The organism is Jiangella anatolica (assembly GCF_003236295.1).
In the GTDB taxonomy this organism is placed as follows: Bacteria; Actinomycetota; Actinomycetes; order Jiangellales; family Jiangellaceae; genus Jiangella; species Jiangella anatolica.
In genome coordinates, this window is the sequence record NZ_POTW01000045.1 from 1 (window position 1) to 50,431 (window position 50,431).

The following is a 50,431-nucleotide window of genomic DNA, read 5'->3' on the forward strand; positions in this document are numbered from 1 at the left end:
GGTGGGCGTCAGTGTGGTGAACCTGACCACCGGCGCCGCGGCCTACGAGTCCGCCGGCGCCGATCCGCACACGCCGGCCAGCACGCTGAAGATCCTCACCGGCGCCGCTGCGCTGCACGCGCTCGGTCCCGGGCACACGTTCACCACCCGCGCCGTCAGCGGCCCCGACCCGTCGGCCGTCACGCTCGTGGGCGGCGGCGACCCGACGCTCACGGCGGGCGACGACCGCGCCGGCACCCGGCTGGCCGACCTCGCCGCGGCGACCGCGCAGGCGCTCACCGACGTCGACGTCACGACCATCACGCTCTCCTACGACGCGTCGCTGTTCACCGGCCCGGCCGTCGACCCGGACTGGAGCCCCGGCTACGTGCCGTCGGTCGTCTCGCCGACGTCCGCGCTCGCCGTCGACATCGAGGACCGGCCGGACGACCCCGCGCTGGACGCGGCCGAGGCGTTCGCCGGCCTGCTCGGCGATCACGGCATCGCCGTCGACGGCGCCCCGGCGCCGGCTCCCGCGCCCGCTGACGGCGCCGAGCTGGCCACCGTCGCGTCCGCCCCGCTCTCGACGATCGTCGAGGACATCCTGACCAGCAGCGACAACGACGGCGCCGAGGTGCTGGCCCGGCACGTGGCCCTTGCCGCCGACGTGCCCGGGACCTCTGCCGACGCCGGCCCGGCCGTCGTCGCGGCGCTCGCCGAGCTGGGCCTGGACACGACCGGTGCGACGCTGCTCGACGGCAGCGGGCTGGCCCGCGGCAGCGCGGTGCCGGCCGGCCTGATCACGTCGGCGCTGGTGCTCGCGGCCGGGCCGGACCACCCGGAGCTGCGCGCCGTCGTCACGGGGCTGCCGGTCGCGGCGTTCACCGGCACGCTCGGCGACCGGTTCGCCGACTCCGCCGCCGCGGGCCTGGTCCGGGCCAAGACCGGCACGCTCACCGGCGTCAGCGCGCTGGCCGGGGTCGTCGTGGCCGCCGACGGTGTGGGGTACGCGTTCTCCGTGCTGGCCGACGACGTCGGCAACACGCTCGAGGCGCGGGCCGCGCTGGACGACGTCGCGGCCGCGTTGGCCGGCTGCGGCTGTGCCTAGGGTGCGTCTTCGTTCGGTGACGTAGCGTGGGGGACATGACGACCGCTGACGCCGCTCCCGAGATGGTCGACTGGGACCTCGCGGTCGCCACGGCGCAACGCCTGGCCGGGCCCGGGCCCGCCGTCACCGACGCCGAGGCCCGTTCGGCCGTCGCCGAGCTGCGTTCGCTCGCGAGCGAGGCGGAGGCGCACGTCAAGGGGTTCACCGGCCTGGACGCCTCGCTGGGGTTCGCGCCGCTGATCGTGGTCGACCGGGGCAACTGGGCCCGCGCCAACGCGCAGAGCATGCGCACGATCATCGCGCCGCTGGAGCGCAAGCTGCAGAAGGGCCGCGAGCGCACCCCGTTCCAGCGGGTGGGCCCGAAGGTCACCGGGCTGCAGACCGGCGCGCTGCTGGCGTTCCTGGCCAGCAAGGTGCTCGGCCAGTTCGACCCGTTCTGGTCCGGCCGGCTGGGCGGTCCCGACGACGGCGCGCAGGGCCGGCTGCTGCTGGTCGCCCCGAACATCGTCCACGTCGAGCGCGAGCTCGGTGTCGACCCGCGCGACTTCCGGCTGTGGGTCACGCTGCACGAGGAGACGCACCGGGTGCAGTTCACCGCGGTGCCGTGGCTGCGCGACCACCTCGCCGCCGAGATCGAGGCGTTCGTCGAGGCCACCGACGTCGACCCGGGCGCGTTCCTGACCCGCGCCCGTGACGCCGTCCGCGCGCTGAGCGAGAGCGCCCGGTCCGGCGAGGGCGGCGGCTCCATCCTCGACCTCGTCCAGACCCCGGCGCAGAAGGCCGTCATCGACCGGGTGACGGCGTTCATGTCGCTGCTGGAGGGGCACGCCGACGTCGTCATGGACGGCGTCGGCCCGGGCGTGATCCCGTCGGTCGAGACGATCCGGCGCCGGTTCCAGCGCCGCCGCTACTCCTCGGTCGGCCTCGACCGGACGTTCCGCCGGCTGCTCGGCCTCGACGCCAAGATGCGCCAGTACCGCGACGGCGCCGCGTTCGTGAACGCCGTCGTCGACCGGGTCGGCATGGCCGGCTTCAACCGCGTCTGGGAATCGGCGGCCACGCTGCCGACGAAGGACGAGATCGCCGACCCGGTCGCCTGGGTGCGCCGGGTGCACGGCCTGCCGGCGCTCGGCTGACCCTCCTCCCATGGGGCACCCGCACCTCGACGTCCGGCGGGCGGTCCGCGCGGAGCTGGCCGATCTGCCGGACGGCGCGACGGTGCTGGTCGCCTGCTCCGGCGGCGCCGACTCGCTCTCCCTGGCCGCGGCGACGGCGTGGGTGGCGGCGCGGTCCGGCGGGGCGCTGCGCGCGGGCTCCGTCTGCGTCGACCACGGGCTGCAGCCGGGCTCGGCCGCGCGGGCCCGGTCGACGGCCGTTCTGCTGTGCGGGCTCGGCCTCGACCCCGTCGTCACGGTGCACGTCGACGCGGTCCGCGGGCCGGACGGGCCGGAGGGCAACGCGCGGGCGGCCCGGTACGCGGCGCTGACGGCCACGGCCGTCCGGGTGGACGCGGCGGCGGTGCTGCTCGGGCACACGCTGGACGACCAGGCCGAGACGGTGTTGCTGGGGCTGGCCCGCGGATCGGGGTCGCGGTCGTTGTCGGGCATGGCGGTCCGGACCGGCGTCTTCCGGCGGCCGCTGCTGGGGCTGCGCCGTTCCGTGGTGCGGGCCGCGCTACCGCCCGGGCTGACGCCATGGGAGGACCCGCACAACGAGGACGCCGCCTACGCGCGGGCCCGGGTCCGGCACCGGGTGCTGCCCGTGCTGGAGGCCGAGCTGGGCCCGGGCGTGGCCGAGGCGCTGGCCCGCACCGCGGACCTCGCCCGCGCCGACGCCGACGCGCTCGACGCCCAGGCCGGCGCGTTCCTCGCCGGTGGCGCATCTCACTCCGCCAAAGTTGATCATGGAGAAATGGGCCTTCCAGCCCCACGGGAACCCGGATTTCTCCATGATCAACAGGCGCGGGGTGACGCGCTGGTGGTCGCGGAGCTGGCGGCGCTGCCACGGGCCGTCCGGTGGCGGGTGCTGCGCCGGGCCGCGATCGCCGCGGGCAGTCCGCCCACCGACCTGACCGCCGCCCACGTCGCCGCCGTCGACACGCTCGTCACCGGCTGGCGGGGACAGGCCGGCATCGACCTCCCGGGCGGGCTGCGCGCCGTCCGCCGCGACGGCGAGGTGAGGTTCGCCTCCGCGCGGTGAGCCGCGACGCGATGTGAAAGGCTGCGCCTGTGGATCCAGAACACGTGTCCGGCGACCTCGAGAAGATCCTGCTCACCGAGGAGGAGATCCAGGCCAAGCTGGCCGAGCTGGCGCAGCGGATCGAGCACGACTACGAGGGCCAGGACCTGCTGCTCGTCGGGGTGCTCAAGGGCGCGATCATGGTCATGGCCGACCTGTCCCGCCACCTCTCCCGGCACGTCGAGCAGGACTGGATGGCCATCTCGTCCTACGGCTCGGGCACCCGTTCCAGCGGCGTCGTGCGCATCGTCAAGGACCTCGACACCGACATCACCGACCGGCACGTGCTGGTCGTCGAGGACATCATCGACACCGGGCTGACGCTGTCCTGGCTGGTCTCGAACCTGCGCTCGCGCGGGCCGGCGTCGGTCGAGGTGTGCACGCTGCTGCGCAAGCCGGAGGCCGCGAAGACCGCCGTCGAGGTCCGGTATGTCGGCTACGACATCCCCAACGCGTTCGTCGTCGGCTACGGCCTGGACTACGCCGAGCGGTACCGCAACCTGCGCGTCGTCGGCACCCTCGCGCCACACGTGTACAGCTGATGTGACGGACCCGTCAGGACGCGCCGGGAACACGGTGGCTCACCTGCGACGTTCTCAGCATGTACCAGACCTGCCGGAATGGTCGTGCTGGCGCCGCGCAAGGTATCGTCGGACGATCCGACACCTTCGGTGGACATGCCGGGCGTTCGCGGCGTGTGCTGAAGCCAGCCGATCATCAGGAGGTACGAGGCCACCAGGCCTCGGATCATGAACGCCAAGCGATTCACGCGACCACTCATCTGGTTGCTCGTCTTCGTGCTCGCCGCCGTCGTGCTGAGCAGTGTGCTCGACCGCGCCGGTGGTGCGGAGGAGGTCGACACCTCTCGCATCGTCTCCGAGATCGAGGCCGGCAACGTCCAGTCCGCGAAGATCACCGGTGGTGAGACCCAGGAGATCGAGCTCACGCTCAACGACTCCGACAACACCAAGATCGTCGCGCAATATGTCGAGGGCCAGGGGCTTCAGCTCCAGGAGGCCCTGCAGCAGCTGCACGACGAGGACGGCAGCGCGCTCGAGACCTACAACGTCGAGGTGCCGCAGCCGAGCATCCTGTGGGGCATTCTCGGCACCCTCCTGCCGTTCCTGATCCTCGGCGGCCTGATCTTCTTCTTCATGACCCAGATGCAGGGCGGTGGCGGCCGGGTCATGCAGTTCGGCAAGTCGCGTGCCAAGCTGGCCAGCAAGGACGCGCCGAAGACGACGTTCGCCGACGTCGCCGGCGCGAACGAGGCCATCGAGGAACTGCAGGAGATCAAGGAGTTCCTGCAGGAGCCGGGCAAGTTCCAGGCGGTCGGCGCCAAGATCCCGAAGGGCGTGCTGCTGTACGGCTCGCCCGGTACCGGCAAGACGCTGCTGGCCCGTGCGGTCGCCGGCGAGGCGGGCGTGCCGTTCTACTCCATCTCCGGTTCGGACTTCGTCGAGATGTTCGTCGGCGTCGGCGCCTCCCGGGTCCGCGACCTGTTCAAGGAGGCCAAGGAGAACGCGCCGGCCATCGTCTTCGTCGACGAGATCGACGCGGTCGGGCGGCACCGCGGCGCCGGCATGGGCGGCGGTCACGACGAGCGTGAGCAGACGCTGAACCAGCTGCTGGTCGAGATGGACGGCTTCGACGTCAAGACCAACGTCATCCTGATCGCGGCGACCAACCGGCCCGACATCCTCGACCCCGCGCTGCTGCGCCCGGGCCGCTTCGACCGGCAGATCGCCGTCGAGCCGCCCGACCTCGAGGGCCGCGAGAAGATCCTGGGCGTCCACGCCCGCGGCAAGCCGTTGACCGAGGACGCCGACCTGCGCGCGGTCGCGCGGCGGACGCCCGGCTTCACCGGCGCCGACCTCGCCAATGTGCTCAACGAGGCCGCGCTGCTCACGGCGCGCAAGAACGAGAAGATGATCTCGCCGCAGGCCCTCGACGAGGCCATCGACCGCGTCGTCGCCGGCCCGCAGAAGAGCTCGCGCCTCATGAAGGACGCCGAGAAGCGCATCACGGCCTACCACGAGGGCGGGCACGCTCTGGTGGCCGCGGCGCTGCACCACACCGACCCGGTGCACAAGGTGACGATCCTGCCCCGCGGCGGCGCCCTCGGCTACACCATGGTGCTGCCCGACGAGGACAAGTACTCCACCACGCGCAACGAGATGCTCGACCAGCTCGCCTACATGATGGGCGGCCGTGCCGCGGAAGAGATGGTCTTCCACGACCCCACCACAGGGGCGGCCAACGACATCGACAAGGCCACCACGCTGGCGCGCCGCATGGTCACCCAGTACGGCATGACCGAGCGGCTCGGCGCCATCAAGTTCGGCTCGGACCGGTCCGAGCCGTTCCTCGGCCGCGACATGGGCCACGAGCGCGACTACTCCGAGACCGTCGCCGGCATCGTCGACGAAGAGGTGCGCAAGCTCATCGAGACCGCGCACCAGGAGGCCTTCGACATCCTGGTCGAGAACCGCGAGGTGCTCGACCGCCTGGTGGTCGCGCTGCTCGAGCGCGAGACCCTGAACAAGGAAGAAGTCGCCGAGGTCTTCGCGCCGATCCGCAAGCGCGGCCGCCGGCCGGCCTGGACCGGCTCGGCCACCCGCAAGCCGTCCGACCGCGGCCCGGTGGCGTTCCCGATCAAGGTCTCGACCAACGGCCACCACGCCGAAGAGCCTGCCGCCATCACCGTCGCCCCGGACCCGACTCCGGTGCTCCCGCCGGTGCCGAAGCCCGAGGGTCCGGTCGAGGGCTGAGGCTGTGAACGCGGAACCGGTACTGCCGCGACCGCCCGGGCGGTTCGACCACGCCCGGGCGGAGGCGGCCGTCCGCGAGCTACTGGTCGCCATCGGTGAGGACCCCGAGCGCGACGGCCTGCTCGACACCCCCGCGCGGGTCGCCCGGGCCTACGCCGAGATGTTCCGCGGCCTGCACCAGGACCCCGCCGACGTCCTCACCACGACGTTCGAGCTCGGCCACGACGAGATGGTGCTGGTCAAGGACATCGAGCTGGCGTCGATGTGCGAGCACCACCTGGTGCCGTTCTACGGCTACGCCCACGTCGGCTACATCCCCGGCCCGTCCGGCCGGATCGCCGGGCTGTCCAAGCTGGCCCGGCTGGTCGACGTCTACGCCAAGCGGCCGCAGGTTCAGGAGCGGCTCACGTCCCAAGTGGCGAACTCCCTGGTCGAGCTGCTCAAGCCGGCCGGCGTCATCGTCGTCATCGAGGCCGAGCACCTCTGCATGACGATGCGCGGCGTCCGCAAGCCCGGCGCTAAGACGCTCACCAGCGCCGTCCGCGGCCAGCTCCGCGACGCCACCACCCGGGCCGAGGCGATGAGCCTCATCATCGGGCGCTAGGTGTCCCGCCTGAGCGGCGGGGGATGCCGTCTCACCCCTTGTTGTGGCGGTCGCGCCAGGTGAGCCAGTCGGTGAGGGAGCCGAGGTCGTAGAGGGGGCCGGACGTGCTCAGCGTGAGCAGGGTGATGCCCGCCTCCACCAGTTCCTCGGCGGCCGCGCCGGGGCGGCCGCTGACCGCCGTCGAGCGCTCGATCTCGGCCGGGTCGCGGCCGACGGTCGCGCACCAGTCGTCGAGCACCTTGCTCTTGTGGCGCATCAGGTCGGCGTTGCCGAAGGCGTGCCAGATGGTGCCGTGCTCGGCGACGTGGCGCAGCGTCTTCTTCTCGCCGCCACCGCCGATGAGGATCGGGATGTCGCGCGTCGGCCGCGGGTTCAGCTTCGACCAGCGGTCCTTGATCCGGGGCAGCGCCTCGCCGAGCTCGTCCAGCCGGCTGCCGGCGGTGCCGAACTCGTAGCCGTACTCGTCGTAGTCGCGCCGGAACCAGCCGCCGCCGATGCCGAGGATCAGCCGGCCATCGCTGACGTGGTCGAGGGTGCGGGCCATGTCGGCCAGCAGCTCCGGGTTGCGGTAGCCGACGCTGCTCACCAGCGCGCCGATCTCCACCCGGGAGGTCTGCTCGGCCCAGGCGCCGAGCATGGTCCAGGCCTCGAAGTGCTTGCCGTCCGGCTCACCGCGCAGCGGGAAGAAGTGATCCCAGTTGAAGACGATGTCGACGCCGGCGTCCTCCGCCTCCGCGACGGCGCGGCGGATCTCCTTGTAGTCGGCATGCTGCGGCTGGATCTGGACACCGATACGGATCGGTCGGGACATGCGTGCCTCGTTCGTGTCGGGGACTGACCACTGGCGACAACCCCGCCGCGCCGTCGCGGCATTCCAGCGGCGCCGGACTACGAGCCGGCGCGGCGGTATCCGTGCAGGTCGGACTGGACCTGGTTGACGAAGATCTGGCCGCCGTCGGGATCGGGCAGCCGGACGGTGAGCCCGTAGTTCTCGTCGATGACGGACGGGGTCAGCCCGCGGGCGGTCAGGCGGGCGGCCAGCGCGCGGACGTCGCCGTCGTACTCGAACGACAGCTGGACCGACGGCCGGTCGGCGCCGTGCGCCGCCACCAGGCCACCGCCGGGCGCGACGAAGTCGACCCAGTCGCCCCTCCGCGACGCGATCCGCACCGTCAGCCCGAGCCGGTCCAGCACACCCGCCGCGCCCGCCACGTCCGGCGTGTACCAGAGCGGCAGCGGCGACAGCGCCGGGTCGGCACCGGCCGGTGCCTCGGCGGACGGGTGCTCATCGACGTGCAGCCGCAGGCCGTCCGGACCGATGACCTCCAGCCGGCCGCCGGCGGACACCGTCGCCAGGCCGTTGCGCTCGCACTCGGCGGCGACGGCGAGCAGGTCCGGCGCCTCGAAGCCCAGCTCGGCGCCGGGTGCGTCGGCGCGGACGATGGCCACCCGGCCCCGCCCGAGCGCGAGGTCGACGCGGTCGCCGTCGGTCCCGGTGACGACGCCGCCGAGCGCCTCGACGGCCCGGACCCACACGCCGGCGTGCGGCGTGCGCCGGACCGGGCGGACGGTGAGCGTCATCGGGCATCCTCCTGCTCCGCGGCGGCGAGGTACTCCCGCAGCACCTTCTCGACGAACGCCGACAGGCTCAGCTCCTCGTCGATGCTGCGGTGCTTGGTGGCGCGGACGACGTCCGGCGGCAGGTAGACGTTGAACTGCACCTTGTCGGCCATGGCTAGGATGCTAGCGGGCAGGCGAACAGACCGACCGCCCGGATGCCGCCGAAGCGGCTCCGGACGGTCCAATGTGCGTTTCTCGCCGAGATACCGCGGCTCAGGTGAAGACGCTCACCCCGCCGGGGCCGACCAGCAGGCCGACGACGATCAGCACGATGCCCCACAACATCTGGCCGCGTACGAGCGAGACGATGCCCGCGATCACGAGGATGACGGCCAGGATCCAGAGCACGAATTCCATGGTGCCTCCTTCTCTCATTCCCGACCGGTTGGTGCCCGAATGGGCGATCTCCAAACGGGTGGTGCCGATCACCGCGCCGCCGTGCGGGAGAATGGACGTGTGCCCGACAAGCCCGTGATCCCCGACGTCCTCGCCGCTCGCTACGCCTCGCCCGAGCTGACCCGGCTGTGGTCGCAGCAGAACAAGATCGTGCTGGAGCGCCGGCTGTGGCTGGCCGTGCTGCAGGCCCAGCGCGACCTCGGCGTCGACGTCCCTGACGGCGTCGTCGAGGCGTACCGGTCCGTGCTGGAGGACGTCGACCTCGACGCCATCGCCGCGCGCGAGCGGGTGACCCGGCACGACGTCAAGGCGCGGATCGAGGAGTTCAACGCGCTGGCCGGCCACGAGCACGTCCACAAGGGCATGACCAGCCGCGACCTCACCGAGAACGTCGAGCAACTGCAGATCCGGCTGTCGCTGGAGCACGTCCGCGACCGCATCGTCGCCGTCCTCGTCCGGCTGGCCGCCCGGGCCGCCGAGCACGCCGAGACCGTCATGGCCGGGCGCAGCCACAACGTGCCCGCCCAGGCGACGACGCTGGGCAAGCGGTTCGCCTCGGCGGCCGACGAGCTGCTGGTGGCGTTCGACCGGATCGCCGAGCTGATCTCGCGGTATCCGTTGCGCGGCATCAAGGGCCCGGTCGGCACCGCACAGGACATGCTCGACCTGCTCGGTGGCGACGACGTCCGGCTGGCGGAGCTGGAGCGGCGGATCGCCGGGCACCTCGGGTTCGAGCGGGTCCTCACCAGCGTCGGCCAGGTCTACCCGCGCTCGCTCGACCACGACGTCGTGTCCGCGCTGGTCCAGGTGGCCGCCGGGCCGTCGTCGCTGGCCACCACGATCCGGCTGATGGCCGGCCAGGAGCTGGTCACCGAGGGGTTCCAGCCCGGGCAGGTCGGCTCCAGCGCGATGCCGCACAAGATGAACACCCGCTCCTGCGAACGGGTCAACGGACTGGCCGTCGTGCTCCGCGGCTATGCCTCGATGGCGGCCGAGCTGGCCGGCGCCCAGTGGAACGAGGGTGACGTGTTCTGCTCGGTCGTGCGCCGGGTCGCGCTGCCGGACGCGTTCTTCGCGCTGGACGGCCTGTTCGAGACGTTCCTCACCGTCCTCGACGAGTTCGGCGCCTACCCCGCGGTCATCGCCCGTGAGCTGGACCGCTACCTGCCCTTCCTCGCCACCACGTCGGTACTGATGGCCGCCGTCAAGGCCGGCGTCGGCCGCGAGACGGCGCACGAGGCGATCAAGGAGCACGCGGTCGCGGTGGCGCTGTCGATGCGGGAGCAGGCTGCTGCGCAGAACGACCTGTTCGAGCGGCTGGCCGGCGACTCGCGGCTGGGGCTGGACCGGGCGCACCTGGACTCGCTGGTCCGGTCGCCGCTGGAGTTCACCGGCGCCGCCCGTGCCCAGGTCGGCGCCGTCGTCGCCCGGGTCGAGGAGATCGCCGCCGCCCACCCGGTCGCGGCCGCCTACACCCCGTCGCCGATCCTCTGAGCAGCAGAAACCCCGGCGCGGAATCACAGCAGAACGCACCGGGGCTTCCGGCCGGGATCGTCGGTGTTAGCGGCACCTCCCCCGGCGAAGGAGGCTCCGGCGCGGAACCACAGCAACGAAGAACGCGCCGGAGCCTGTGGCCGGGATCGTCGGTGTTAGCAGCACCTCCCCCAGCCAGGACTAGCGTACGCCGTTGACCGCTTCATGACCATCTGTCAACCTGAGAACCTAACTACATACGGGATCCGCCCGCGTGTAGGTCATCGCAAGTCGATGGGCTACCGGGCGGGCTGTTAGCAGCGGTTTACCGGGTAGCCCCTGAAGAAGGGACGTTCGGTGAACCACAGCAACAGGCGAGGAACCGTGCTGGCGCGGCTGGAGACTGTCCGTGACCACACCAAGGTGCTCAGTGAGATCTCACGCCAGGTGGCGTCGATCTTCGCGAGCCTGGTGAGTGTGCTCCTCCTCCTGGGTGTTCCCCTGATGGAGCTCGTGTCGCTGCTGAGGTAGCGGGCGAATCTGCAGGGAGCGGACGGGGCTGGTGAGAACCGGCCCCGTCGTGCGTCGCGGACGTGCCGTCGGGGGCGGCGCCGCGGCACCGCCCCCGGACGACGAGAACCTCCTACAGGTCGGGCCGGTCGGTCACGCGCAGTGCGTTGACGATCGGCAGCTGGTAGCCGAAGCGGTCGTGGAACTGGATGTTCAACGGGCCGCCCGGGTGCTCGACGGTGAACGTGTGCTGGTCCGCCCACAGGCCGCGGACCTCGGCGGCGACGTCGTGGTTGACCAGCACGTACGACTCGTTGACGCTGACGTCGAAGACGCGGCGTCCGGGCAGCATGTTGGCCTGGAATTCGGCGAACCCGAGCTCCACCTCGTACGTCCCGGCGGGCACGTTGTCGAACCGGTAGCCGAAGATGCCCGAGCGCCGGTCCTGGTAGAGCCGATCGTCGTCGGTGCCGCCGATCTGCCGGTTCGTCGACGAGACCTCGACCCGCTGGCCGGTCCAGCCCCACGACCCGGCGGTGTGCTTCTTGTCCGCCTGCCAGACATCCTGCGAGCCGTCGGTGTAGGCGGCGCCGCCCGCGTTGACACCCACCTGGTAGGCGGGCACCAGCAGCGAGACGGGGAGCTGGTGGTTCGGCACCCGCCCGGCGTCCGTGGCGATCGTCAGCGTCGCCTCGTGCAGCGCCGGCTCCAGGCCGGTGCTGTCCGCCGTGACCGTGACGGTCACCGACTCGCCCGGCGCGAGCGTCCCCGAGGACGGGTCCTCGGAGAGCCACGGCACGTCGCTGGCGTTCGGCACGCCCGAGTCGATGAGGTACGCCGTGTTGGTGAGCTGGCTGACGGCCCACAACTGGCCGGTGGTGTCCATCTCCAGGCCGGCGCCCGGCCCCTCGCCCTGCTCCGGGAACTCGATCGTCGAGATCGTGGCGCAGTCCGACGGGTCGATCTGGTAGATGAACGTGGTCAGCGAGCTGTTGACCATCCACAGCACGTCGGCCGTCGGGTTGTAGGCCAGGCCCGCGATCGACGCGTCCTCCGTCGAGCACTGGGCGAGGGTCGCGCCCGGGTCGTCGTGGGACTGGCCCGCGACGGTGTAGACGATGCCCTCGTTCCAGCCGCCGATGTAGAAGACGTCGTCGGCGGGGTTGTAGGCGAGGCCGCGCTGCGAGATCCCGTTCCACGGAGAGCCCGAGATGACGTACTGCTCGGTGCCGTCGGCGGTGTCGAAGCAGTGGATCGCGTTGTCGCCGCCGACGTTGACCTGGCACATCGCGCCGGTGCTGGAGTCCAGTGCCATGTCGCCGTTCCAGACGCCGCCCCAGTTGCCCGGGAACACCTCGCCCGGCTCGCCGGTCGTGGAGAACTGGTGGTTGGTGATGGAGTCCGGGTCGGACACCCAGACGTCGCCGTCGAAGCCGACGCCCCAGGCCACGGAGACGCCCTCGGTGTCCCACTGGGCGATGACGTCGCCGGGCGCGTTCGGCGCCATGTCCCGCGACGCGAGGTCGGCCAGCTGTTCCGCCGAGTACGTGCCGAGCGCGGTCCGGGCGTTCTCGTCGACCTTCGAGCTGCCCAGCAGCGCCGGCGTCGGCGCCGTCTGCCGGCCGGAGCCGCGGTCGACCTCGGTCGCCTCCCAGGTCAGGTCCGCCGAGCCGGCGTTGGTGATGGTCACCTCGCCGGAGCGGGTCTGGCCCTCGGTGATCGTCCAGGACAGGTCGTCGGACTCGACCACGGCGATGCCGGTGCGCAGCGCGAAGTCGATCGTGTTGACCTCACCGTCCTCGTTGATGATCACGTCGTCGGCGCCGGCCTCGTAGCCGGTGCTGCTCGCCTGCACCGCGTAGGCGCCGAAGAACAACTGCATCCGGTAGGCGCCGTTCTCGTCCGTGCTGGTCTGGCGGACGACGGTGCCGTCGGCCGCGACGGCGGCCACCGTCGCGCCCGCGACCGGGAGGCCGTCGTTGGCGTCGGTGACGGTGCCCTCGACGTAGCCGTTCGGCGGCAGCCCGAACGTGATCGCCGTGTCGTCGGACAGCGCGGCCTGGTTGAACGAGTACTGCAGGGCGTCGGTGCCGGCGGCGTTCTCGATGCCGACGGTGGCGCTGTTGCCGAGCTCCCGCGCCTGGGCCGGGTCGAGGTTCCGGTAGGCGAACGTGACGGTGCCGTCCTCGTAGAGCGTGACGCTGAAGTCCATCCGCTGGTCCGGCACGTCGTAGAACGCGACGTTGCGGTACTCGATGACGAACCCGCCGTCGACGGCGCCGGTGTAGACGCCGCCGTCGGCGTTGATCTCCAGGTCGTCCCAGAACGGGGCCAGCGTCGCGTTCGGCGCGGCCGCGTTGGGCAGCGCGGCGTTCGTGTAGTTGGTGACGGGCGCGAGGAGGTTCACGTGCCCGTTGGACGAGAGGTGCGCGGTGTCGTAGCTCTCGCCGTAGAACGGGAAGTCGAACGGCAGCGCGACCGACGCCGTCGACTCGTCGCCGGTCAGGGCCACCGGGGTGGTGCCCTCGACGTACTCCGAGGGGCCGGTGGTGCAGAAGTAGCCGTAGCCGTCGCTCCGCTTCGTCAGCGCGAAGTCCAGCGTCGACGGCCCGCCGACGGTCAGCGCCTGGGTGAGCGGCGCGTCGCAGCGGCCGCCGTCGGCGGTCAGCTCGTAGGAGCCGGCCGGGACCGCGGCGAACGAGTAGCGGCCGTCGGCGCCGGTGACGGCCGGCTCGACGGGTGCGCCCTCGATGGTGACGGTGGCACCCTCGACCGGCGTGCCGCCCGAGGTGACGGTGCCGCTGACGGGGTGGCTGTCGGCCGGCTCGAGCGCGACGTCGTGTGTCGTCGTGCCGTCGGCGGTGACGGTGGCCGTGCCGGTCGCGGTCAGGTAGCCGAACGCGGAGACCGTGACGTCGTAGTCGCCGGCGGTGAGCACCAGCGAGTAGCCGCCGTCGGCGCCGGTCGTGGTCGAGCGCGCGATCGGCCCGGCGACGGCGACGGTGGCGCCCTCGACCGGTGCGCCGGCCGCGGTGACGGCGCCGGTCAGCGTGCCGGTCTGGCCCGTCGGCGCGGCCTCGAGCAGCGCGAGCGCGTCGAGTCGGCCCTCGCCCCAGACGTTGTTGTCGTCGGCCGTGCCGCCGCACTGCAGGTCCTCGACGTCGATCGCGGAGTCGTCGAGCAGCGCGCGGGTGCCCTCGATGTCGCCGACCAGCGTCGGTGCGGCCGACCACAGCAGTGCGATGGCGCCCGCGGCGTGCGGCGCGGCCATCGACGTGCCGGAGAGCGAGCCGTAGCCGCCGCCGTTGACCGACGAGCGGACGTTCACGCCGGGCGCGGCGATGTTCGGCTTGATCTCGCCGTCCTGGCCGGGACCGCGGCTGGAGAAGTCGGCGATGGCGTTGTTCACGTCGTACGCGCCGACGGAGTAGTTGACGATCCGGCTGCCCGGCGACCCGCTGGTCTCGCAGGCGTCGCCGTTGTTGCCGTTGGACCAGACGCCGAAGATGCCGGCGTTCGCCCACTCGACGAGGATGTCCTCCATGAACGGGTCGTTCGACGGGACGATCGTGCCCCACGAGTTGTTGACGATGTGCGGGCGCATCGACACGTCGGGGTTCTCCCCGTTGAGGTCGGTGGGCGCGAGCATCCACTCGCCGGACGCGATGAGGTCGGCGTCGGAGCAGGAGTTGCAGCCGTTGGCGGCGATCCACGTCGCGCCGGGCGCGACGCCGATCTGGTTGGCGCCGTCGCTGCCGACCATGGTGCCCATCGTGTGGGTGCCGTGGGAGTTGCCGGCGCCGTCGAACGGTGCGTCGCTGGAGCCCGTGGCGTCGAACCAGTTGTAGTCGTGGTCGAACCCGGTCCCGGTGTTGCCGCGGTACTGGCCGACCAGCGCCGGGTGGTCGTAGTCGACGCCGCTGTCGATGTTGGCGACGACGATGCCCTCGCCCCGGGTGCCGAACTGCGACCAGACGTCGTCGGCGTTGATGTTCGCCACACCCCACTCCAGCGCGTTCGTGCTCATGCCGCCGGACGGCTTGGCGTCGACCGGCTCGGGCAGCTCGTAGGTGCGCGGCGCCCTGATCTGCTCGACGCCGTCGAGCGCGGCGAGCTGCTCGGCCAGGGCGCGGCTGCCGTCCTGGACGAGGATCGCGTTGGTGATCCAGTGCGCCTCGTAGCCGACGCCGCGCTCGTCGAGGAGCTTGCGGGCGGTGGCCTGTGACTGGTCGGCGGCGGCCTTGAGCTGGTCGACCACGAACTGACCACGTTCGGTCCAGTCGTCGATGCCGGTCGCGGACGTCGTGCGGGCGGACGAGCCGAAGCGGACCCAGAAGTCGGCGCTGTCCTTGACCGCGTCGGGGTCGAAGACGCCCGGCTCGATCTTCGACGCCGGCTGGACGGGACGGCCGAACCCGGCCTGCGCGGGCGTGGCGGCGAGAACCGCCGACACCAGGGCGAAGACCGAGAGTACTGCGGCGAGATATCGCCGTCCTCGACGGTGGGCAGATGGCATGGGGGACCTCCTGTGCGGGCGCGGCACGGCGCAGAGGGGTGATGGGCGCCGTGCCCCACATGTCCGGAATGCGGTGCCGCCATCCTCGCTACGTCCGGCTACCGGCGACAAGGTCGGTGGAAGGGCAAGATCCGGGCCGTTGACGGGCGCTGTCAGGAGAATTGACTGCGGGATGGTCTGGATTTAACCGGAAATGTTCCGTAGGACATACCAAACCGTCGCGAAACCTGTCATGCTGCCAAGCAATCGGTGGGGCGATGTGCAGGGAGTTGATGCGTGGTGTCCGCAGCGCCATACATTGAATCGATCACTCCGTATGTCATCTGTGTCGGGACCACGCTGGAGGACTCGACCGCGATCGCTCGGGCGATCGATCGGCGCGCGATCGTGATGATCGCCCCGGACACCAAGGCCGCGCGCCGGCTGCTGGTGGCCGAGGACGGCGTGCCCGACAGCCCGGCCGGCGTGGAGGACCTGGAGACGCGCGTCATCGAGCGCGGCTGCCTGCGCGTCGATCTGGTGTCGCGGCAGGTCACCTGGGGCGACGTCGACATCGCGCTGAGCGCCCGGGAGTTCGACCTGCTGGCGACGCTGGCCGGCGAGGCCGGTCGGGTCTGGTCGTTCGAGGAGCTGACGTCGCGGATCTGGAAGACCCGCTACCGCGGTGACGCCGATCCGGTCGTCTCCGCGGTGAAACGGCTGCGCCGCCGGCTGGCGTCCGTGGTCGACGAACTGCGCGTCGTGTCGGTGCGGGGTATCGGCTTCCGGCTGGTCGTGCCGGACTGAGGCGGCGGGTCCGGCCCGCGCAGGGTGTGGGCCGAACCCGCGGCCTCACGCGTTGACTGGGTATCCTGGGGCACGTTCCCGGTTCATCTGCCGCGCGAGGAGCGTGCCCGTGGCCCGCGTCGTTGTCGACGTCATGCTCAAACCCGAGATTCTCGACCCGCAGGGCAAGGCCGTGCAGGGCGCCTTCAGCCGGCTCGGCTTCGACGGTGTCGCCTCCGTCCGCCAGGGCAAGCGCTTCGAGATCGAGCTCGACGGCGAGGCGACGCCCGAGGCCGTCGCCGAGATCGAACGGGCCGCCGCGACGCTGCTGGCCAACCCGGTCATCGAGGACTTCACCGTGCACGTGGAGGCCGGCGTCTGATGCGCGTCGGCGTCGTCACGTTCCCCGGTTCCCTCGACGACCGCGACGCCGCCCGGGCGGTCCGCGTCGCCGGCGGCGAGGCGGTCGCGCTCTGGCACGGCGACGCCGACCTGCGCGGCGTCGACGCTGTGGTGCTGCCGGGCGGCTTCTCCTACGGCGACTACCTGCGCTGCGGCGCCATCGCCCGGTTCGCCCCGGTCATGGAGCGGGTGGTCGACGCCGCCCGCGGCGGGCTGCCGGTGCTCGGCATCTGCAACGGCTTCCAGATCCTCTGCGAGTCGCACCTGCTGCCGGGCGCGCTGATCCGCAACGACCACCGCAAGTTCGTCTGCCGCGACCAGCCGCTGCGGGTCGAGTCGGCGGCGACGGCGTGGACGTCGGGCTACGCGGCCGGCCAGGAGATCGTCATCCCGCTGAAGAACGGCGAGGGTGGCTACGTCGCCGACCAGCGCACGCTGGACGAGCTCGAGGGCGAGGGCCGGGTCGTCGTCCGCTATCTCGGCGACAACCCGAACGGCTCCTACCGCGACATCGCCGGCGTCGCCAACGCCCGCGGCAACGTCGTGGGCCTGATGCCGCACCCCGAGCACGCCGTCGAGGCGCTCACCGGGCCCGGCACCGACGGGCTCGGCTTCTTCACCTCCGTGCTGGAAGGACTGGTCCGCGCGTGACCATCGACACCGTCGAGCTGGCCGCGAAGACGCCCGACCAGCCGCAGCCCTGGGACGAGCTCGGCCTCAAGGAGGACGAGTACCAGCGCATCCGCGACATCCTCGGCCGCCGGCCTACCAACGCCGAGCTGGCCATGTACAGCGTCATGTGGTCCGAGCACTGCTCGTACAAGTCGTCCAAGGTGCACCTGCGCCAGTTCGGCGAGAAGGCGCCCGAGAGCGACGCGCTGCTGGTCGGCATCGGCCAGAACGCCGGCGTCGTCGACATCGGCCACGGCTACGCGGTCACGTTCAAGATCGAGTCGCACAACCACCCGTCCTACGTCGAGCCGTACCAGGGCGCGGCGACGGGGGTCGGCGGCATCGTCCGCGACATCCTCGCGATGGGTGCGCGGCCGGTCGCCGTCATGGACTCGCTGCGGTTCGGCCCGCTGGACGCCGACGACACGCACCGGGTGCTGCCGGGCGTGGTGGCCGGCGTCGGCGGCTACGGCAACTGCCTGGGCCTGCCCAACATCGGCGGCGAGGTGGTCTTCGACCCGTCCTACGCGGCGAATCCGCTGGTCAACGCGCTCTGCGTCGGCGTCATGAAGCACGAGGACATCCACCTGGCCAACGCCACCGGCGTCGGCAACAAGGTCGTGCTGTTCGGCGCCCGTACCGGCGGCGACGGCATCGGCGGCGCTTCGATCCTGGCCTCGGAGTCCTTCGATGACACGAAGCCGTCGAAGCGGCCGGCGGTCCAGGTCGGCGACCCGTTCATGGAGAAGGTCCTGATCGAGTGTTGCCTCGAGCTGTTCGAGGCGAAGGTCGTCGAGGCGATCCAGGACCTCGGCGCGGCCGGCATCTCCTGCGCGACGTCGGAGCTGGCCAGCAACGGCGACGGCGGCATGCACGTCCAGCTGGAGAAGGTGCTGCTGCGCGACCCCAGCCTGACGCCCGGCGAGATCATGATGTCGGAGTCGCAGGAACGCATGATGGGCATCGTCACGCCCGAGAACCTCGACGCGTTCCTCGCCATCACCGCGAAGTGGGACGTCGAGACCGCCGTCATCGGCGAGGTCACCGGCACCGGCCGGCTGATCATCGACTGGCATGGCGAGACCATCGCCGACGTCGACCCGCGCACGGTCGCGCACGACGGCCCGGTCTACGAGCGGCCGTTCGCGCGGCCGTCCTGGCAGGACTCGCTGCAGGCGGACGGCCCGGAGTCCCTGCCCCGCCCGTCGAGCGGTGACGAGCTGCGCGGCACCCTGCTGCGGCTGCTCGCGTCGCCGAACCTCACCTCCAAGGCGTGGATCACCGACCAGTACGACCGCTACGTGCTGGGCAACACCGTCCTGGCCCAGCCGGAGGATGCCGGCGTACTCCGCATCGACGAGTCCACCGGCCTGGGCGTCGCGATCGCCACCGACGGCAACGGCCGCTACGCCAAGCTCGACCCGTACACCGGCGCGCAGCTGTCGCTGGCCGAGGCGTACCGCAACGTCGCCACCACCGGCGCCCGGCCGCTCGCCGTCACCGACGGGCTCAACTTCGGCTCGCCCGAGGACCCGGCCGTCATGTGGCAGTTCGCCGAGGCGATCCGCGGCCTGGCCGACGGCTGCCAGGCGCTCGGCACGCCGGTCACCGGCGGCAACGTGTCGCTGTACAACCAGACCGGCGACGCCGCGATCTTGCCGACGGCGATCGTGGGTCTGCTGGGTGTGCTCGACGACGTGGGGCGCCGGACGCCGCAGGGCTTCCGCGAGTCCGGCCAGGTGATCTACCTGCTCGGCGAGACCCGCGACGAGTTCGGCGGCTCGGAGTGGGCGTGGGCCGAGCACGGGCACCTCGGCGGGCGTCCGCCGTCGGTGGACCTGGCCGCCGAGCGCGAGCTGGCCGAGATCCTCGTCAACGCCTCACGCGACGGGCTGATCGACGCCGCGCACGACCTCTCCGACGGCGGGCTGGCGATCGCGCTGGCCGAGTCGGTGCTGCGGTACGGTGTCGGAGCGCGGGTGTGGGTGCCCGACGGCCTGGACCCGTTCGTGTTCCTGTTCTCCGAGTCGCAGGCCCGGGCGATCGTCGCGGTGCCGCGCTCGGAGGAGGTGCGCTTCACCGACATGTGCTCCGCGCGCCGTTTCTCGCACCAGCGCATCGGCGTCGTCGACGACGGCGGCGTGCTCGACTTGCAGGGACAGTTCAGCGTGCCGGTCGACGAGCTGCGGACGGCTCACGGTTCGACGCTGCCGTCGGCGTTCGAGGCCTGAGCCTTCGCCGCCTCGATGCGGGCGTTGGTCAGCCGCGGCAGCGCGTACAGCACCATCAGCACGTGCGCGGCCGCGGCGACGAGGAACGGCAGCCGCAGCGCCCACTCGCGACTCAGCCAGACGTCGCCGGTGCTCACCAGCACGCCGCCGAGCAGCGTCCCCACCGAGATGGCGCCCCAGCCGAAGAACCGGTAGACGGAGTTGACCCGGCCGAGCAGATGGTCGGGGATGATGCTCTGCCGCATCGACACCGTGATGACGTTCCACAGCACGATGAAGAAGCCCTCGACGACGAGCACCGCGTAGACGACGTACGGCGACGAGACCAGGCCGATCGCGCCGATGGTGGCGCCCAGCACGATCAGCGACACGAACAGCGACGTGCCGGGCCCGATGCGCGCGCTGACCCGGTGCGCGACCAGCGAGCCGAGCACCGCGCCGATCGCCGTCCCGGACAGCAGGATGCCGAACTCGGTCGCGTTGAGGTCCAGGATCTCCTGCGCCAGCAGCACGTAGATCGCCATGGCGGCGGCGTTCAGCCCGTTCGCGGCGCCGAGCAGGAAGGCCAGCGAGCGCAGCAGGTGGTGGTTCCACAGCCAGCGCACGCCCTCGCCGATCTCGGTCCGCCAGTTGATCCGGCCGCTGGTGACCTTGCCCTTGGGTGCGAACTGCCCGGCCAGCATGAACACCAGCGCGGCCGCGATGGCGAACGTGCCTGCGTTGACGAAGAACGGCAGCGCGAATGCCAGCCCCAGCAGCAGTCCGGCCAGCGGAGGCCCGACGAAGTTGTTGACGACGACCTCGGCGCCCCACATGCGCCCGTTCGCCTTCTCCAGCCGCTCCTTCGCGACGATGGACGGCAGCAGCGTCTGGGCGGTGTTGTCGCGCAGCACCTCGGCCATGCCCAGGAGGAACGCCATCAGGTACAGCAGAGCCAGCAGGACGGCGCCGTTCTCGGGCACGTCGGCGGTGCCGCCGGCGATCTGGTCCGGCGTCGGCAGGTCGGACTGCCAGGCCAGCACGGCGAACGCGAACGCGCCCATGACGGCGAACCGGGCCACGTCCATCGACGCGACCAGCTTGCGGCGGTCGAGGCGGTCGGAGATGACGCCGGCCGGCAGCGAGAACAGCAGCCACGGCAGCCGCGTGGCCAACGTGACCAGGGCGATCTGCATCGGGTCGCGGGTGATGGCGGTGGCCAGCCAGGGGATCGCGACCGCCGACAGCCCGTCGCCGAAGTTCGAGACGACCGACGCGCTCCACAGCTTCCAGTAGTTGCGGCCCAGCCCGGCCTTCGCGGGCGCCGCCGTCGTCGTCACGATGCACCGTCCTTCGGCTCCGGCAGGTGCCCGCGCTGGGTCGGGAAGACGCCGACCAGGAGCCCGTAGGTCACCTCGCCGCCGCGCGGCTGCCGGACGAACTCGTCCAGCAGCTCGATCAGCCGCTGCCGCCACTCCGCCGCCCGCTCGGCCGGGATGCGGGCGTAGCGCGCGTTGGTGATCATGGGCAGGTCGAGCAACTCGGCCGGGAGCTGCTGGATCTCGGTGACGGTCTCCGTGAGCACCCCCTTGGGCTCCAGCCCGATGCCGTCGAACGAGGCGCGGTCCCAGTCGTGGTACAGGAACACGCGGGCGGTGCGGCCGTAGTACCGGGCCTCGATCGCGCGCACCTGCTTGGTCCGCACGACGTGTACCAGGCCCGCGTACTCCAGCACCTTGAGGTGGTGGCCGACGGTGCCCTTCGGCTTGTCCAGCGCGACCGCCAGCTCCGTCGTCGTGGCGGCCCGCTCCAGCAGCAGGTGGACGATCCTCATCCGGGTCGCGTCGAACAACGCCCGGTACTGCGCCGGATCGGTGAGCTCGAGCTCGTCGGGGAGCTCGTAGTCGGGAACGGCGGACTGGTCTGCCATTCCCGTATGGTCGGCCGATCCCGACCATTCTGTCAAGCCGCATGCTGACTGCTCGACGCACTACGACTGAGTGGCGTCGCGTGACCCACGTGTCTAGTGTGGTCGCTGAGGTGATGGCATGACGCCGGGACGCACCTGGAGCGTCGCCGAGGCGAAGACGCGGCTCAGCGACCTGCTGGCTGCCGTCGAGCGAGACGGCCCGCAGACGATCAGCCGCCGCGGCCGTGCGGTCGCCGTCGTCGTCTCCGTTGACGAGTGGGAGCGGCACGAGTCGGGCGAAGACTTCGCGGACAGGTCGGAGTAGGGCCGGACCGTGCTGCGGACGATCGCCATCGCGAACTACCGGTCGCTGCGCGACATCGTCCTGCCGCTGACCGGCCTCGACGTCGTCATCGGGGCCAACGGCACCGGGAAGTCGAGCTTGTACCGGGCGCTGCGGCTGCTGGCCGACTGCGCCAGGGGTGACGTCATCGCGTCGCTGGCCAGGGAGGGCGGCATGCCGTCGGTGACCTGGGCCGGCCCGCAGAAGATCAGCCGGGAGATGCGGTCAGGGGAGCGGCCGGTCCAGGGCACCCGCCGGACCGGGCCGGTCGACGTCCGGATGGGGTTCGCCGGCGACGACTTCGGCTACCTGATCGACCTGGGGCTGCCGCAACCCGGTGGCGGACCGACGTACTTCGGACTGGACCCGGAGATCAAGCGCGAGGCGATCTGGAGCGGGCCGGTGCTGCGTCCGGGCGCCTGGCTGGCCGACCGCCGCAACGAGATGGTGCGGGTGCGGGCCGGCGGCGAGTGGGAGCACCTGGCCCAGGGCCTGCGCACGTTCGAGAGCATGCTCAGCGAGGTCGCCGACCCGGTCCGGGCGCCGGAGCTGCTGACCGTCCGCGAGCAGGTGCGCAGCTGGCGCTTCTACGACCACTTCCGCACCGACGCCGACGCGCCGGCGCGGCAGACCCGGGTCGGCACCCGCACGCCGGTGCTGGCCGACGACGGCGCCGACCTGGCCGCCGCGCTGCAGACGATCCGCGAGGTCGGCGCGGTCGAGGCGCTGGACGCCGCCGTGGACCGCGCGTTCCCCGGCTCGCGGCTGGAGATCGTCCAGCTCGGCGACCGCCTGGACCTCGCGTTCCGCCAGCACGGCCTGCTCCGCCCGCTGGCCGGCGCGGAGCTGTCCGACGGCACCCTGCGCTTCCTGCTCTGGGCCGCCGCCCTGCTGGCGCCGCGCCCGCCTGCGCTGATGGTGCTGGACGAGCCCGAGGCGAGCCTGCACCCGCAGCTGCTGCCGGCGCTGGCCGAGCTGATCGCCGAGGCGCGCGAGCACACCCAGGTCATCGTCATCACCCACTCGACGCCGCTGGTCGAGCACCTGGGCGCCGCCGCGACGCGGGTCGAGCTGGTCAAGGACACCGGCGAGACGTTCATCGACGGGCAGGGCCGGTTCGACCGGCCGGCCTGGAACTGGGGATCGCGCTGACCGGTAGCCTGCCGGGGTGGCGAAGCGGATGGAACCGGCGGCGGTGTGGGCGGCGTACCGGAACGGCCACGACGCGGTGCGCGGCTGGCTGGCCGACCTGGCGCCGGAGCACTGGACCGGGCCGAGCGTGCTGCCCGGCTGGACCGTCGCCGACCTGGCGGCGCACATCGCGTTGGTGGCCGACTCGGTGACGGCGACGGCGGCGGCCCCGCGCGGGGTCGCCGCGCACTCGCTGGGCGAGTACCTGACGACGTACGCCCCGGTGGCCGGCGAGCTGTCCGAGCGGACGCTGGCCATCGCCCGCGCCGCCGAGTACGACAAGGACGGCATCCTCGCCGCGATCGACGAGCGGTTCGCGGCCGCGACGCACACCGTCGAGGAGCGCGGCATGGACGACGCCGTCCTGACGACCCGGCGGATCCCGGTCCGGCAGGCCGACTACCTGCTCACCCGCGTCATCGAGATCGCCATCCACGCCGACGACCTGGCCCGCTCGGTCCCGACCGTGCCGGCGCCCGCCGTACCCCGTGACACCATCCGGCTGGCCGTCCGCACCCTGCTCGACGTGCTGGCCGAGCGGGCACCGGGCCGCAGCGTCGAGGTGCGGGTCGCGCCGTATGCCGCCGTCCAGTGCATCGAGGGGCCGCGGCACACCCGCGGCACGCCGCCGAACACCGTCGACCTCACCCCGCCGCTGTGGCTGCGGCTGGCCGGTGGCCGGACCACCTGGGCCGACGAGGTCGCCGCCGGCGCCGTCCTGGCCAGCGGCCAGCGCGCCGACCTGTCCGCCTACCTGCCGCTGCTCTAGGACGCCCAGCCCGCGGCGAGGTGGGCCGTGTAGGTGACGCCGCCGGGACCGACGAGGTCGATCCGCTCGATGTCGTGGATGCGCGTGTCGACGCGGCCGCCGGACTCGCCCCCGGACGGGCCGACCTCGTTCTCGGCCAGCTGCTCGGTCGATCCGTCCTCGGTCGTGACGGTCACCTCGTAGGTCCCCGGCTCCGCGGTGGCGCCGAGGACGGTGAACACCCACGCCGGGTCGCCCTGGTAGAGGAACACGTGCCCGACCTGCTCGCCGGCGTCGTCGACGATCGGAGCCGCGTCGAAGTAGCGGCCGTTCGCGATCTCGAGCGTCTCGCGGTAGCCGGCCGCGAGGTCGCGGTCGTCGGACGTCGCCTGCCAGACCACGCCGGCGCCGATCACGCCGGCGATCCCGGCGATCACCGCGGCGACGGCGTAGGGCAGCACACGGCGCCAGCGCCGCGGCCGCAGCGGGGTGACGACGGCGTCCGGCTCGTCCTCGGCGGGCGGGCCGGCCGGCGGGCCGGCCGACGGGTCGGCCGGCGGCCGCTCGTCGGCCAGTGCCGCGATCCGGGCGAGGACGGCGCCCTCGAACCCGGCCGGCGGGTCGTGCTCCGGCGCGACCAGCAGCACCTCGTCGGCGATCCGGGTCAGCTCCTCCAGCTCGCGGCGGCAGTCAGGGCACTCGGCCAGGTGCGCGAGCACGCGCGCGCGGTCCGGGCCGCTGGCGGCGCCGGTGGCCACCTCGGCCAGGGCGTCGGCGATATCGCCGCACCTCGTCGGATCAACCATGACTCACCTCGAGCATCGCACGCAGCCGGGACAGTCCGGTCCGGATGCGCGTCTTGGCCGTACCGAGGGGGATCTGCTGCTGCTCACTGATCTCCCGTGCGGTGTAGCCGAAATGTACTGACAGCAGGACGGCCATCGCCTGCTCGCGGGGCAGTGCCCGTAGTGCGGTGGTGATGCGTTCGCTGTCGGCGACCCGGTCGGTGTCGTTCGTGGTGGAGATCAGCATCTCCGCGACGACGGCCGGCTCGACGGCGAGCTCCCGGCGCACCCGCAGCACGTCGATGGCGACGTTGCGGGTGATGGTCAGCAGCCACGTCGACGCCTGCGCCCGGCGGGCGTCGTAGTTGCCGGCGTGCCGCCATGCCCGGACGAACGCCTCCTGTGCCACCTCCTCCGCGATTGCGGGCACCCCGACGACCGACAACGCCAAGCCGTAGACGCGCCCCTGATGACGCCGGACGAACGCGGCCATCGCGTCCGCGTCACCGGCGGCCATACCGGCGAGCAGGGCCTCGTCCGACACCCTCACATCCTCATATACGCGTCGCGGCGGCGAATCGATTGGACCCGGACCGTGGCGTCAGTCACGCTCGTCCCCGGCGACGGCCTCGGTGTCGACGACGATCGGGCGCAGCCAGGCCCACAGCACGAACACTACGGCGACGGCCAGCAGGCCGGCGCCGGTCCACAGGTTGACGTTCACGCCGTCGGACTTCTCCAGGTCGGCGTCGCTGGTGCCGAACAGCCCCACGCCGAGCAGGATCGGCCCGAAGACGCCGAACAACGCGGCGATGACGACGCGGATGTCGAAGGCGCCGGCCCGGCGGGTCCGGGGTCCACTCACGCTCATCAGCAGCCTCCGCTCAGAAGAAGACGATGTTCAGGACGATGATGAGGACGAGGGCGATGCCGGCCATCAGCCCCGGCCGCTGGTACCAGGCCTCGTTGCGGTCGCGCGGATCCTGCAGGTCCTCCTTCGGCGTCAGCCCGTACACCAGCCCGGTCAGCTGCGCCGCGGGCTTGGGTGCGGTGCGCAGGCTCACGACGACGCTGACGGCGATGTCGACGACGAACGCGGCGCCGGCGGCGAGGAACGCCGAGCCCTGACCCGGCAGGTCGATGACCCCGGTCTCGGAGAGCACGAACACCGTCACGGCCGACAGCGTTCCCGCCACCAGCCCGGTCCAACCGGCCGCGGCCGTCATCCGCTTCCAGAACATGCCGAGGATGAACGTGGCGAACAGCGGCGCGTTGAAGAACGAGAACAGCTGCTGCAGGTAGTCCATCAGGTTCGAGTAGCCGGCCGCGATGAACGCGGTGCCGATGGCCGCCCCCGTCGCGACGACCGTGATGGTGCGCCCGACCCGCAGGTAGTAGCCGTCCTCGCGGTCCTTCACGACGTAGCGCTGCCAGATGTCGTAGCTGAAGACGGTGTTGAAGGAGCTGATGTTCGCCGCCATGCCGGCCATGAACGACGCCAGCAGGCCGGCGATCGCGAGGCCGAGCATGCCGTTGGGCAGCAGGTCGCGCATCAGCAGCAGGATCGCGTCGTTGTAGTCGACTCCTTCGCCGGTGGACGGGTCCTGCTTGTACTGGGCCAGCTCCGGCACGATGACCGCGGCGATCATGCCGGGGATCACCACGATGAACGGGATGAACATCTTCGGGAAGGCGCCGATGATCGGCGTGCGCCGGGCCGCGGACATGCTCTTCGACGCCATCGCCCGCTGCACCTCGACGAAGTTCGTCGTCCAGTAGCCGAACGACAGCACGAACCCCAGCCCGAACACGATGCCGATCACCGAGAGGATGCTGGAGTCGAACCCGGCCAGCTCGTTGCCCGGCCACGCGCTCAGCTGCTCCGTCGATCCCGTCGCGTCACGGATGCCGTCGGTCAGCCCGTCCCAGCCGCCGACCCGGTTCAGGGCGACCAGTGTCAGCGGGAACAGCGCGGCGACGATGACGAAGAACTGCAGTACCTCGTTGTAGATCGCCGCGGACAGCCCGCCCAGCGTGATGTAGCTCAGCACGATGACCGCGGCGGCGACGATGGCGACCGGCCGCGGCCAGCCCAGCAGCGCGTCGACCAAGGTGGCGAGCAGGAACAGGTTGACGCCGGCGATCAGCACCTGCGCCAGCGCGAAGCTGATCGCGTTGACGAGGTGCGCGGTCGGGCCGAACCGGCGCAGCATGAACTCCGGCACGCTGCGCACCTTGGACCCGTAGTAGAACGGCATCATCACGACGCCGAGGAACAGCATCGCCGGCACCGCGCCGATCCAGAAGTAGTGCATTGTCGGCATGCCGTACTGGGCGCCGTTCGCCGACATGCCGACGATCTCGATCGCGCCGAGGTTCGCCGAGATGAACGCCAGCCCCGTCACCCACGCCGGCAGCGACCGGCCGGACAGGAAGAAGTCGAGGCTGTCGGACACCGCGTAGCGTGCCATCAGCCCGATGCCCAGCACGAACACGAAATAGACGGCGATGAGCGTGTAGTCCCAGAAGCCGGCGTCGAGCCGCAGACTCGCATCGGCGAGCAAGGTCATCGCTACCTCCCGTGGCCGGAGCCATCGGTGACCTTACCCGCGAGCACGAGTCACATTCAGTGTGATGTCATGCGGCGTTCCGGACGCGGCCAGCTACCGCTTCCACTTCGGCGGCCGGGTGAACTGATGACCGCTCGCGGGATCGGCGACCACGTCGGGAAGCTGCGCCGCCCTGATTTTGGCCATGTTGATCTGGAACGAGCTGGGCATGAGCCGTTTCAGCTCGGTGGAGTAGCGGCGCGGCGGGAACGCGGCGGCGAAGAAATTCGTCGCGGCCAGGCCGCGCGCGACGTTGATGCCCGGCACGAGGTCGCTGTCCGCGCTGACGATGAGGGCAGAGGTAATCAGCCCGCGTGCGGTGTCGGCGACAAGTGTCGCTGCGATGTTGACGTCGGTCTCCTTCTCCTCGTACTTGATCCGCTTCGCGCCACAGCCCTTGCAGGTGATCGTCTTGCGCTGGTGGCGCCCCTGGATGATCGAGATCACTCTGGGGTTCTGCGCCAGGAGTGCGGACTGGTACTCGCTTTGGCGGGACGCTGCGGCAGGCTCGTCGAGGACCGGGGCGGTGAAGTACTTGACCGCCTCCAGGTGACTTCGCGGCCGCAACGAGCGCGCCAGCGCCACGAGGTCGAGCCACAGCAGCCGGCAGCCTGCGGCGTCGTGCAGGCCGTGGTACATGTTGAATCCGTCGACGTAGACGATCAGCCTGTCCATGACGTGGTTCTCCGCCCTGATCTGCCGCGATCGAGGCGGCTGGCTGGTTGATCGATCGGTGGGTCGTGGGTTGGACATCCGACGCCTGGTCGTTCTAAACTCGACTCACCACGCCGCAGCCGAAAGGCTGCTGGCTCAACGGCCTCTCTTCGAGAGGCCGTTTTTGTTTGTTCGCGACGCCACTGGGACCCCCTGGTGTGGGCTAACGGGCCCCAGCGCTGTCCGCGACACTACCAGCATGGCTAATGTTGCGCAACGAGCGTCAATGTTGCCTGGCGGACCTCGGCAGTCTTGCCAGAAGCTCGGTGCAATCTTGACGTTTCGGCTACGCTGGTCCTCGTGGGGGTGGCAGGTCGGGGCTCGCACCGAGCCCATGGTTGGCTCAGGCATCCTGAGGAGAGCTCGAAGGTGACTGGCAGGAGTGCTCTAGGAGAGGCGGTTGCAGCCCGTCGCAAGGATCTTGGGCTGTCGCAGGTGCAGTTGGCGGCATTGAGCGGCGTGAGCCGTGGCACTGTCAGAAACCTCGAAGCTGGGATGTTCGATCCGAATCCTGGCACCTGGCGAGCTGTGCAGGGCGTTCTCGGCTGGGCCTCGGGCGCGAAGGAACTCCTGGAGGCCGGCCAGGATCCGATTGAACTCCTGCCAAGAGACGTACTGGCGATGATCCTCAGTCAGCTCGCCGAGCTCGAGGTCGAGGAGCGTGGGAACGAGTACGAGCCGATCATGGTCCAGTTCCGGAGCCTGATGTCTCGTGCCAATCGAGACGGAAAGTTCCCGAGGACAACCGTCAACGCGATCGCCGACTTCATTTACGAGTTTCCATGGTTGGAGTACGCAGAGCTGTTTGGGAACGAACTCATCCAGCCAGAGGACGGAGAACCCGCGGCGTACGCCTCCGAGGAGGAGATCGAGGCTGCGCAAGAGCGCGTCATCGGGCGGATTCAGGCGGCAATCAGGATCCAAGACCGAAAACGACCAGCAGAACGCGTCGAGTCCACCTCAGGCGCGCTAGGCGCCAACCGTGCTTCGACCATTGACCCGGCAATCGACGCAGCAGCAGAGCCGGAGGAAGGATGGCTGGTGGAACGGAACGCCTGGGACCAGTTGTCCGAGGGGGTTAAAGATGTGCTCACAGATGGGCAGGTCATCGACTACGGCGCCTACGAACCCGAGGGAAGCGAGAACCTCGTTGTGGTCGCGTTGCTGGTGAAGAAGAGTACGGCCCCCTTGGGGCGCGGAGACCGACAGTACCTCTCGACCTCCTGGAACGACATCGCCGGGACGCTACACGCCGACCCGATCGAACAACAGCCCTAGCCCGACGCAGACGTCGAAGCTAGGCGGTCAGTGCCAGCCGGCCGGGTCGACGCCGCCGGGGACGTCGGCTCGGGGGTCGTACGGGGTGCGGGTGAAGATGAACGAGGCGAGGTCGAGGTGCCGGACGGACCCGTCAGGATCGCGGACGACGCGCAGGGGCTCGCCGGCGTAGTAGCCGTCCAGGCCGACCCAGCCGCCGGCGCCGTCGGGGCGGAAGCGGGACGCGCGGCCGGCGCCGTGCGCGGGGCCGAGCCGCAGCCAGCCGTCGTCCGTGGCCCGCAGCTCGAACGTCGTCGCGCCCCAGTACCAGTGGCCGACCAGCTCGAACAGCTCCGCCGGGACGGAGCCGACCCGCCAGACCGGTGGCGTGCGCGGTTCGGCGGCGACGAACGCGTCGAGCAGGCGCGACGCGAAGTCGCGGGACAGCCCTGCGGTCGTGTTGGTGAGGACGACGACGCCGTCGCCGGTCTCGACGTCGACCCGCACCTCGGCGAGGAAGCCCGGCATCGAGCCGCCGTGGCCGGTGAACCGGCGGCCGCCGTCGTTCCACAGCTGGACGCCCAGGCCGTGCGCCGTGGTCCACGGCGCGCCCGGCACGTCGACGACGACCAGCGGGCGGCACATCTCGGCCAGCGTGTCGGCGGCCAGCAGGTCGTCGGTGCGCCCGCCGAGGAACGCCGCCCACCGGGCGAGGTCGCGCACCGTCGACCACAGTTGGCCGGCCGGCGCCATCGCGCCGCCGTCGTGCTCGGGCTCGGCCAGGACGACGTCGGCGAACGGGTGGACGGCCAGGCCGTGCGCGTGCGGCGCCACCGGCCGCGACGTCGTGCGGCCCATGCCCAGCGGCTCCAGCAGCTCCTCGGAGACGACCTTCGACCAGGACCGGCCGTGCAGCCGCCCGACCAGCTCGCCGAGTACGCCGTAGCCGACGTTGGAGTAGTGGAACAGCCGCCCGGCCGGGTGCCGCCTGCCCAGCTGCGTCGACAGCGACCGCCACGGCCCGCCCTCGGCGCGCTCCCACCACGGCCCGTCGGTCTCGGCCTGCAGCCCGGCGCCGTGCGACAGCAGCTGCGCGATCGTGACGTCGCCGATCGAGGTATCCGGCAGGTGCTTGTCCAGCGGGTCGCCGAGGTCCAGCCGGCCCGCGTCGCGCAGCCGCAGCACCGCGACCGCGACGAACGTCTTGGTGATCGAGCCCATCCGGTACTGCGTGTGCTCGTCGGCCTCGCGGCTGCCCTCGCGGCCGTCGATGGTGCCGCGCGCGCCGGACCAGACCAGCTCGCCGTCGCGGACGATGCCGGCGGCGACGGAGGGCAGCCGGCTGCCGGCCTGCTCCTCGGCGACGAGACGGGCGAGGTCGGTGGCGGTGGTGGGCCGGATCACGGGCCGAGCCTAACCGGACCGTGGCTCCAGGATCACCACCGCGGTCTCACCGGGCCGCCTGGCGGCGAGCTCGTCCAGCCCTTTGTCGATCGCCCGCCCCGTCTCCCACAGCCGGGTCCGCTCGGCGCCCTCGGCGGCGCGCCCCACGACGGCGAGCGACGCGCCGGCCAGTTCGACCGTCGCCTCGGGCCTGCAGGTTGAGCCACCACGCCGGCTCCGGCGCGGCCCAGCCGTTCATCGCCAGTGTGACGAGGTTCGGCCCGTCCTCGACGTAGCCGAGGACCACCTTCCGCTCCCGTCCGGAGTGGCGGCCGACGGTGGTCAGCCGCAGCGTGCCCCACCGGCCCGGCTTCGGCCGCCACAGACCGAGCCGTCCGCGACTGATCCGGCAGAGACCGCGGTGCAGTGTCCAGAAGGTGCGGACGAACCAGCGTGGTGGAACCCGCGCAGGACGGTCGGCAGGCATCGGCGGATCCTCCCGGGCGGCGTCACGGGGTGGTGAGCTCACAGGCTAGCGGGCTCGTACCGTTTCACCGCCTGGGTGGATCGCAGCAGCTCCCGCAGCGCCCACCGGTCGCCGTCGACGGCGCCGTGGGCACGGGCCTGGACCAGCACGTTGCCCAGCGCGGTCGCCTCGACCGGGCCGGCCAGCACCGGCAGACCGCAGGCGTCGGCCGTCAACCGGCACAGCAGCTCGTTCCGGGCGCCGCCGCCGACCAGGTGGACGACGTCGACGGGGCGGCCGGACAGCTCCGAAGCGGCGCGGACGGTGCGCGCGTAGGCGGCGGCCAGGCTGTCGAGGATGCAGCGGACCAGCTCCGCCCGCGTCCCCGGCACGCGGGCGCCGTCCGCCCGCAGCACACCGGCGATGCGCGCGGGCATGTCGCCCGGCGGCAGGAAGACCGGGTCGTCGGGGTCGAAGACCGGGCCGCCGGCAGGCACGTCGGCGGCCGCGGCGAGCAGCGCGGGCAGGTCGGCCGGCGGGCCGGTACGCTCCCACGTCGCGATCGACTCGCTGAGCAGCCACAACCCCATGACGTTGCGCAGGTAGCGCACCGTGCCGTCGACTCCGCCCTCGTTGGTGAAGTTCGCCGCGCGCCCGGCTGGGGTCAGCACCGGAGCGTCCAGCTCGACGCCGACCAGCGACCACGTCCCGCAGGAGATGTAGGCGAACCGCTCGTCCGCGGCCGGGACCCCGACGACGGCGGACGCGGTGTCGTGGGAGCCGACGGCGGTCACGACGGCGGACGGGGCCAGGCCGGTCTCCTCGAGCACCGCCGGCAGCAGCGGACCGACGACGTCGCCGGGCCGGCGCAGCGCCGGGAACAGGTCGCGCGGCAACCCGAGCGCGTCGAACAGCGCCTTCGCCCAGTCGCCGGAACGCACGTCCAGCAGCCCGGTCGTCGACGCGTTGGTGACCTCGGTGCCGAGTGTGCCGGTCAGCCAGTACGTCAGCAGGTCCGGCACCAGCAGCGCGTGCGTGGCGCGGCCGAGACGGTCGGCCGGCTCGGCGGCCAACTGGTAGATCGTGTTGAACGGCAGGAACTGCAGCCCGGTGACGTCGTACAGCTCCCGCTCGCCGACCTTCGCGTGCACCGACGCCGCGGCGCCGGCCGTCCGCCCGTCGCGGTAGTGGTACGGGTTGCCCAGCAGCGCGCCGGACCCGTCGAGCAGGCCGTAGTCGACCGCCCACGAGTCGATGCCGACGCTGCTCAGCACCTCGCCGCCGACACAGGAGCGGGCCGCGTGACCGAGCCCGGCCAGCACGTCGCCGTACAACCGCAGCACGTCCCAGTGCAGCCCGCCGGGCAGCCGCACCGGGACGTTCGGGAACCGGTGCACCTCGGTGAGGTCCAGCCGCTGCGGCCCGACCCGCGCCAGCATGACCCGGCCGCTGGAGGCACCCAGATCGACGGCGGCTGCGGTGAGGGTCGTCACCCGGTCACCTCGTGGAACTCGATCTCGAGCAGGTCGGCGACGGCACGCAGCTCATCGGCCCGGTGACCGGTGCCCAGGGCCCAGTGGTGGCCGATGCCGCTGGCGCTCCACTCGTCGGTCCACTCGCCGGGGTTGCGGCCGAAGTCGACCCGCGACGTGGTGTTGCCGATCTGCAGCAGCGGACCGGGGACCACCTCGCCCTCGGAGGCGAGGAACCGGAACGACCCGTCGCGCAGCTGGCCGATCCCGAAGGCGGTGACCGGGCCGTGCGCGACATCGAACTCGACCGACACGCCCCAGCCGCGCTTGCCGTGGAAGACGCCCAGGCCGCGCAGCAGCGGCCGCCGTGCGCTGATGGCCAGGTGGGCCGGGCCGTCGTGGCCCATCTCGACCACGTCGTCGACGAAGTCCAGCGCCTGGATCTCGGTGAACGACCCGCCCGCCCCCAGCCGGTCCATGATCAGCATCGCCAGCGACGTGCGCAGCTCGTACTCGCCGGCCGCCGGGATGCCACGGGCGGTCAGCAGGGAGGCGCCGAGGATCATGCCGGCCGCCACGCGCTCGTGCGCGTCGCCGTCCAGGCCGCGGTGGTAGTAGGCCAGGCTGTCCAGGGAGAAGTCATCGACCAGCCGGTCCAGCGCGACCGACACCGTCGCCCCCCAGCGGAAGTCCTCGTCGTCGACGGACGCGTCGAGCTCGAAGAGGTCGCGGGCCAGCGCCAGCCGGTCGTCCACCTCGGCGTCGGCGACCTGCTCGACCCGCACCCGCAGGTCGTCGATCTCGAGCACCTCGATGTGGCCGCCCAGCTGGGCCGGGACCAGGGTGAGATCCGTGGCGACGTCGAGCATGCCCGGGTAGAGGTGGCCGAGCAGGCCGTGCCGGCCGTGCCGGAGCGCGCCGCGGACGCCGGCCGCGCGGACCCACCGGGCGATCTTCGTCCAGGCCCGCTCGTCCTCGACGTAGCCGGAGACGGACCGGAACGGGACGCCGCAGCGGCGGAACGCGTTGGCCATCTCGGGCAGCGGGCAGGCGCCGCAGTAGGCCAGCCACTGTCCGGTGTCGAACGTCGCGTGATCCATCCGCTCGGTGGGCTGCAGGTTGAGCAGCAGGACCGGTGCGCCGCTGCGCTGTGCCACCGGTACCAGCATGGTCGCGGTCATGTACGTGGTGAGGAACCCCACGATGAGGTCGCACCCGGCCGCCCGCAGCTTCTCCGCCGCGGCCGCCCCCTCCTGGGCGTCGGAGATGAACCCGGCATCGACCACCTCGCAGTCCAGCTGCCCGAGCCGCTCGGCCACCCGGCGGGCCGAGCGCTGCAGCTGCGGCAGCAGATCGGGAAACTGCGGCCAGTAGGCGCCGAGCCCACCGGCGACCAGGCCCACCTTCGTCGGGCGGGCCGGGATCCGCTGCAGGCCGGCGGCGGTCGACGGTGACGACGTTGTCTCGGTCATCGATCCGATCCTTTGCTAGCGGAGGAAGGCCGCCGCCACCCCGGCGTCGACGGGGATGTGCAGGCCGGTCGTGTGCGACAGCTCGCCGGCGGTGAGCGCGAAGACCGCGTTCGCGACGTGCTCGGGCAGCACCTCGCGCTTGAGCAGCGTGCGCTGGGCGTAGAACGCGCCGAGCTGGTCCTCCTCGACGCCGTAGACGGCGGCCCGCTGCGCGCCCCAGCCGCCGGCGAAGATGCCCGAGCCGCGGACGACGCCGTCGGGGTTGACGCCGTTGACGCGGATGCCGTGCTCGCCGAGCTCGGCCGCGAGCAGCCGGACCTGGTGTGCCTGGTCGGCCTTGGTGGCGCCGTAGGCGACGTTGTTCGGCCCCGCGAACACGCCGTTCTTGCTGGCGATGTAGACGATGTCGCCGCCCAGCCCCTGCTTGATCATGACCCGGGCGCCCTCGCGGGAGACCAGGAACGAGCCACGGGCCATCACGTCGTGCTGCAGGTCCCAGTCGGCGGCGGACGTCTCCAGCAGCGGCTTCGAGATCGACAGGCCGGCGTTGTTGACCACGAGGTCGACGCCGCCGAAGGCCAGCATGGCCTGCTGGAACGCGGCGGCGATCTGGTCCTCCGACGTGACGTCGACGGTGACCGGCACCGCCACGTCCGTGCTCCCGATCCCCGCGGCGACCGAGGCGGCCGCGTCGCCGTTGAGGTCCGCGACGACGACGCAGGCGCCCTCGGCGGCCAGCCGCTCGGCGATCGCCTTGCCGATGCCCGACCCGGCGCCGGTGACCAGCGCGACCCGAGTGGCCAGCGGCTTCGGCTTGGGCATCCGCCGCAGCTTGGCCTCCTCCAGCGACCAGTACTCGATGCGGAACTTCTCGCTCTCCGGGATCGGCGCGTAGGTGGAGACCGCCTCCGCACCCCGCATGACGTTGATCGCGTTGACGTAGAACTCGCCGGCCACGCGGGCGGTCTGCTTGTCCTTGCCGAAGGAGAACATCCCGACGCCGGGCACCAGCACGATCGCCGGGTCCGCACCTCGCATCGCCGGGCTGTCCGGCGTGGCGTGGCGCTGGTAGTAGGCGGCGTACTCGTCGCGGTAGGCCGCGTGCAGCTCGCGCAGCCGGGCGACGGCGTCGTCGAGCAGCGCCGTGGCCGGTAGGTCCAGCACGAGCGGGCGCACCTTCGTGCGCAGGAAGTGGTCCGGGCACGACGTTCCCAGCTCGGCCAGCGCGCCGAGCTTCTCCCGCGACAGGAACTCCAGCACGACGTCGCTGTCGGTGAAGTGGCCGACCTGCGGCTTGTCCGTCGAGGCCAGGCCGCGGATCACCGGAGCCAGCGTCGCGGCCCGGGCCCGCCGCTCGTCCGCCGGCAGCGCGCCGAACCCGTCGACGACCGCGCCGAACGGCTCGGCCTTGCCGCGCTCGGCCAGGAACGACTCCGCGGTGCGGATCATCCACAGCGAGTTCGCCTCGCACTCGGCCGCGGTGGCGCCCCACGCGGTGATGCCGTGGCCGCCCAGCACGCAGCCCACCGCCTCCGGGTGGGCTGCCTTGATGGCGGCAATATCCATACCGAGCTGGAAGCCGGGCCGCCGCCACGGCACCCATACGACCTTCTCGCCGAAGCACTCCTTCGTCAGCGCCTCGCCGTCGGCCGCCGTCGCCAAGGCGATGCCGGAGTCCGGGTGCAGGTGGTCCACGTGCGCGGCGTCGACCAGCCCGTGCATCGCGGTGTCGATGGACGGCGCCGCACCGCCCGACCCGTGCAGGCAGTAGTCGAATGCCGCGACCATCTCGTCCTCGTGGTCGACCCCCCGGTACACGTCGACCAGGGCGCGCATGCGGTCCAGCCGCAGCACCGCCAGCCCGCGCTCGGTCAGCGTGCCGAGGTCGCCGCCGGACCCCTTCACCCAGAGCAGCTCGACGTCGGCGCCGGTCACCGGGTCGATGCCGGTCCCCTTGGCCGATGTGTTGCCGCCGGCGTAGTTCGTGTTGCGCGGGTCCGACCCGAGCCGGTTGCTCCGCTCGATCAGCTCGGTGACGGTGGGGTGGGTCATCGTTCCTCATCTCGGGTGACGGCGGCCAGTTGGTCGTCGAGGTTGAACACTTCGTCGATGAGCCGCCAGTTCTCGTCCGGCCGGCCGCCGTCGGCGAACAGCAGCGCCATCTCCTCCTGCCAGCGGCGGTTGACGTCGGTGGCCTGCATGGCGGCCTGCGAGGCGGCGAGGTCGTCGGACTCGACGTACCCGATCAGCAGGCCGTCGTCACCGAGGAAGATCGAGTAGTGCCGCCAGCCGGTGTCGCGCAGCGCCCGCAGCATCTCCGGCCAGACCACCGCGTGCCGGCGACGGTACTCGTCCAGCCGGTCGATGCGGACCTGCGAGACGAAGCAGTACCGCGGCACGGTCAGGCTCCCCAGCCGGCCTGAGCGCCGTCGGCTCGTTCCTCCGCGATCCGCTCGAAGTAGCCGGAGCGCTGGTAGGCGGCGATCGGGTCGGGGTCCAGGCCGTCGTCCTCGCGCAGCGACGCGAGCAGCGGGCGGACGTCGGTGTTGTAGGCGTCCATCAGCACCGCGTTGGCGCCGAGCACGTCGCCGTCGGCCTGCGCCTTGACCAGCGCGTCCGGGTCGACCAGCAGCGCCTTGGCCAGCGCCTCCTGGACGTTGAGCACCGAGCGGATCACCGCCGGGATCTTCGGCTCGATGTTGTGGCACTGGTCGAGCATGAAGTTGACCTTCGACTCGGGCCGGTGCGCGTCCTGGCTGACGATCTCGTGCAGGATGCGGAACAGCTGGAACGGGTCCGCGGCGCCGACCATGAGGTCGTCGTCGGCGTAGAACCGGGAGTTGAAGTCGAACGCGCCGAGCCGGCCGGCGCGCAGCAGCATCATGACGATGAACTCGATGTTCGTGCCGGGCGCGTGGTGGCCGGTGTCGAGCACCACGCTCGCGCGGTCGCCGAGCGCGAGGCAGTGCGTCAGCGAGGTGCCCCAGTCGGGGATGTCGGTGGCGTAGAAGGCCGGCTCGAAGAACTTGTACTCGAGCAGGATGCGGTGCTCGTCGTCGAGGGCGGCGTAGATCGTCGCAAGCGACTCGGCCAGGCGCTCCTGGCGGTCGCGAAGCGAGTCCTGGCCGGGGTAGTTGAGTCCGTCGGCGAGCCAGATCTTCAGGTCCGTCGAGCCGGTGGCGTGCAGCACGTCGATGCACTGCAGGTGGTGCTGGACGGCCTTCGCCCGGACGGCGGCATCGGGGTTGGCCAGCGAGCCGAGCTTGTAGTCGTCGTCCTGGAAGACGTTGCTGTTGATCGCGCCGATCTCGACGCCGAGGTCGCGTGCGTGCGCGGCGAGCGCGGAGAAGTCGTCGACCAGGTCCCACGGAATGTGCAGCGAGACGCGCGGCGCGGCGCCGGTGTAGCGGTGCACCTGGGCGGCGTCGGCGATCTTCTCGAACGGGTCGCGCGGCACACCCGGCTGGCCGAAGACCTTGAACCGGGTGCCGGAGTTGGCGAACGCCCAGGACGCCGTCTCGACTCCGAGCGCGCGGATGGCCGCCTTCACATCGTCTTGGGTTCTCATGCGGTGCCTCCACGGGCGGGCGTTGAACCGATTCAGTCTTCCCGTCAACCTACGCGGTCCCGTCCTGGCGCGTCAACCGGCCCGGCCGCCGTCGTCGCCGCGGGCGAGCCGGTAAGCTGCGGCGATGGCTGCAGCACCGAACATCCGCGAGGTCGCGCTGCTGGCCGGCGTCTCCGTGGGCACCGTGTCGAACGTGCTCAACCGGCCGGAGCTGGTCGCCGAGCCGACCCGCGACCGCGTCAACGCCGCCATCGCCGAGCTGGGTTTCGTCCGCAACGACTCGGCCCGCCAGCTGCGGGTCGGCCGCAGCCGCACCCTCGGGCTGGTCGTGCTCGACGTCGCGAACCCGTTCTTCACCGACGTCGCCCGCGGGGTCGAGGACACCGCCAACCAGCACGGTCTCGCCGTCATCCTCTGCAACACCGACGAGGACCCGGCCAAGGAGGCGTCGCACCTCGACCTGCTCGCGGAGATGCGGGTGCAGGGCGTGCTGATCAACCCGATCGACACCGACGGCCGGCTCACCGCACTGCGCGAGCGCGGCATCCCGGTGGTGCTGTTCGACCGGCTCGGCGACCCCGCGCTGGAGTGCTCGGTGGCGGTCGACGACACGCTCGGCGGGCGGCTCGCGGCGACCCACCTGATCGAGTCCGGGCACCGGTCGATCCTGTTCGTCGGCGGGCCGCGGTCGCTGCGTCAGGTGCAGGAGCGCTACGAGGGCGCGGCGGAGGTCGTCGCCGCCGACGGGTCGGCGGAGCTGACGGTGCTGCCGACGACGGCGCTCAACGTGGCGGCCGGGCGGGCGGCCGGTGACCAGATCGCGGCGCGGGGCCGCGACACGCTGCCGTCGGCGGTGTTCTGCGCCAATGACCTGCTCGCGCTGGGCGTGCTGCAGGCGCTGACGCATGCCGGCCTGCGGGTGCCCGGCGACGTCGCGATCGTCGGCTACGACGACATCGACTTCGCGGCGGCCGCGGCCGTGCCGCTGTCGTCGGTGCGCCAGCCACGGCAGCAGCTGGGCCGGACGGCGGCCGAGCTGCTGCTCGCGGAGACGACCGAGGACGACCACGAGCACCGGCAGGTGGTGTTCGAGCCGGAGCTCGTGGTGCGGGAGTCCTCGACCCGCTGACGCCGCCTACTCCTGGACGATCGCCTGGATCTCCGCGACCGGGATCGGCGTCGCCTGCCACGGGGTTTCGAACAACGCCGGCACGCCGTCGAGCTCCATGACCTCGCCGTTCAGCTCGAACCGGACCGTGTAGACGAGCCGCGCCTGGCCCTCGTAGGCCGGCTGCCCGTCGACGGTGACGCTGCCGTCGACCGACGCGTGCGGGTACACGTACGTGCAGGCGTCGCTCTGCTCGACGGTGAACGGGCAGGTCAGCGTAGCCGAGCCGTCGCCGGGCTGAACCTCCAGCCGTTCCGGCGTCGCGATCGCCACCAGGCCGGCCGCCGACGTGCCGGTCAGCTCGCCGGCGTCGGCGCCCTCGGCCCAGTACCAGGTGTCGAGCGTGACGTAGGCACGCTGCGGCGGGTTGAACGCCAGCTGGAAGTCCGGTGCCACGAGCTGGCCGAAGGCCTGGATCGCCTCCTCCTCCCAGTTGATGACGTCTTCCGGCGGCTCCAGATACTCCGGCGGTCCGTATCTCACGAGTTCTTCTTCAGGCGGCTGGGTGTAGCACGTTGTCACTGAATAGATCGCGTCCTCGGATGTGCCCGGCGGCCGCTCCGGCCAGTCCTCGGGGTCCGGCGCCGACGGCGGCGGAGCATAGACATAGCAGCTCACCTCGGCGCTCTCGCAGTAGGACCAGTCGTAGTTGAAGATCTCCTCGCGGCCGAGGTAGCACTCCGGCTCCGCGTCGCCGCCTCCGCCCTCGTCGTCGCCGCCGCCCTCGTCCCCGCCACCACCCTCGTCGCCGTCGCAGACGTTGACGTAGTCCCACACGCCGGGGCTGATCTCGACCAGCTCCATGACGCATTCCTCGGCCGCCGCGGGCGTCACGTGCACCGCGGTGATGACCATCGTCCCCACCACGGTGACGGCCGCCAGCAGCAGGCCGGTGAGCCGGCGGGTCAGCATGAGATCTCGCCTTCGGGTTCGATGGGATCGCCGATCAGCCAGGCGCCGTCGAGCAGCAACGCCTGGAACGCGACCGGATAGACGGTGGGCTTGTCGGGGTTGACCGGCAGCGGCTCGCCGTTCTGCGTCCCCACCCATGCGCTGTCGTCGACGCACGAACTGACCGTCCCCCGCTCGCCGTCGATCGAAACCGTGGTGTCGTACACCCGCGGCTCGCCGGAGAACCGGATGCCCTCCTGCTCGTAGGTCTCGGCGGTGTTCAGGTGCAGCGCGATGGTGGACTCGGTCGCGACGCCGGCGAACGCCTCGGGGCTGGTCTCGGGCCCGTTGACCGACGCGATCCGGGCGTCCCAGTAGGCCTCGTACGCGGCGAGGACGGCGGCCTCGGCGTCGGCGTCGGCGCCCGCGGCCGGGTCGCCGGACGGCTCGCCCGTGGGCGCGGCCGTCGGCGTGTCGTCGAGGCCGGCCGGCTCTTCGCCCGCCGACGAGCAGGCGGCGAGGGCCGTGACGGCGGCCAGGGCGGCCAGCGCGCGCGGCGCGATCGGGGACATCGTCCGGTGACGGCGGGTCCAGGTCACGACCCCGACCTTAACCGAACGGACCGACGGCGTGTCACGAATACATCTCGGCGCCGGGAGCTGTTGACGAGCGGCCGGGGTCGGGACAAGCCTGTGCCGTGGCGTATGCCGTCCGTTCACCCGGCGGAGGTAGCGTCGCCGCCGTCACATTGCCATGTAGGGGGTAGAAATATGCGCCTGACCAGGCGTTTCAACCGTGCCCTCGGCGCTGTCGCCGCCGTGGGCCTGGCCGGGGTCGGGCTCACCGCCGTACCGGCCGAGGCCGAGCCGGTGCCGATCGACATCCTCGCCACGAACGACTTCCACGGCCGGATCAGCGCGGACGGCCAGTCGGCCGGCGCCGCGGTCCTGGCCGGAGCGGTCGACCAGCTGCGAGCCGAGAACCCGAACACCGTCTTCGCCGCCGCCGGTGACCTCATCGGCGCGTCGACGTTCACCTCGTTCATCCAGCAGGACAACCCGACGATCGACGCGCTCAACGCGGCCGGGCTGCAGGTCAGCGCCGTCGGCAACCACGAGTTCGACCAGGGCTACTGCGACCTGATCGACCGCGTCATCCCGCGCGCGACGTGGGAGTACATCGGCGCCAACGTCGCGGTGCTCCCGGGCGCGGACACCGGCTGCGACACCGACACCGAGATCGCGCCGACCTGGACCGAGACGTTCGGCGACGTCGAGGTCGGCTTCGTCGGCGCCGTCACCGAGCACCTGCCCGAGCTGGTCACCCCGAGCGGCATCGCCGCGCTGGAGGTCGGCGACATCGTCGCCGCGACCAACGAGTCCGCCGCCGCGCTGAAGGCCGACGGCGCCGACATCGTCGTGCTGCTGGTGCACGAGGGCGCGCCGACCACCGCGTTCGAGGACGCCGTCGACCCGGGCAACGACTTCGGCGAGATCGTCAACGGCGTCAGCGCCGACGTGGACGCGATCGTCTCCGGGCACACCCACCTCGCCTACAACCACAGCGTCGAGGTGCCGGAGTGGGTCGCCGAGGACCGCGACGTCACCACGCGCCCGGTCGTCAGCGCCGGCCAGTACGGCTTCAACCTCAACAAGATCCGGTTCTCGTACGACGCCGCGGCGAACGGCGGCGCGGGCGCGGTCGTGGATGTCGAGTCCTCGATCCTGCCGCTGACGGAGCGCGACGCCGACGGTGTCTGGCAGCCGCTGTATCCGGCCGATCAGGCGGTCGGCGAGATCGTCACCGCCGCCGAGGACGCGGCCGAGGAGCTCGGCGCGGCGTCGCTCGGCACCATCACCGGCGACCTCTTCCGGGCGGCGCAGAACCCGACCGCGGACAACCCGACGCCGGAGAACCGGGGCGGCGAGTCCACGCTCGGCAACTTCGTCGCCGACGTGCAGCTCGAGGCGGCCCAGGTGACCGACCCGGAGACGCAGATCGCGTTCATGAACCCGGGCGGCCTGCGCGCCGACATCACGTTCGGCAGCAGCGGCGAGGGCGACCCGGACGGCAACGTCACCTATCGCGAGGCGGCGATCGTCCAGCCGTTCGCGAACACGCTCGTCACCACCACGCTGACCGGCGACCAGCTGGCCCAGGTGCTGGAGGAGCAGTGGCAGCCGGCGGGCGCGTCGCGGCCGTTCCTCAAGCTGGGCGTCTCGGCCGGCTTCACCTACACCTACGACCCGGACGCGGCCGCGGGTGAGCGGATCACGACGATGGAGCTGGACGGCGCGCCGATCGACCCGGCCGGCCAGTACCGCGTCGTCGTCAACTCGTTCCTCGCCTCCGGCGGCGACAACTTCGCCACGCTGGCCGAGGGCGCCGACTCCACCGACACCGGCCAGGTCGACCTGCAGGCGATGGTGAACTACCTGGCCGACAACTCGCCGGCCTCGCCCGACCTCGGGCAGCGCGCCGTGGGCGTCAACTGGGTCTCCGACCCCGACGCGGTGTACGCGCCGGGCGACGAGATCGCCGTCGACCTGTCGTCGCTGCTGTTCAGCCACGGCGAACCGGCCGACGCCACCGCGACGGTGACCCTCGGCGACACCGAGGTGGGCAAGGTCGACATCGACCCGGCGATCGTCGACACCACCGACGAGGTCGGCCGGGCGCAGGTCCGCGTCACCGTTCCGGAGGCGACGATGCCGGACACGACGGCCGCGGAGGAGACCGCCCTGGTGATCGAGCTGCCGGAGACCGGAACCACGGTCGCGCTGCCGGTGACGGTCGACTTCGGCGACGACCCCGGCACCGACGACGGGTCCGAGAACGGAGATGAGAACGGCGCCGAGAACGGCGATGAGAACGGCGCCGACGACGGGACGGACGACGGCGCCGACGAGAGCGGCGACGAGAACGGGTCCGACGACGGCGCCGACGAGAACGGCGCGGACGACGGGACCGAGGACGGCGACGAGCTGCCCGACACCGGTTCGTCCGGCGTGCTCTGGTGGGTCATCGGCGGCGTCGCCGTACTCGTGATCGGCGGCGCGCTGTTCGCCGTCTCGCGACGCAAGGGCAGCACCGGCGGCGGCGACCAGGCCGTCTGAGCACGGAGCACAGAGGAACGACACGTGGCGCCCCGCTCACCCGGCGGGGCGCCACGTCATCCCGAGGCCCCGATCCCTCGATCCCGAAAGGCGCCACCGATGCACACCACCCGACGTCCTCTCCGCTGGCTGGCGGCGGTCGCGGCGGCCGGCCTGGCCGGCGCGACCCTGGCCGCGGCCCCCGTCCTCTCGGCCGGCGCGGCCGAGGGCGACCCGTTCATCAGTGAGATCCACTACGACAACGCCGGCGCCGACACCGGCGAGGCGATCGAGATCCAGGCCGCGGCCGGCACCGACCTGACCGGCTGGCAGATCGTCCTCTACAACGGCAACGGTGGCGCGTCCTACAACACCCGCCCGCTGTCCGGCGCGGTGCCGGCGGCCGGTGTCGTGGTCGCGGACTACCCGGTCGACGGTGTGCAGAACGGCTCGCCGGACGGGATCGCGCTGGTCCGCCCGGACAACACGGTCGCGGAGTTCCTCTCCTACGAGGGCCCGATGACCGCCACCAACGGCCCGGCCGCCGGGATGACCAGCGTCGACATCGGTGTCTCCGAGGCCAGCTCGACGCCCATCGGGCAGTCGCTGCAGAAGGTCCAGGGCGCGTGGACCGGCCCGCTGGCGAGCACCTTCGGCGCGGTCAACGGCGGGGGCGGCGACCCGGACCCGGATCCGGAGCCGGCCACGATCCCCGAGATCCAGGGCACCGGTGCGGCCTCCCCGCTCGCCGGCGCCGCGGTCGTCACCAGCGGCGTCGTCACCGCCGTCTACCCGACCGGCGGGTTCGGCGGCTACTACCTGCAGACCGCCGGCAGCGGCGGCGACGGTCCGCGGACGGCGTCGGACGCGGTGTTCGTCTTCTCGCCGTCGACGGTCGCGCAGGTGGAGATCGGCGACCACGTCCGCGTCACCGGCGAGGTCAGCGAGCACTTCGGGCTGACGGAGATCGAGGTCGCCGCCGACGGGCTGGAGCCGCTCGCCGAGCCGGCCGAGGCGGTGAAGCCGGTGCCGTTCACGCTGCCGGGCACCGACGCCGGCCGTGAGGCGTACGAGGGCATGCTGGTCCGCCCGGTGGAGGGCTTCGCCGTCTCCGACACGTTCCAGCTGGGTGGCTTCGGCAGCACCGCGTTCGGCTCCATCGGCCTGGGCTTCGGCGGCCCGCTGGTGCAGGAGACCGAGCACGCCGCGCCCGGCACGCCGGAGTACGACGCGGCGGTCGCGGCCAACGCGGCGCGCGCCGTCACGCTCGACGACGGCCAGTCCAACCGGACGTCCACCAGCGCCATGGTCCCGTACCTCAGCAATGACGACCCGCCCCGCAGCGGCGCCGTCGCCACGTTCCAGGACGACGTGATCTTCGACTTCCGGTTCCAGTGGAACTTCCAGCCGACCGAGCCGGTCAACGGCCCGGCGCCGGACGTCGTCACGTTCGGCACCGGCAACACCCGCGCCGCGAACGCCGCACCGCAGGACGTCGGCGGCGACCTGAAGATCTCCGCGTTCAACGTGCTCAACTACTTCACCACGCTCGGCGTCGCCGTGCCGGGCTGCGAGGCGTTCACCGACCGCGCCGGCACCCCGCTCACCGTCTCCGGCGGCTGCGACGCGCGCGGCGCGTGGGACGAGGTGAGCTTCGAGCGGCAGGAGGCGAAGATCGTCGCGGCCATCAACGGCCTCGGCGCCGACGTCGTCGGGCTGGAGGAGATCGAGAACTCGCTCAAGTTCGGCGAGGACCGTGACGAGGCCCTGGCCACGCTGGTCGACGCGCTCAACGAGGAGGCAGGCCCGGGCACCTGGGCGTACGTGCCGTCGCCGGCCCAGCTGCCGTCCGACGAGGACGTCATCCGCACCGCGTTCATCTACCGGACGGAGGCGGTCGAGCCGGTGGGCGAGTCGGCCATTCTGATCGACCACCCGGCCTTCCACAACGCCCGCGAGCCGCTGGCGCAGGAGTTCCGGACCCTGTCCACCGGCTACGAGTTCACCACGATCGTCAACCACTTCAAGTCCAAGGGCGGCGACTGCGGCGACCTGCCGGAGGGCTGCTTCGACGCCGACCGCGTCGCGCAGGCGCAGGCCCTGGTCGCCTTCGCCGACGAGCGTGCGGCGGCGACGGGCACCGAGGACACGTTCCTGCTGGGCGACTTCAACTCCTACAGCGCCGAGAACCCGATGCAGGTGCTGTACGACGCCGGCTACACCGACCTCAACAACGAGTACGCCGGCGAACACACCTACGTGTTCGACGGCAAGGTCGGCTCGCTGGACCACGAGCTGGCCAGCCCGTCGGTCATCGAGCAGGGCCTCGTGACAGGCGTCGACGTCTGGAACATCAACTCGGTGGAGTCGGTGCTGTTCGAGTACTCGCGGCACAACTACTTCGCCAGCGACCTGTTCCAGCCCGGCACGCCCTACCGGGCCAGCGACCACGACCCGGTCCTGATCGGGGTCCAGACGCCGGTCACCTACGACGGCATCCGGTCCGTGGTGGAGCGCTACGCCGCCGACGGCACCATCAACCGGTCCCAGGCGGCGCAGCTGACCACGCACCTGTCGACCGCGCAGCGGCTGGCCGAGCGTGGCCTGGCCGGGCCGGCCGGCGTCTCGCTGGACCGGTTCGTCGACGTCGCCGAGCGGATCGCCGACGACGACGCCCGCGAGACGCTGCTCGCGGCCGCCGAAGCGCTGCGCGAGCAGCTGTAGAGCGCCATCGCCGCTGGCCGGCCCGGCCGGCCCGGCCGCCGGACGACGACGGCTCGCTTCGTCACCTGATCGTTCTCCAGAAGTGGATCAGGTGACGAAGCGGGACCGCCGGCCGGACCTGACCGGTGGGCCGACGGCCCCTAGAGTGTCCGGCATGACCGATCTCCGCGCCGCCGTCGAGGCCGTCCTCCCGTCCGTCCGCGCCGACCTCGAGCGGCTGGTGCGGATCCCGAGCATCAGCGCCGACCCGGCCCGGGCCGCCGACGTGCTGGCCAGCGCCGAGATGGTGGCCGAGCTGGCCCGCGGCGCCGGCGCCGCGCAGGCCGACGTCGTCAGCGTCGACGGCGGCGCGCCCGCCGTGATCGCCAGTTGGCCCGCGCCGCCCGGCGCGCCCACCGTGCTGCTCTACGCGCACCACGACGTGCAGCCGACCGGCCCGGCCGGCCAGTGGACCAGCCCGCCGTTCGAGCCGACGGAGCGCGACGGCCGGCTGTACGGCCGCGGCACGTCCGACGACAAGGCCGGCGTCGCGATGCACCTGGCGGCGCTGCGCGCGTACGAGGGCCGCCCGCCGGTCGGCGTCGTGCTGTTCGTCGAGGGCGAGGAGGAGATCGGCTCGCCGACGTTCGGACCGTTCCTGCAGGCCTTCCGTGACCGGCTGGCCGCCGACGTCATCGTCGTCGCCGACTCCGCGAACTGGACCGCCGACATCCCGGCGCTGACCACCAGCCTGCGCGGCCTGGCCGACTGCACCGTCACCGTCCGGGTGCTCGAGCACGCCGTGCACTCAGGCGTGTTCGGCGGGCCGGTCATCGACGCGCTCACCGCGCTGACCCGGCTGCTGGCCACCCTGCACGACGAGAACGGCGATGTCGCGATCGCGGGCCTGGTCGCGGACCCGCCGGCCGACGTCGAGTACCCGGAGGAGCGCTACCGCGCCGAGGCGGCCCTGCTCGACGGCGTCGCGCTGGCCGGCACCGGCCCGCTGGCCGACCGGCTGTGGAGCCGGCCGGCCGTGTCGGTGCTGGCCATCGACGCGCCCGCGGTGGCCGACGCCGCGAACATCCTGCTGCACGAGGCCAGCGCGAAGGTGAGCCTGCGGCTGGCCGCGTCGCAGGACCCGAAGGCGGGGCTGAACGCGCTGGTCGAGCACCTGCGCGGGCATGCCGGCCCCGGTGTCCAGGTCGAGGTCACCGACGGCGCCGTGGGCGGCGGCTGCGTGCTGCCGACGTCCGGCCCGGCGTTCGAGGCCGCCGAGGCCGCGCTCACCGAGGCGTTCGGCGTCCCGTCCGTCCGGGCCGGCATGGGCGGCTCGATCCCGTTCATCGCCGAGTTCCAGGAGGCCTTCCCCGCCGCGACGGTGCTGGCGACCGGCGCCGGCGACCCCGAGACCCGGGCGCACGGACTGGACGAGAGCCTGCACCTGGGCATGTTCGCCAAGGCCTGCCTGGCCGAGGTGCTGCTCCTGGACAAGCTGTCGGCGAGCTGATGTCCGGTCACGTCGCGCTGCTCCGCGGGATCAACGTCGGTGGCAGGAACAAGGTCGCGATGGCGGATCTGCGTGCGCTCGTCGAGGGGCTCGGGCACACCGGCGTGCGCACCTACATCAACAGCGGCAACGTCGTCTTCGCCGCCCCTGCGGGCGCGGGCCGGGACGAGCTGGAGACGTCGATCGAGGCGGCGATCAAGGCCGAGCTGGGCCTGGAGATCGCGGTGCTGGTCCGCACGCACGACGAGCTCGCCGCCGCCGCGGACGCGAACCCGTTCCCGGACGCCGAGCCGTCGCGGCTGCTGCTGAGCTTCCTGCGGACGGCGCCGGCGGCGGACGCGTACGCGGCGGCGGAGCGGAGCGAGTCCGGCGCCGACGAGTTCCGCGTCGACGGGACGACGGTCTACCTGCACGTTCCGGACGGCGCCGGCCGCAGCAAGCTGGCCGCGGCGCTGAGCAAGCCGTCGCTCGGCGTGGCGACGTCACGGAATCTGGCCACTGTCCGCACTCTGATACGACTGTCACAAGATGTGGGAAACGACGATTCGGACTGAACGGCGTGCCCGGGCGCTGACAGACTGCGGACATGGAGAACGAGGCCATCCTGCTGCAGGTGCGCCACGGTGAGCTGGTCGGCGTCGGTTCATGGGTGTACGTGTGGCTGCGGCCGGGCACGGACCGTCCGGTGGTCTACGTCGGCAGCACGGGCGTGCCGCCGGTGGTGCGGATCTGGCTGCACCTGCACGACACCGACCCCGAGGTCGGCCGCGTGACGGCCCGATATCCCGACGTCGCGCACGACCCGCTGGACGTGCTCGCGTTCCGGGTCCCGCCCCGGCTGGACCGCGCCGCGGTGAAGGCGGCGCTGGTCGACCGGCTGGAGACCCGCGGTCTGCTGTCCGACCGCTACTTCGGTGACCCGCCCGGCCTGCTCACCGCCAACGGCGCCGTCGGGCCCGCCGTCGAGTGGATGGCCGCCCAGGTGGCGGCACACGACGGCGACGGCGACTGATCCCGTCGGCTCAGGCGCGCCCGGCCAGCGCCCGCGCGACCAGCTCGTCGGACAGTTCGCGCAGCCGTCGCCGGGCCTGCGGGTCCAGCGCCTGCGGGTTCGGCGCCGCCGCCATCGTCTGGTCGTAGTAGATGCCGCTGACGTCGGCCAGGTCCGGGTCGGCGACCAGCCGCAGCGTCGCCTCGCCGCCGTCGTGCAGCGTGCTCAGCGGCGTCAGCTCGGCCTCGCGGACCATCGACGTCGCCATCAGCGTGGCCGGATGCAGCGCGTTCGCCGTGACGCCGGTGCCGCTCAGCTCGTCGGCGAGGTCGAGGGTGAACATGATCTGCGCGAGCTTGCTCTGCCGGTAGGCGCGGTAGCCGTCGTAGTCGTGGTCCAGCATCGGGTCGGCGAAGTCGATCGGCGCCTGGCCGATCGAGGTGACGTTGACGATGCGCGCGGGCGCCGCCGCGACCAGCGCCGGCAGCAGCCGCCGGGTGAGGTGGTAGCCGGACAGGTAGTTCACCGCGAACCGCAGCTCGACGCCGTCGGGGCTGAGCTCGCGCCCGGCGCCTGGTTCACCGAAGCCGACGCCGGCGTTGTTGACCAGCACGTCCAGGTCCGGGAACCGTTCCAGCACCTCGTCGGCCATCCGGTCGACCTGGCCGAGGTCGGCGAGATCGGCGCGGACGACGCCGACGGGCTCGCGGCCGCCTTCGGCCCGGATCTGCCTGGCCGTCTCGTCCAGACGCGCCGGATTCCGGCCGTGCAGGACGACCCCGACGCCCGTCGTCGCCAGCCGCAGCGCCAGCCATCGGCCCAGGCCATCGGTGGCGCCGGTGATCAGTACCGTCGTGGGGCTCATGTTCTAAGGCAACCACCCGGCGCCCCGGAGTTCTTCCCTGCGCTCGCAATCGAGGTGCGGCTCCGTACACTGGGTGCCGTGGCCCGGGGCGATGGACGACTCACGCACGACATCAACCCACAGGAGAAGGGACCGCAGGACGCCTGCGGGATCTTCGGGGTGTGGGCACCCAATGAAGAGGTCGCCAAGCTCACCTACTTCGGCCTGTATGCGTTGCAGCACCGCGGCCAGGAGTCCGCCGGCATCGCCGTCGGCAACGGTGAGCAGATCCTCGTCTACAAGGACATGGGCCTGGTCAGCCAGGTCTTCGACGAGTCGACGCTGAACACGCTGGTCGGCCACGTCGCCGTCGGGCACACGCGTTACTCCACGACCGGCGGCAGCCACTGGCAGAACGCGCAGCCGACGCTCGGCGCCACGCCGGCCGGCACCGTCGCGCTGGCGCACAACGGCAACCTCACCAACACCGCCGAGCTGTTCGACCTGGTCACCGAGCGGGCCGGCGCGGCCAGCGGCGAGCTGCGCTACGGCAACACGACCGACACCGCGCTGATCACCGCGCTGATGGGCTCCTACGCCGACCGCACACTCGAGGAGAGCGCGATCGAGGTGCTGGCGCAGGCGCGCGGCGCGTTCTCGCTGGTGTTCTCCGACGAGTCGACGCTGTACGCGGCCCGCGACCCGCAGGGCGTGCGTCCGCTGGTCCTGGGCCGGCTGGAGCGCGGCTGGGTGGTGGCCAGCGAGACGGCGGCGCTGGACATCGTCGGCGCCTCGTTCGTCCGCGAGGTGGAGCCCGGCGAGCTGGTGGCGATCGACGCCGACGGGCTGCGCTCGCACCACTTCGCCCGGCCCGAGCCGAAGGGCTGCCTGTTCGAGTTCGTCTACCTCGCCCGCCCCGACACCCACATCTCCGGCCGCTCGGTGCACGAGACCCGGGTCGAGGTGGGCCGCCGGCTGGCCGCGGAGCACCCGGTCGGGGCCGACCTCGTCATCCCGGTGCCCGAGTCCGGCACCCCGGCCGCGGTCGGCTACGCCGAGGCGTCCGGCATCCCCTACGGCATGGGACTGGTCAAGAACGCCTACGTCGGCCGCACCTTCATCCAGCCGTCGCAGACCCTGCGCCAGCTGGGCATCCGGCTGAAGCTGAACCCGTTGCGCGAGATCGTCGCCGGCAAGCGGCTGGTCGTCGTCGACGACTCGATCGTGCGCGGCAACACCCAGCGGGCCCTGGTGCGCATGCTGCGCGAGGCCGGCGCCGCCGAGGTGCACGTGCGCATCTCCAGCCCGCCGGTCAGCTGGCCGTGCTTCTACGGCATCGACTTCGCCACCCGCGCCGAGCTGATCGCGACCGGCCTGTCCACTGACGAGATCTGCCGCTCGATCGGCGCCGACTCGCTCGGCTACGTCGCGCTGGACGCGCTGATCGAGTCGACGACGGTGCCGAAGAACGACCTGTGCCGCGCCTGCTTCGACGGCGTCTACCCGATCGAGCCGCCGTCGCGGGCGGGCAAGGACGTGTTGGAGCAGGAGACGATCCCCGGTCTCGGAGATCCGTCCGACGGGCTGAACTCCCTGCTCAGCACGGGTGGAGCCGCCGATGCGCTGCAGCGTCCGTGAGGCCGGGTTGTGACAAATAGCCCGAAATGTGGTTGCCTGCTCCTCGGTCACGAAACGGTCTCGAGCTGAGGATGGGGGAAAGGTAGTGTCGCGGTCCCGTCATGGACGGACTCGTCATCGACGCGCCAAGATGCCCGCGCTCACCCGCCTGTCCGCGCTGAGCCGGCTGCCCGGATCCGGCCGCCGCCGGCTCGCCCTGCTGGCCGCGCCGGTCGTGCTGGCCGGCGCCGCCGTCGCCGGTGTGACGCTCTGGCCCGACGGCGCCTCGGGCGACCTGGCCGCCAACGCGACCACGACGCTCGGCATCCCGGAGCGCGACCAGGAGGCCAGTCGCGGCGAGCCTCGGCCGACGCTGCCGGCGGTGACGCCGAACGCGGCGCCCACGCCCACGGCGACGCCCACCCCGACAC

45 protein-coding genes and 2 pseudogenes are annotated in these 50,431 nt (G+C 71.9%); 24 read left to right on the top strand and 23 right to left on the bottom strand.

Features of this window, described 5'->3' with window-relative positions; translation table 11 throughout:
- From dacB to folE, 6 genes are all read left to right on the top strand, one after another.
- The coding region (gene dacB / locus C1I92_RS18215) for a D-alanyl-D-alanine carboxypeptidase/D-alanyl-D-alanine endopeptidase (protein WP_199521341.1) at nt 1-1,087 on the top strand (1,087 nt) is incomplete at its 5' end.
- 35 nt (nt 1,088-1,122) lie between these two features.
- Nucleotides 1,123-2,223: a zinc-dependent metalloprotease gene (locus C1I92_RS18220; protein WP_111256076.1), complete on the top strand. Its 1,101-nt coding sequence runs from the start codon at nt 1,123-1,125 to the stop codon at nt 2,221-2,223.
- 10 nt (nt 2,224-2,233) lie between these two features.
- On the top strand, nt 2,234-3,286 hold the full coding sequence (gene tilS / locus C1I92_RS18225; protein WP_111256077.1) for a tRNA lysidine(34) synthetase TilS: 1,053 nt from the start codon (nt 2,234-2,236) through the stop codon (nt 3,284-3,286).
- 29 nt (nt 3,287-3,315) lie between these two features.
- Nucleotides 3,316-3,867 carry a hypoxanthine phosphoribosyltransferase gene (hpt, locus tag C1I92_RS18230; RefSeq protein WP_111256078.1) on the top strand — a complete coding sequence of 184 codons (552 nt, stop codon included), beginning with the start codon at nt 3,316-3,318 and terminating at the stop codon, nt 3,865-3,867.
- Nucleotides 3,868-4,074: 207 nt separating this feature from the next.
- Nucleotides 4,075-6,096 carry an ATP-dependent zinc metalloprotease FtsH gene (ftsH, locus tag C1I92_RS18235; RefSeq protein WP_111256079.1) on the top strand — a complete coding sequence of 674 codons (2,022 nt, stop codon included), beginning with the start codon at nt 4,075-4,077 and terminating at the stop codon, nt 6,094-6,096.
- Between the two features lie 4 nt (nt 6,097-6,100).
- Nucleotides 6,101-6,700, top strand: coding sequence for a GTP cyclohydrolase I FolE (folE, locus tag C1I92_RS18240; protein ID WP_111256080.1), 600 nt, complete (start codon nt 6,101-6,103; stop codon nt 6,698-6,700).
- 31 nt (nt 6,701-6,731) lie between these two features.
- On the opposite strand, the gene C1I92_RS18245 is transcribed toward folE, so the two are convergent.
- The 4 genes from C1I92_RS18245 to C1I92_RS34505 all read right to left on the bottom strand — a co-directional run bounded on the left by C1I92_RS18245 (nt 6,732) and on the right by C1I92_RS34505 (nt 8,677).
- Nucleotides 6,732-7,511 carry an LLM class F420-dependent oxidoreductase gene (locus tag C1I92_RS18245; RefSeq protein WP_111256081.1) on the bottom strand — a complete coding sequence of 260 codons (780 nt, stop codon included), beginning with the start codon at nt 7,509-7,511 and terminating at the stop codon, nt 6,732-6,734.
- Nucleotides 7,512-7,588: 77 nt separating this feature from the next.
- The gene (locus tag C1I92_RS18250; protein ID WP_111256082.1) at nt 7,589-8,281 is read right to left on the bottom strand and encodes a hypothetical protein; all 693 of its coding nucleotides are present in this window, start codon (nt 8,279-8,281) and stop codon (nt 7,589-7,591) included.
- Complete coding sequence (locus C1I92_RS18255) at nt 8,278-8,433, bottom strand: ribbon-helix-helix domain-containing protein (protein ID WP_111256083.1); 156 nt, start codon at nt 8,431-8,433, stop codon at nt 8,278-8,280. The genes C1I92_RS18250 and C1I92_RS18255 overlap by 4 nt, the downstream gene beginning before the upstream one ends.
- Before the next feature lie 100 nt (nt 8,434-8,533).
- Entirely contained in the window at nt 8,534-8,677 is a 144-nt protein-coding gene (locus tag C1I92_RS34505) for a GPGG-motif small membrane protein (RefSeq protein WP_199521342.1), read from the bottom strand.
- 99 nt (nt 8,678-8,776) lie between these two features.
- On the opposite strand from C1I92_RS34505, the gene purB reads away from it, so the two are divergent.
- Both purB and C1I92_RS33890 read left to right on the top strand, forming a co-directional pair.
- Entirely contained in the window at nt 8,777-10,210 is a 1,434-nt protein-coding gene (purB, locus tag C1I92_RS18260) for an adenylosuccinate lyase (RefSeq protein WP_199521343.1), read from the top strand.
- A gap of 336 nt (nt 10,211-10,546) precedes the next feature.
- Nucleotides 10,547-10,720 carry a hypothetical protein gene (locus tag C1I92_RS33890; protein ID WP_158564191.1) on the top strand — a complete coding sequence of 58 codons (174 nt, stop codon included), beginning with the start codon at nt 10,547-10,549 and terminating at the stop codon, nt 10,718-10,720.
- Between the two features lie 112 nt (nt 10,721-10,832).
- Here the strand turns inward: C1I92_RS33890 and C1I92_RS18265 are convergent, their stop codons facing one another.
- Entirely contained in the window at nt 10,833-15,152 is a 4,320-nt protein-coding gene (locus tag C1I92_RS18265; RefSeq protein WP_199521344.1) for a S8 family serine peptidase, read from the bottom strand.
- Nucleotides 15,153-15,491: 339 nt separating this feature from the next.
- Between C1I92_RS18265 and C1I92_RS18270 the strand changes: the two genes are divergently transcribed.
- From C1I92_RS18270 to purL, 4 genes are all read left to right on the top strand, one after another.
- The gene (locus C1I92_RS18270; RefSeq protein ID WP_146605188.1) at nt 15,492-16,001 is read left to right on the top strand and encodes a winged helix-turn-helix domain-containing protein; all 510 of its coding nucleotides are present in this window, start codon (nt 15,492-15,494) and stop codon (nt 15,999-16,001) included.
- Nucleotides 16,002-16,104: 103 nt separating this feature from the next.
- A complete protein-coding gene (purS, locus tag C1I92_RS18275) occupies nt 16,105-16,362 on the top strand; it encodes a phosphoribosylformylglycinamidine synthase subunit PurS (protein ID WP_111256087.1) in 258 nt (85 codons plus the stop codon).
- The gene (gene purQ, locus C1I92_RS18280) at nt 16,362-17,033 is read left to right on the top strand and encodes a phosphoribosylformylglycinamidine synthase subunit PurQ (RefSeq protein WP_111256088.1); all 672 of its coding nucleotides are present in this window, start codon (nt 16,362-16,364) and stop codon (nt 17,031-17,033) included. Before purS ends, purQ begins: the two co-directional genes overlap by 1 nt.
- Entirely contained in the window at nt 17,030-19,285 is a 2,256-nt protein-coding gene (purL, locus tag C1I92_RS18285; protein ID WP_111256089.1) for a phosphoribosylformylglycinamidine synthase subunit PurL, read from the top strand. The genes purQ and purL overlap by 4 nt, the downstream gene beginning before the upstream one ends.
- On the opposite strand, the gene C1I92_RS18290 is transcribed toward purL, so the two are convergent.
- Complete coding sequence (locus C1I92_RS18290; RefSeq protein WP_111256090.1) at nt 19,249-20,604, bottom strand: MFS transporter; 1,356 nt, start codon at nt 20,602-20,604, stop codon at nt 19,249-19,251. The two genes, purL and C1I92_RS18290, sit on opposite strands and share 37 nt — an antisense overlap.
- On the bottom strand, nt 20,601-21,194 hold the full coding sequence (locus C1I92_RS18295) for an ArsR/SmtB family transcription factor (RefSeq protein WP_111256091.1): 594 nt from the start codon (nt 21,192-21,194) through the stop codon (nt 20,601-20,603). The genes C1I92_RS18290 and C1I92_RS18295 overlap by 4 nt, the downstream gene beginning before the upstream one ends.
- A 118-nt stretch (nt 21,195-21,312) precedes the next feature.
- Between C1I92_RS18295 and C1I92_RS18300 the strand changes: the two genes are divergently transcribed.
- Genes C1I92_RS18300 through C1I92_RS18310 form a run of 3 tightly spaced genes read left to right on the top strand, consistent with a single transcriptional unit; the run spans nt 21,313 to nt 23,476 of the window.
- Nucleotides 21,313-21,498 carry a type II toxin-antitoxin system Phd/YefM family antitoxin gene (locus C1I92_RS18300; RefSeq protein ID WP_111256092.1) on the top strand — a complete coding sequence of 62 codons (186 nt, stop codon included), beginning with the start codon at nt 21,313-21,315 and terminating at the stop codon, nt 21,496-21,498.
- 9 nt (nt 21,499-21,507) lie between these two features.
- Nucleotides 21,508-22,668: an AAA family ATPase gene (locus tag C1I92_RS18305; protein ID WP_111256093.1), complete on the top strand. Its 1,161-nt coding sequence runs from the start codon at nt 21,508-21,510 to the stop codon at nt 22,666-22,668.
- 16 nt (nt 22,669-22,684) lie between these two features.
- Nucleotides 22,685-23,476, top strand: coding sequence for a sterol carrier family protein (locus tag C1I92_RS18310; protein WP_146605189.1), 792 nt, complete (start codon nt 22,685-22,687; stop codon nt 23,474-23,476).
- On the opposite strand, the gene C1I92_RS18315 is transcribed toward C1I92_RS18310, so the two are convergent.
- The 5 genes from C1I92_RS18315 to C1I92_RS18335 all read right to left on the bottom strand — a co-directional run bounded on the left by C1I92_RS18315 (nt 23,473) and on the right by C1I92_RS18335 (nt 27,524).
- Nucleotides 23,473-24,261, bottom strand: a complete 789-nt coding sequence (locus C1I92_RS18315; protein WP_111256095.1) for an anti-sigma factor family protein — start codon at nt 24,259-24,261, stop codon at nt 23,473-23,475. The two genes, C1I92_RS18310 and C1I92_RS18315, sit on opposite strands and share 4 nt — an antisense overlap.
- Nucleotides 24,254-24,784, bottom strand: a complete 531-nt coding sequence (locus C1I92_RS18320; protein ID WP_199521346.1) for an RNA polymerase sigma factor — start codon at nt 24,782-24,784, stop codon at nt 24,254-24,256. The genes C1I92_RS18315 and C1I92_RS18320 overlap by 8 nt, the downstream gene beginning before the upstream one ends.
- 57 nt (nt 24,785-24,841) lie before the next feature.
- Complete coding sequence (locus C1I92_RS18325) at nt 24,842-25,111, bottom strand: hypothetical protein (protein WP_111256096.1); 270 nt, start codon at nt 25,109-25,111, stop codon at nt 24,842-24,844.
- A gap of 13 nt (nt 25,112-25,124) precedes the next feature.
- On the bottom strand, nt 25,125-26,810 hold the full coding sequence (locus tag C1I92_RS18330; protein ID WP_111256097.1) for a sodium:solute symporter family protein: 1,686 nt from the start codon (nt 26,808-26,810) through the stop codon (nt 25,125-25,127).
- Nucleotides 26,811-26,903: 93 nt separating this feature from the next.
- Entirely contained in the window at nt 26,904-27,524 is a 621-nt protein-coding gene (locus C1I92_RS18335; RefSeq protein ID WP_111256098.1) for an NYN domain-containing protein, read from the bottom strand.
- A 408-nt stretch (nt 27,525-27,932) separates the two neighbouring features.
- Between C1I92_RS18335 and C1I92_RS18340 the strand changes: the two genes are divergently transcribed.
- Nucleotides 27,933-28,841, top strand: a complete 909-nt coding sequence (locus tag C1I92_RS18340) for a helix-turn-helix transcriptional regulator (protein ID WP_111256099.1) — start codon at nt 27,933-27,935, stop codon at nt 28,839-28,841.
- 27 nt (nt 28,842-28,868) lie between these two features.
- Here the strand turns inward: C1I92_RS18340 and C1I92_RS18345 are convergent, their stop codons facing one another.
- From C1I92_RS18345 to rhaI, 8 genes and pseudogenes are all read right to left on the bottom strand, one after another.
- Nucleotides 28,869-30,221 carry a serine hydrolase domain-containing protein gene (locus tag C1I92_RS18345; protein ID WP_369124118.1) on the bottom strand — a complete coding sequence of 451 codons (1,353 nt, stop codon included), beginning with the start codon at nt 30,219-30,221 and terminating at the stop codon, nt 28,869-28,871.
- A 12-nt stretch (nt 30,222-30,233) separates the two neighbouring features.
- A complete protein-coding gene (locus C1I92_RS34945; RefSeq protein ID WP_233507068.1) occupies nt 30,234-30,371 on the bottom strand; it encodes a hypothetical protein in 138 nt (45 codons plus the stop codon).
- Between the two features lie 97 nt (nt 30,372-30,468).
- Nucleotides 30,469-30,690 (bottom strand): annotated as a pseudogene (locus C1I92_RS35640) (nitroreductase family deazaflavin-dependent oxidoreductase); the annotation flags it as partial.
- Nucleotides 30,691-30,728: 38 nt separating this feature from the next.
- Nucleotides 30,729-32,162 (bottom strand): rhamnulokinase, encoded by a 1,434-nt coding sequence (locus tag C1I92_RS18355; protein WP_233507070.1) that lies wholly within the window; start codon nt 32,160-32,162, stop codon nt 30,729-30,731.
- Nucleotides 32,159-33,613, bottom strand: a complete 1,455-nt coding sequence (locus C1I92_RS18360) for an L-fucose/L-arabinose isomerase family protein (protein ID WP_111256101.1) — start codon at nt 33,611-33,613, stop codon at nt 32,159-32,161. The genes C1I92_RS18355 and C1I92_RS18360 overlap by 4 nt, the downstream gene beginning before the upstream one ends.
- Before the next feature lie 15 nt (nt 33,614-33,628).
- Nucleotides 33,629-35,665 (bottom strand): bifunctional aldolase/short-chain dehydrogenase, encoded by a 2,037-nt coding sequence (locus C1I92_RS18365; protein ID WP_111256102.1) that lies wholly within the window; start codon nt 35,663-35,665, stop codon nt 33,629-33,631.
- The gene (locus C1I92_RS18370; protein WP_111256103.1) at nt 35,662-36,012 is read right to left on the bottom strand and encodes an L-rhamnose mutarotase; all 351 of its coding nucleotides are present in this window, start codon (nt 36,010-36,012) and stop codon (nt 35,662-35,664) included. Before C1I92_RS18370 ends, C1I92_RS18365 begins: the two co-directional genes overlap by 4 nt.
- A gap of 2 nt (nt 36,013-36,014) precedes the next feature.
- On the bottom strand, nt 36,015-37,181 hold the full coding sequence (gene rhaI / locus C1I92_RS18375) for an L-rhamnose isomerase (RefSeq protein ID WP_111256104.1): 1,167 nt from the start codon (nt 37,179-37,181) through the stop codon (nt 36,015-36,017).
- A gap of 124 nt (nt 37,182-37,305) precedes the next feature.
- Here rhaI and C1I92_RS18380 point away from each other — a divergent pair, with 124 nt between their 5' ends.
- A complete protein-coding gene (locus C1I92_RS18380) occupies nt 37,306-38,310 on the top strand; it encodes a LacI family DNA-binding transcriptional regulator (protein WP_111256105.1) in 1,005 nt (334 codons plus the stop codon).
- A 6-nt stretch (nt 38,311-38,316) separates the two neighbouring features.
- Here C1I92_RS18380 and C1I92_RS18385 read toward each other — a convergent pair whose 3' ends face one another.
- Nucleotides 38,317-39,261 carry a hypothetical protein gene (locus C1I92_RS18385; RefSeq protein ID WP_111256106.1) on the bottom strand — a complete coding sequence of 315 codons (945 nt, stop codon included), beginning with the start codon at nt 39,259-39,261 and terminating at the stop codon, nt 38,317-38,319.
- Nucleotides 39,255-39,839, bottom strand: a complete 585-nt coding sequence (locus C1I92_RS18390; protein ID WP_111256107.1) for a hypothetical protein — start codon at nt 39,837-39,839, stop codon at nt 39,255-39,257. Before C1I92_RS18390 ends, C1I92_RS18385 begins: the two co-directional genes overlap by 7 nt.
- Before the next feature lie 171 nt (nt 39,840-40,010).
- Here C1I92_RS18390 and C1I92_RS18395 point away from each other — a divergent pair, with 171 nt between their 5' ends.
- The 5 genes from C1I92_RS18395 to C1I92_RS18415 all read left to right on the top strand — a co-directional run bounded on the left by C1I92_RS18395 (nt 40,011) and on the right by C1I92_RS18415 (nt 47,560).
- Complete coding sequence (locus tag C1I92_RS18395) at nt 40,011-42,356, top strand: 5'-nucleotidase C-terminal domain-containing protein (protein ID WP_199521348.1); 2,346 nt, start codon at nt 40,011-40,013, stop codon at nt 42,354-42,356.
- A 99-nt stretch (nt 42,357-42,455) separates the two neighbouring features.
- Nucleotides 42,456-45,059 carry an ExeM/NucH family extracellular endonuclease gene (locus C1I92_RS18400; RefSeq protein WP_111256109.1) on the top strand — a complete coding sequence of 868 codons (2,604 nt, stop codon included), beginning with the start codon at nt 42,456-42,458 and terminating at the stop codon, nt 45,057-45,059.
- 154 nt (nt 45,060-45,213) lie between these two features.
- Nucleotides 45,214-46,548 (top strand): dipeptidase, encoded by a 1,335-nt coding sequence (locus C1I92_RS18405; RefSeq protein ID WP_111256110.1) that lies wholly within the window; start codon nt 45,214-45,216, stop codon nt 46,546-46,548.
- Nucleotides 46,548-47,102: a DUF1697 domain-containing protein gene (locus C1I92_RS18410; RefSeq protein ID WP_111256111.1), complete on the top strand. Its 555-nt coding sequence runs from the start codon at nt 46,548-46,550 to the stop codon at nt 47,100-47,102. The genes C1I92_RS18405 and C1I92_RS18410 overlap by 1 nt, the downstream gene beginning before the upstream one ends.
- A gap of 32 nt (nt 47,103-47,134) precedes the next feature.
- Nucleotides 47,135-47,560, top strand: a complete 426-nt coding sequence (locus C1I92_RS18415) for a hypothetical protein (protein WP_111256112.1) — start codon at nt 47,135-47,137, stop codon at nt 47,558-47,560.
- 10 nt (nt 47,561-47,570) lie between these two features.
- Here C1I92_RS18415 and C1I92_RS18420 read toward each other — a convergent pair whose 3' ends face one another.
- Nucleotides 47,571-48,404, bottom strand: coding sequence for an SDR family NAD(P)-dependent oxidoreductase (locus tag C1I92_RS18420; RefSeq protein ID WP_111256113.1), 834 nt, complete (start codon nt 48,402-48,404; stop codon nt 47,571-47,573).
- Nucleotides 48,405-48,482: 78 nt separating this feature from the next.
- Between C1I92_RS18420 and purF the strand changes: the two genes are divergently transcribed.
- Both purF and C1I92_RS18430 read left to right on the top strand, forming a co-directional pair.
- Nucleotides 48,483-50,021 (top strand): amidophosphoribosyltransferase, encoded by a 1,539-nt coding sequence (purF, locus tag C1I92_RS18425; protein WP_111256114.1) that lies wholly within the window; start codon nt 48,483-48,485, stop codon nt 50,019-50,021.
- 130 nt (nt 50,022-50,151) lie between these two features.
- Nucleotides 50,152-50,431, top strand: a pseudogene (locus C1I92_RS18430) (hypothetical protein); the annotation flags it as partial.

Bases quoted from the DNA above. Each gene is read 5' to 3' on its own strand.
- C1I92_RS18300 (WP_111256092.1), top strand. From the start codon at position 21,313: ATGACGCCGGGACGCACCTGGAGCGTCGCCGAGGCGAAGACGCGGCTC.
- C1I92_RS18315 (WP_111256095.1), bottom strand. From the start codon at position 24,261: ATGGTTGATCCGACGAGGTGCGGCGATATCGCCGACGCCCTGGCCGAG.
- ftsH (WP_111256079.1), top strand. From the start codon at position 4,075: ATGAACGCCAAGCGATTCACGCGACCACTCATCTGGTTGCTCGTCTTC.
- tilS (WP_111256077.1), top strand. From the start codon at position 2,234: ATGGGGCACCCGCACCTCGACGTCCGGCGGGCGGTCCGCGCGGAGCTG.
- C1I92_RS18365 (WP_111256102.1), bottom strand. From the start codon at position 35,665: ATGACCCACCCCACCGTCACCGAGCTGATCGAGCGGAGCAACCGGCTC.
- C1I92_RS18410 (WP_111256111.1), top strand. From the start codon at position 46,548: ATGTCCGGTCACGTCGCGCTGCTCCGCGGGATCAACGTCGGTGGCAGG.
- C1I92_RS18330 (WP_111256097.1), bottom strand. From the start codon at position 26,810: ATGACCTTGCTCGCCGATGCGAGTCTGCGGCTCGACGCCGGCTTCTGG.
- C1I92_RS18255 (WP_111256083.1), bottom strand. From the start codon at position 8,433: ATGGCCGACAAGGTGCAGTTCAACGTCTACCTGCCGCCGGACGTCGTC.
- C1I92_RS18360 (WP_111256101.1), bottom strand. From the start codon at position 33,613: ATGACCGAGACAACGTCGTCACCGTCGACCGCCGCCGGCCTGCAGCGG.
- C1I92_RS34505 (WP_199521342.1), bottom strand. From the start codon at position 8,677: ATGGAATTCGTGCTCTGGATCCTGGCCGTCATCCTCGTGATCGCGGGC.
- rhaI (WP_111256104.1), bottom strand. From the start codon at position 37,181: ATGAGAACCCAAGACGATGTGAAGGCGGCCATCCGCGCGCTCGGAGTC.
- C1I92_RS18380 (WP_111256105.1), top strand. From the start codon at position 37,306: ATGGCTGCAGCACCGAACATCCGCGAGGTCGCGCTGCTGGCCGGCGTC.
- C1I92_RS18405 (WP_111256110.1), top strand. From the start codon at position 45,214: ATGACCGATCTCCGCGCCGCCGTCGAGGCCGTCCTCCCGTCCGTCCGC.
- C1I92_RS18295 (WP_111256091.1), bottom strand. From the start codon at position 21,194: ATGGCAGACCAGTCCGCCGTTCCCGACTACGAGCTCCCCGACGAGCTC.
- C1I92_RS18245 (WP_111256081.1), bottom strand. From the start codon at position 7,511: ATGTCCCGACCGATCCGTATCGGTGTCCAGATCCAGCCGCAGCATGCC.
- C1I92_RS18250 (WP_111256082.1), bottom strand. From the start codon at position 8,281: ATGACGCTCACCGTCCGCCCGGTCCGGCGCACGCCGCACGCCGGCGTG.
- C1I92_RS18335 (WP_111256098.1), bottom strand. From the start codon at position 27,524: ATGGACAGGCTGATCGTCTACGTCGACGGATTCAACATGTACCACGGC.
- C1I92_RS18400 (WP_111256109.1), top strand. From the start codon at position 42,456: ATGCACACCACCCGACGTCCTCTCCGCTGGCTGGCGGCGGTCGCGGCG.
- C1I92_RS18385 (WP_111256106.1), bottom strand. From the start codon at position 39,261: ATGCTGACCCGCCGGCTCACCGGCCTGCTGCTGGCGGCCGTCACCGTG.
- C1I92_RS18395 (WP_199521348.1), top strand. From the start codon at position 40,011: ATGCGCCTGACCAGGCGTTTCAACCGTGCCCTCGGCGCTGTCGCCGCC.
- C1I92_RS18420 (WP_111256113.1), bottom strand. From the start codon at position 48,404: ATGAGCCCCACGACGGTACTGATCACCGGCGCCACCGATGGCCTGGGC.
- C1I92_RS18220 (WP_111256076.1), top strand. From the start codon at position 1,123: ATGACGACCGCTGACGCCGCTCCCGAGATGGTCGACTGGGACCTCGCG.
- C1I92_RS18325 (WP_111256096.1), bottom strand. From the start codon at position 25,111: ATGAGCGTGAGTGGACCCCGGACCCGCCGGGCCGGCGCCTTCGACATC.
- C1I92_RS18415 (WP_111256112.1), top strand. From the start codon at position 47,135: ATGGAGAACGAGGCCATCCTGCTGCAGGTGCGCCACGGTGAGCTGGTC.
- purQ (WP_111256088.1), top strand. From the start codon at position 16,362: ATGCGCGTCGGCGTCGTCACGTTCCCCGGTTCCCTCGACGACCGCGAC.